Consider the following 57,039-nt stretch of genomic DNA (forward strand, 5'->3'; position numbering starts at 1 on the left):
GTCAGAAGGGCGTCTAGGTCTGTCTTCACACACTGACCATGGACGCCCTTCGTCACGTCCGCAGTCGATCACCGAATTTCACATCAGCGATCTAGCGCGGGATCAGTGCCCGGATGTCGGCGAACAGGCGCTGGTGGGCGGCGGTGGCGTCGGGGTCGGTGCCCTGGATGAACCCGTGCGTGAGGCCGGGCTCGCGGCGGTGCCTGACCCGGACTCCGGCCTCGGCCAGGCGGCGGGCGTACGCGTCGCCCTCGTCCCGCAGCGCGTCGTGCTCGGCGGTCACCACCAGGGCGGTCGGCAGGCTGGACAGGTCGGCGTGGTGCAGCGGGCTCGCCGCGCGCCGCCGCGCCGGGTCCGGCAGCCACTGGGCGGCGTACCAGGCCAGCATGTCGGCGTCGAGCCCGAACCCCGCCCCCTTCTCGGTGACGCTCGGCTGGGACAGCGTGAGGTCAGTGTTAGGACATATCAGGATTTGTACGGCAGGCGGCGTGCAGCCCTCATCGCGCAGCCGCAGACACGCCATCGTGGCGAGGTACCCGCCCGAACTGTCCCCCGCCACGGCCACCGGCCGTGCCCACCGCAGCACCTCGACGGCGTCGTCGATCGCGGCTGGGTACGGATGCTCGGGCGCCAGCCGGTAGTCCACGGCCAGCACCTCGACGTCGCACTCCCGCGCGAGGCGGCGGCAGGTCCCGTCATGCGTCTCCAGATCGCAGTGCACCCACCCGCCGCCGTGCAGGAACACCACCAGCGGACGCGGCCGGTCGGCGGGCCGGTACCGGCGCAGCGGCAGCCCCGACGGACTGGTCAGGTCGCCGACGTACGGCAGGTCGGGGCCTTTCGGCCGGGCGCCGTTCCGCTCCCGCGCACTTTCCCGCAGCTCACTAGCGATATCTCGCGACATGTCGGCGAATGATAGATGCGCCCACCATATGCACGAGCCCAAATGGGGTAAAACGGTCCCGCCGTACTGGCGAGGGGCTCGGTGACGTGCGGAAATTCCTGAGGTGGTGGGTGGGTTGACGGTAGGGAGCCGGGTGCGGCTGAGTCAATCTATGGGACGGCGGTAGTGTCCGAATCATGAGCAACCACTTTGACGTTGTCGTACTCGGTGCGGGGCCCGGGGGCTATGTCGCGGCGATTCGGGCCGCGCAGCTGGGGCTGCGCACGGCGGTCATCGAGGAGAAGTACTGGGGCGGCGTCTGCCTGAACGTGGGCTGCATCCCCTCCAAGGCGCTGCTGCGCAACGCCGAGCTGGCGCACATCTTCACCAAGGAGGCCAAGACCTTCGGCATCAAGGTCGAGGGCACGGTCACCTTCGACTACGGCGAGGCGTTCAGGCGCAGCCGCAAGGTGGCCGACGGGCGCGTCAAGGGCGTGCACTTCCTGATGAAGAAGAACGGCATCACCGAGTTCAACGGCCGCGGCTCGTTCGTCGACGCGAACACGATCGAGGTCAACGGCGAGACGGTGACCTTCGGCCACTGCATCATCGCGGCGGGCGCGACCACGAAGCTGCTGCCGGGTACGGCGGTGTCGGACCGGGTCGTGACGTACGAGGAGCAGATCCTGTCGGAGGAGCTGCCGGGGAGCGTCGTCATCGCGGGCGCGGGCGCGATCGGCGTGGAGTTCGCGTACGTGCTGCACAACTACGGCGTCAAGGTGACGATCGTGGAGTTCCTCGACCGTGTGGTCCCGCTGGAGGACGAGGAGGTCTCGGCGGAGCTGGCCAAGCGCTACCGCAAGCTCGGCATCGAGGTGCTGACCTCGACCCGGGTGGAGTCGATCGACGAGTCCGGCCCGAAGGTGCGCGTCACCGTCTCCAAGGGCGGCGAGCAGCAGGTGATCGAGGCTGACAAGGTGCTGCAGGCGATCGGCTTCCAGCCGCGCGTCGAGGGGTACGGCCTGGAGAACACCGGGGTCAAGCTGACCGACCGCGGCGCGATCGACATCGACGGGCGCGGCCGGACGAACATCCCGAACATCTTCGCCATCGGCGACGTGACGGCCAAGCTGATGCTGGCGCACGCGGCCGAGTCGATGGGCATCATCGCCGCGGAGACCATCGCGGACGCCGAGACGATGGAGCTCGACTACGTGATGATCCCGCGGGCGACGTACTGCCAGCCGCAGATCGCCAGCTTCGGCTTCACCGAGGCGCAGGCGCGCGAGCTGGGCTACGACGTGAAGGTGGCGAAGTTCCCCTTCACCGCGAACGGCAAGTCGCACGGCCTGGGCGACAGCGGCGGGTTCGTGAAGATCCTCAGTGACGCGGCGCACGGCGAGCTGCTGGGTGCGCACATCATCGGTCCGGAGGCGACGGAGCTGCTGCCGGAGCTGACGCTGGCCCAGCAGTGGGATCTGACGGTGACCGAGGTGGCCCGCAACGTGCACGCCCACCCGACCCTGGGCGAGGCCGTCAAGGAGGCGGTCCACGGCCTGGCCGGTCACATGATCAACTTCTAGGCGAAGCGCGGGTCCAGGTGCTAGGCCGCCTGGACCCCGCCCAGGTGGCACTGAGAGAGCGCTCCCACAACCGGCATAGCCCGTTCCGCGCGGGACCCGCGAGGCTATGCTCGTCCGGAAGGGCTCCTCTCCCTCCAAGGAGGGCCGTATGGAAACGTCTCCCGGCTGGCGGCGCAACGGCAATCTCCCGGTCGAGCTCGCCTCCTTCGTGGGGCGAGATGATCAACTGCTCCGCCTCACCGAGATGCTGGCGACCTCGCGCGTGGTCACGGTGGTCGGCTCGGGAGGTGTCGGGAAGACGAGGATCGCGGTGAAGGCGGCGACCCGCGCCCGCGACCGGTTCCCCGACGGCGTCTGGATGGTCGACCTGTCCCAGGTGCGCGATCCGGAGCTGCTGCCGCACGCGCTGAGCGCCGCGATGGGGCTGCGGGACCGTTCCAGGCGCACCGAGATGGAGTTCCTGCTCGAGTATCTGCGCGACAAGAAGCTCCTGCTGCTGCTCGACACCTGCGAGCACCTGGTCGAGGCGTGCGGCGCGCTGGTCGAGGAGCTGATGGCCGGCCCGGGGCTGCAGATCCTGGCGACCAGTCGCCAGCCGCTCGGTCTCGACTTCGAGCAACGCATGCCGCTGCCGCCGCTGGACGAGGGCGACGCGGTGGAGCTCTTCCTCGACCGGGCCAGGCAGGTGCTGCCGGGCAGCGTGCCCGATCGGCAGGTGGTCTCGGAGATCGTTCAGCACCTCGACCGCATCCCGCTGGCGATCGAGCTGGCCGCGGGACGGCTGCCCGCGCTGTCGGCCGAGCAGATCCTGTCCCTGCTCAGCGACCGCTTCCGGCTGCTGCGCCGGGAAGCCGGGAGCACCGTGCCGAACCGCCACCACGCGCTGCGCACGGCCATGGGCTGGAGCCACGAGTTGTGCGAGCCGGTGGAGCGGCTGCTGTGGGCCAGGCTCACGGTGTTCGCGGGGGCGTTCGACCTGGCGGCGGCGAAGTACATCTGCGCCAGTGACGAGCTGCCGGAGGCGTCGGTGGTCGAGACGCTGCGCGGGCTGGTCGACAAGTCGATCCTCACCAGGCTGCCGGGCTCCGAGCGCTACCGGATGCTCGACACGATCAGGGCCTACGGCCGCGAGCGGCTGAAGGATCTCGACGAGACGAGCTGGCTGACGGCCCGCTACCGCGACTACTACCTCGACCTGGCCAAGCGGGCCGAGCGGAGCTGGTCACAGGGCTCGCGCCAGGTCTACTGGTACGACCAGATGATGCGCGAGCACTCGCACCTGCGCGCGGTCATGGAGCACTGCCTGTCCGACCAGGCGGGGATCGAGCTCGGTCTGGACCTGGCCGCCTCGCTCTGGTTCCTCTGGCACGGCTGCGGCCTGACCGGCGAGGGCGGGCACTTCCTCGACCGGGCGCTGAAGGCCAGCAGGCGGCCGAGCCGCGAGCGCTGCAGGGCGCTGTGGGTGCGCTCGTTCGTGGCATCCGCCCAGGGCGACATCGACGTGGCCGAGCTGAGCGCGAAGCGGTGCTTGGACGAGGCGGCGCTGATCGGTGACTCCGACGCCATGGTCTACGCGACCAAGATGACGGGCCTGTGCGCCTATCTGCGCGGCGACATGCCGAGGGCGATCGCCTATCTGGGCTCGGCGGTCAAGTCGTTCAGGGCCGAGCGCGGGCTCAACCCCGGCCTGCTGCCGGCGATCGTGGAGCTGGCGGTCTGCCTGGCCGCGCAGGGGGAGCCGGAGGACGCCGAGCAGCTCCTGCTGGAGTGCCTGCAGATGTGCGAGGAGAACGGCGAGCAGTGGCTGCGCTCCTACGCCTACTGGGCGCTGGCCGAGACCAACCGCGAGCTCGGGCGTTTCACCAAGGCGGTCGACGCGGCCCAGCAGGCGATGCGCATCAAGCGTGACTTCCATGACGTGATCGGCACGCTGCTCTGCAGTGAGCTGCTCGCGTGGCTGCACACCGACAACCCCTCGCCGGAGTCGGCGAAGGAGGCCGCGATCCTGCTGGGCGCCACCTCGGCGGCCTGGAAGCGGTTCGGGCTGCAACGCTGCTTCGGCTCGCCGGTCTTCATCGCGCACAGCGACACGGCCATGGCCAGGGCGAAAGCGCTGCTCGGCGAGCAGGTCTACCTGGAGATCGCCGAGAAGGGCGCCGCCTACGAGCTCGACGACGTCGTGGAGAGGGCGCTGGCCTAGCCGGATTGTCGGAGGGCTCTGGTTACATCGTCGTCATGGGTGTGAGCGTTGAGGAGTTCATGCGGATGGCGACGTCGCTGGCCGAGGTCGAGCTGACCGAGCACGCCAACCACACCAGGCTGGGGGTGCGCGGCAAGGGGTTCGGCTATCTGTGGGAGGAGACCCGGACGGCCGGGCTCAAGGCGACGATCGAGGAGCAGCTCGCGCTGGTGGCCGAGCGGCCTGAGGTGTTCGAGGTGGCCTTCACGGCGGGCCGTTTCGGCTGGGTGACGGTGTATCTCGACCGCATCGACCACGAGGAGCTGGACGAGATGGTGACCGAGGCCTGGTTCCTGACGGCGCCGAAACGGCTCACCGAGACTTCGCAAAACGGGATGCTTCGGGCGTGAATGCGGGTTAGGGTCTGGCGGCGTGACAGGTGACTACACAGAGGTGTTCGACCGGTTCGGGATCGCGCCGCAGGAGTCGATCTACCCCTTCTCGCCGGTGTTCCTGGGGGTGGTCGGCGGGCGGCGCGCGGTCGTGAAGCGCACGCACAACGCCGAGGCCATGGGCCGGTGGGTCCGCCGTCTGGAGGAGACCGGCTTCCCGGTGGTGACGCCGCTGGCCGGGCCGTACTCGATCGGGGGGTACGACTGGGTGGCCTACCCGTGGATCGATGGGCGGGGCTTCGACGGCGGTGCGGACGATCTGGCGGCGGCCGGTGAGTTGCTCGGCCGGATGCACGCCGACGCGGGCCCGGCGGAGGGGCTGAGCCCGTTCGAGTGGCCTGAGCCTGAGGCGGAGTTGATCGAGGAGGACATCGCGGGGCTGGCCAAGGTGCTTGACGAGCCGGTGGCGGCCAGGCTTGCCGCGCTGCTGCGGGACTTCCCGGCGAGCACGTTGCCCGCGATCCGCGACGCGGAGCTGCCGATGCGCGACGTCAGCATGGACTTCAAGGCGACCAACCTCGTCTACACCGAGGCCGGTCCGGTGCTGATCGACCCGGACAACGGTGACCGGGCGCCGCGGCTGCTGGACCTGGCGCTGGCCGTCCTGCTCTTCCACAACGACCTGGCCGAGCCGGGCAGGCTCTTCGACGAGCCGGAGTGGATCGTCTTCCGCGACGCCTATCTGAGCCGGGTGGAGCTGACGGCCGCCGAGCGGGAGCTGTGGCCCACGGCGCTGCTCTACATGCTGCTGGAGTGGGGGGTGTGGTCGATCGTCAGCGACGACTGGAACGATCCGGTGCAGGCGGCCTTCCTCACCGACCTGGCGGCGGTCGACACCGGCCGCTTCCCGCTGTCCTGAAGGTGATCTAGTCTCGGGGGTGTGGACAGCGAGAGCCGGGCGGCGGCCGGCCTGCTGGCGGCGTTGAGCCGGGCGGCGGCGAGGCTCGACGAGCTGCGCCATCCCTTCGTACGGCGCGAGCCGTTCTCCTATTTCGCTCCCTCGGGTGCCACGACGGGCGTGCACTTCGTGCTGCCCGACGGGCGCACGGTCCGGTTCGCGGTGTCGGTCGCGGTCTCCGAGAGCGCCTTCCACATCAGCGGGGAGGCGCTGGTGGAGGAGCGGTCGCTGGTCGAGCTGGCCGGGAAGACCACCGCCAGCGTGCACGAGGCGCTGGAACTCCTGGAGGACTACGTCGAGGAGGTCGTCTCGCCAGGCCGCAGACTGCTGCAGAGCCTCATCGAGGAGATATAGCAATCTCTGTCCAGATGGTGACAGCGTTCCTGGGCAGCCCCTTCGTTGGGAAGGGAGTGAACATGCTGCTCGGGGACCTGGCGGAGCTGCAGCTGGAGCTGATCGCGGACGCGGTGGTCGAGCGTGGTGAGGCGCTGGAGGCGTCGGTCCAGCTCGTCCGATTCGCGCCACTGGTGATGACGGCGGAGGTCGACGACGCCGCCGCGCACGTCGAGCTGTCGGTGATCGACGGCACCTTACGCTGGTTCTGCACCTGCGCCGAAGGGCGCGCGGGCGCGTTCTGCGCGCACTGCGTGGCCACCACGCTGGCCCGGCGCCGCCTGCTGGTTCAGTCGGCCTGCAGGCGGACCGACAGGTAGGCGCCGCCGCCCGTGCCGTCGGCCACCGCGTCGGCCAGCACGGTCGCGATCGCGTCGTAGGCGGTCGCGTCGGTGTCGCGCAGCGCGCCCGGCTTCGACCAGATCAGCACGTGCTCGCCGTCCGGCAGCCATGACAGGTCGGTCAGGCAGTCGTAGAGCGCGTCGAGGTTGTACCCGAAGTAGTCCGGGAACTTCAGCGCTGAGGCGATCGCCGCCATCACCTGGCGGGTGGTGCCGCCGTCGATGGTGTATTCGAACGTCATCTCTTCACGTCGACGGTGACGAAGGACCGGTAATGATCGCCGGTGTAGTAGAGCTCGGTGCCCTTGCCGGTCACCAGGCGCCTGGCCCCGCGATCACGCGAACCTGGGGTGGGCACTGTGTACTCCTTGTAGTAGCCGAGCTTCTGCTGGGGCAACAGCCGCTCGCGGTTCTGGAACGTTGTCCCGTCGCGCCGATAGGGGAACGGCCCGCCACGCTGGATGAGTTTCCACGTCTGCGCGGCCTCGGGCGGCAGCGCGGACAGCGCCTTGGTCGGCGGTGGAGCGAGCTGAGCGGGTAACGCGGCGGCGGTGCCGCCGACGAACGCGACGACCGCGAACAAGATCGCGGCAATCCTCCTGAACATCACCTGATGTGACGTACCCGGCACAGGACTGGACAAATCCTGTCTAGTTGTCAGACAATCGATGCTATGAAGCGCGGACCCCTCTCCGTCGTCGGCGCCTCCGTCCTCTGGGGTACGGCAGGCACCGCCGGCCTGCTCATCACCGCCGCCGACTCCGTCGCCGTGGCCGCCGCCCGCCTGGTGATCGGCGGCCTCGTCCTGGCGCTGCTGGCCGGCACGGGCCTGAGCAGGCTGCTCACCCCCAGGCTGCTGCTGGCCGCCGGCGCGGTCGCCGCGTACCAGCTCTGCTTCTTCGCCGCGGTCGGCCGTACGGGGGTGGCCATCGGGACGGTGGTCGCGATCGGCAGTGGCCCGGTCTTCGCCGGTCTGCTGTCGTGGCTGTTCGACGGGCGGCGGCCGACCCGCAGGTGGGCCGCGGCCACGGCGGCGGCGATCGTCGGCTGCGCCGCGCTGGTGGCCGGCGGCGGCGCGGACGCGGGCGGCGAACTGCTGTCCGGCATCCTGCTGGCCCTGCTCGGCGGCCTGCTGTACGCCTACTACGCGGTCACCGCGTCGTCGGCGATCAGCGGGGGCGCCTCCTCGAACGCGGTGATGGGCGTGCTGTTCGGCGGCGCGGCCGTCATCATGCTGCCCGTCCTGCTGTGGACCGGCGCGGGCTGGCTGGCCGAGCCCCGCGCCCTGCTCGCCGCCCTCTACCTCGGCATCGGCACCACCACCCTGTCCTACTTCCTGTACGGCAGGGGCCTGCGCACCACCCCCGTGGCCACGGCCGCCACCCTCGCCCTCGCCGAGCCCGCGGTCGCCGCCCTGCTCGGCTTCGCCGTCCTCGGCGAGCGTCTGGCCCCCGTCTCACTGGCGGGGCTCGCGCTGCTCGGGGTGAGCCTGGTCGCGGTCACCCTGCCCGAACGGGCAAAATCGCTGGTATGACGCTCTCCCTGCGGCCCGTGTCCGCCGTCGAGGCCCTGGCCGGCGCACTGCGGCAGCGGGTGCTGTCGGGCGAGGTCGAGCCCGGCACCTCGCTGCCGGAGCAGGAGATCGCCGCAGCCTACGGGGTGGCCAGGCCCACGGTGCGGGAGGCGCTGGCCGTACTCGTGCATGAGGGGTTGCTGCGGCGGGAGCGTAACCGCAGCGCGTATGTGCCCGAGGTGACCTTGGCGGATCTGGACGACCTGATGTTCGTGCGCAGGCCGCTGGAGGACCTGATGGCCACGTCGCTGGCGGGGCGGCGGGTCGAGCGGGCGGACGCGGCGCTGGACCGGATGGCCGCGCTGCCGGCCGAGGCTCCGTGGTCGCGGTCGGTGGCCGAGCACATGGACCTGCACCAGGCGCTGATCGACGCGGTCGGCAGCCCCAGGCTGGAACGCCTGTACTCGACGCTCGCCGCGGAGACCAGGCTCGGCCTGGTCCGGCTGCGCAGGGTGTACGAGGACCGGGACGTGCTGGTCGCCGAGCACCGCGACCTGCTCGACGCCATCGCCGCGGGACCGGCCGAGGCGGCCAGGGCGGCGGTAACGGCTCATCTCGCCCACTCCTGGGGTGCGGAGTGAACGCGAGAACCGCGACCGGTGAAAAAGAAATGATTTAATCCTTAATCTTGTCCTCCGGCTGTGCATAACTGCCGAATGACTTACGGTATTTTCGCGAATTGCCTGAGTCCAGCTGCTTGCTTACTGTCCGGCATTCGCATTCTTGCTCTATTTTGTCAACCCCATGTGATCAAGGCGAAGCGTCCGATTGTGGTCATCTCGCGATGTTCCCAGTCGAGGAATCGATCTTTAGCCTTTGGGGGGACCTCCCGCACCCGGTGCTCCTGGGAAACAGGTCGAGAGCGGGGCGGGAGGGCGTCCTGTAACTGCACAGGCGGAGTCACAGGGTGGCCGATAGGGGTAACGGTGGGGGAATCCGACGTGCTCGTCGAAACCGCGCCACGGCGTGCGTCGAGCTCCCGTGCGCGGTCGTACGCGCGGCTTCTCCCCGCTGGCGACGTGGCCTGCGCGCTGGCCGCCTTCGCGGTGGTGCTGGGGGTGAAACTGCTGCTCGGAGCCTATGTACCGCAGGCCGACCTGCTGATCGGCTTAGGGCTGATCGTCGCCTGGCCGGTCGGCATGCTGCTCAGCGGCGCCTATCGGGAACGAGCGCACGGCACCGGGAGCGAGGAGTTCAGGTCGGTATTCAATGCGGGTATCGGAGCAATGGCCATTGCGGCGATCGGCGCTTATGCGATACAGAGTGAAATCGCCCGCAGCCTCGTCCTGGCGATGCTGCCGCTGGCCCTTCTCCTGACGCTTCTCTTCCGCTTTCTCATGCGCAAGCGATTACATCGGCGCTGGGGGCGTGGGGAATTCCTGCGGCAGGTCGTCGCCGTGGGACATCGTGAATCGGTGCTCGACCTGGTCATGCAGTTCAGGCGGGAGCCATACCACGGAATGCAGGTAGTGGCGGCATGTTTACCGGGTGGGCTGATGAATCCGGATGTCGGTGGCATGCTCGGGACGTTCGATGACGTCGCCGTGGCGGTGCGGAAGGTGCAGGCTGATGCGGTCGCCATTCTGGCCTGTCCCGAGTTGGACGGGGGAAGGCTGCGCAGGCTCGCCTGGAGTCTGGAGCCGCAAGGGACCGGGCTCTTCGTGGCGCCTTCGCTGATGGATGTGGGGGGGCCGCGGATCAGCATCCGCCCGGTCGCGGGCATGCTGCTGCTGCACGTGGCGCATCCGGCGTTCGACGGGGGCAAGCGGCTCGTCAAGAGCGGGTTCGACCGCGTGCTGGCCGGGGTCGCGCTCCTCGTCCTGGCGGTTCCCCTGCTGATCCTGGTGGCCGTGATCCGGCTGACCAGCCCGGGGCCGCGCTGTTCTGGCAGACCCGGGTGGGCAGAGACGGCACAGAGTTCAAGGTCGCGAAATTTCGGACGATGGTGGTTGATGCGGAGCGGCTCAAGGGCATGCTCGCCGGCGCGAACGAGTTCGACGGCGTGCTCTTCAAGATGCGGAACGATCCACGGGTCACCAAGGTCGGCGCCTTCCTGCGCCGCTACTCCATCGACGAACTGCCGCAGCTGCTCAACGTGGTCCACGGCGAGATGTCGCTGGTCGGGCCGCGCCCCCCGCCCCCCGAAGAGGTCGCCAAGTACGGCGCCGACGTCCGCCGCAGGCTGGTGGTCAAGCCGGGGATGACCGGGCTCTGGCAGGTCAGCGGCAGGTCCGACCTGTCCTGGGAGGAGTCGGTCCGCCTCGACCTGCGGTACGTGGAGAACTGGTCGCTCGTCCTCGACCTGCAGATCCTGTGGAAGACCTGGTCGGTCGTGACCCGCGGAGAAGGAGCCTACTGACGGTGAAGCCACTCATGCCTTCCAAGCACCGGGACCGGTGGCCGTGCGCTGGCTGATCACCGGAGGGGCCGGAATGCTGGCCACGGACGTGGCGTACCGGCTGGCCGTCGCCAGGGAACCCGTGCTCGTCCTGGACCGGGCCGGGCTCGACCTGCTCGACGCGCGCGCGGTCCGCGACCTCGTCGGCGCCTACCGGCCGCGGGTGGTGGTCAACTGCGCCGCGTGGACGGCCGTGGACGCCGCCGAGGCGTGCGAGGAGGAGGCCCTCGCGATCAACGGGCACGCGGTGGGGACACTGGCCGACGCTTGTACGCGGGCGGGGGCCAGGCTGTTGCACCTGTCGACGGACTACGTCTTCGACGGGCGGGGGCGGGAGCCGTACCGGGAGGACGGGCCGACAGGGCCGTTGAACGCCTACGGGCGCACCAAGCGGGCGGGGGAGGTGGCCGCGCTGCGGGAGGGCCACTACGTGATCCGCTCGGCATGGCTGTACGGCGCGCACGGCCGCAACTTCGTCGCCACCATGGCCGGGCTGGCCGCCGGGCACGACACCGTCGACGTGGTCGACGACCAGCGCGGACAGCCCACCTGGACCGCCGACCTGGCCGGGCTGCTGGTCCGCCTCGGCCACTCGGACCTGCCCCCCGGCATCTACCACGGCACCAGCTCAGGCGAGACCACCTGGTACGGCTTCGCCCGCGAGATCTTCCGCCTGGTGGGCGCCGACCCCGGACGGGTGCGCCCGATCTCCAGCGCCGACTTCCCCTCGGCCGCCGCCCGCCCGGCCAACAGCGTGCTGGCGCACACCCGCTGCGAGCCGCTGCGGGACTGGCGCGAGGCGCTGCGCGCGGCCTGGCCGGTGCTCGGGCTGGAGGGGGGGCGTCAGTGCAGTCCGAGGCGCGCGGCATCGTCTACTTCAACCACAGCTTCGGCGGACCCTGCACCAGCCAGCACGCCCTGCGCGAGCCCTGCTACCGGGACGTCAGGGCGGCGGCGGCCAGGGTGAACCAGCAGATCCACCGGCTCGCCCCGGTGCTCAACACCCAGTCCTACGCCTTCGACTTCGGCAAGGGCCTGGAGACCATGCTGAAGGGCCGCGACGGCGTCTTCTACGTGTTCGCGATGATCGAGCGGGGGAACGAGCCCGGCAACCGGTCGCTGACCCTGCCGCCCGAGCTGGCCTCGGCGGGCGAGGTGGAGGTGCTCTTCGAGAACCGCGTCATCCCGGTCGAGCACGGGCGCTTCCCGACGACTTCGCGGCCGAGCACTCCTACCACATCTACAAGATCACCCCTTAGCGCACCGCGATGATCGACTTGATCAGGCCGCCCATGCGCTCGTACCCGATCCGGGAGGTGGGGAAGTAGTAGCGCATCTCGGTCACGCTGAGCAGTTCCACCTCCATCGCGTCGCGCAGTGCGTGCAGGCGGTCCCTGGGGGCGGTGTGCACCAGGGGCCAGTTGCTGATGATCAGGCGCCGGGTGGCCACCGGCAGGAACTGGAAGCCGGGGAAGAGCACGTGCGGCTCGATGGGGAAGTAGCGGTAGGGGACCTGCACCCAGTGGCGAGGGGACAGGGCGCGCACGTTGTCGGCGAAGCGCTCGCGGCGGATGTGGCCGCCGACGTGCTCGATCACCGCGTTGGAGTAGACCAGGTCGATCACCGACATCTCAGATATGTCGGGAAAAGTGGTGATGAGTCGTTCCCAGCGGCGGCGGGCCCGTGCGCCCACCGAGTTGGGCGCGTCCACGAACCGGTTGCGCAAAGCCTGCAGGGTGCCCATGCCTGTCCCTCCGAACGCGTGAACGCGTGGGTGGCGTCGAGCATGACCACAGCGCACCCAGGGGCTATATCGGCATATCGCGGGCAAGTGTTACGGAAGTGAGGCGGCGGTGCGCCCACCGGTGGCGGACCGATCCCTTGCGGTGAGTGCCCACAACTCGCGAGAATCGCGCCCATGCACGGCAACGCAGTGCCGGACTCCTACGTGTACGTCACCGAAGAGGGCGTGACCCGCCACTACGCCGACGGCAGCGTCGAGGCCCTCGCATGGGAGGACGTGGTCGAGGTCCGGGTCGTGGCCGGGGAGGAGACCGACGTGCTCTTCATCCTCCTCGACCGTGACGGGGAAGGCTGCGTGGTGCCGCGCTCGGCCACCGACGCCACATTTCTGGCCCGCCTGCGCTACCTGCCCGACTTCGACGTCGAGCAGCTGAACGTGGCCGCGGAGAGCGCCGACGACGGCGCGGTGGTGGTGTGGCGCAGCCCCGACCCGCCCTCAGCACTGCCCGACCTCGAGTACGACTAGGAGCTGTGAGAGTTCTCGTCGCCGGGGGAGCCGGCTTCATCGGGTCGCACTACGTCCGCACCCTGGTCTCCGGCGGCTACCCGGCCTTCGCGGGAGCCCGGGTCACCGTGCTGGACCGGCTGACCTACGCGGGCAACCTGGCCAACCTCGCCCCCGCCGCCGGGCGTTTCGACTTCGTGCGTGGCGACGTCTGCGATGCCGGGCTGCTGGCGCGGGTCGTTCCCGGGCACGACGTGGTGGTCAACTTCGCCGCCGAGTCGCACGTGGACCGCTCGATCGCGGACGCGGCCGGGTTCGTGCGCACCAACGTGGAGGGCGTGCAGGCGCTGATGCAGGCATGCTTGGACGCCGGGGTGCGCAGGGTCGTGCAGGTGTCGACGGACGAGGTGTACGGCTCGATCGAGGAGGGCGCCTGGGACGAGGGGGCGCCACTGGCGCCGCGGTCGCCGTACGCGGCCTCGAAGGCGGGGGGCGACCTGATCTGCCGCGCCTACGCGATCACCCACGGGCTGCCGGTCAGCATCACCCGGTGCGCCAACAACTACGGGCCCTACCAGCATGTCGAGAAGGTCGTCCCGCGCTTCGTGACGAACCTGGCGGAGGGGCGCGGCCTGCCGGTGTACGGCGACGGCGGCCACGTGCGCGAGTGGGTGCACGTGGCCGACCACTGCGCGGCGGTCCAGCTCGTCGCCGAACTCGGCGAACCCGGCGAGGTCTACCACGTCGGCGGTACGGCGGAGCTGACCACCCTCGACCTCGCCCGCCGGCTGCTCGCCCTGTTCGGCGCGGACGAGAACCTGATCGAGCACGTCGCCGACCGCAAGGGGCACGACCGCCGCTACCGCCTCGACGACTCCCGGCTGCGGGCCCTCGGCTACGCGCCCGAGGTGGGACTGGAGGAGGGCCTGGCGGCGACGGTCCGCTGGTATCTGGACAACCCGTCGTGGTGGAAGCCCGTCACGCAGCGGAGTTGATTCTCATCTGTTTTGGGGATGTGTGGCCGCGCTCCCACGAGGACAATGCCGCTCAAACTCAAAACTGACCTGCGTGCGCGCGGGGACCGGCAGGTCCAGTCCAAGGGGGAGGGCCATGCTCCCGAGCAGGTTGACAGCGGCTCTGGTGGCCACTGTCGTCACTTTGTCAGTTTCCGCGCACCCTGTCCAGGCGTTGGGAACCACGATCTTCGTGGACAAGCACCATCCGTCGTGCTCCGACAGCGGAGCCGGTAGCGCCGTCCAGCCGTACTGCTCGATCGTCAAGGCCGGGACGGCCGCGACGGCGGGGGCCACCGTGCTGGTCGCGGCGGGGACCTACAGCGGGATGGTCACCGTCGCCAACTCCGGGACGTCGACCGACCCGATCACGTTCACTCCCGCGCCGGGCGCGGGCGTGACCGTCACCGGCGGGGCCAACGGGTTCAAGCTGACCAACAGGAGCTATGTGGTCATCGACGGCTTCACCGTGACGAACACCACGAGCCACGGCTTCAACGTCTCCGGCGGCGCCTACGTCACGATCAGCGGTAACACCGTCACCTCCGCGGGGACGCCGACCAGCGGGCAGATCGGGGCCGGCATCAAGCTGTCGGGCACCACCGACTCGACGATCTCCGGCAATGTCACCGAGTACAACAGCGACCACGGCATCTACCTGGCCTCGGGCACCACCCGGGTGACGGTGGTGCGCAACAGCTCCAACCACAACGCCAGGGGCTACCAGCGCAACGCCAACGGCATCGACGTCATCGGCCCGGGCAACTCCGTCATCGACAACGTCACCCACGACAACGAGGACTCGGGCATCCAGTTCTACACGGGCGGCGACAACGGGCTGGCGGTCAACAACGTCGCCTACAACAACGGCGACCACGGCATCGACAACCTCAACGTGATCGGCGGCCGGATCATCGCCAACACGATCTACCGCAACTGCACGTCGGGGATCAACGTCGAAGGGTCGTCGGGCAGCTTCGTGGTGGCCAACAACGTCGCCTTCGACAACGCCGTCTACCCGGCCTACAACGGCATCTCCTGCGACCGGCGGGCGGGCAACATCGGCATCTGGGACTCGGCGCCGCCGAGCACGACCGTCAACCACAACCTGGTCTGGCTGACCACCACCGGCAAGCAGTACGTGTGGGCGGGCAGCACCTACAACACCCTGGCGGGCCTGCAGAACGCCAGCGGCCAGGAGTCCGCGGGCATCTACGGCGACCCGAAGGTCGTCTCGCCCGCCACCTGGGACCTGCAGCTCACCTCGACGTCCCCGGCGATCGACGCGGCCAACTCCAGCGCCAGCGGCGCGCGCTCCACCGACATCCTCGGCCGCCCGCGCGTCGACCACCCCGACAAGGCCAACAGCGGCTCCGGCACCCGGCTGTACGACGACAGGGGCGCCTACGAGTTCCAGACGGGCCCCCCGCCGCCCGCCCCGCCGAACGCGGCGCTGAGCGCGTCGCCCGCCGCCGGCGTGGTGCCCGTGGCCGTGACCGCGAACGCGTCGGCGTCCACCCCCGGCGACGCGCCGATCTCGACGTACACCTTCGACTTCGGTGACGGCACGATCGTGGGCCCGCAGGCCGGTTCGTCGGCGTCGCACACCTACACGACGGCCGGCTCCTACACGCTCACGGTGACCGTGACCGACCAGGACGGCCTGACCGACATCGCCGCGAAGACGATCTCCGCCCAGCCGTCCGGCACGCCGCCGACCGCGGCGGTGTCGCTGAACCAGTCGTCCGGCCCGGCGCCGCTCGCGGTGACGGCCGACGCCTCGGCGTCGACGCCCGGCAGCAGCCCGATCTCCACCTACGCCTTCGACTTCGGTGACGGCACGGTGGTGGGCCCGCAGGCGGGTTCGTCGGCGTCGCACAGCTACACGACGGCCGGTTCCTACACGCTCACCGTGACCGTGACCGACGGCGCCGGCGGCACCGACGACGTCACCGCGGGTGTCACCGTCACCGCGGGTGGCGGCGCCGAGCTGGTCGCCAACCCCGGCTTCGAGACCGGCACCACCGGCTGGAAGGTGACGCCGAGCGGCTCCACCACGCTGACCCGCGTCGCCGGCGGCCACAGCGGCGGCTACGCCGGTGAGGCGGTCAACGCCACCGGCGGCACGGTGAGCTGCACGCTCAACGACTCGCCGAACTGGGCGGCCACCACGCAGGCCGGTACGGTCACCGGCAGCGCCTGGGTGAAGGCCGCCGCGCCGGGACAGGCGATCAAGCTGAAGCTGACGGAGTACTCGGGCTCCTCCAGCCTCGGCTCGTCCTCCTCCACCCTGACGCTGGGCACCGAATGGCAGCGGATCTCCGTCTCCTACGCGGTGACCAGCCCGGGCTCGACGATCGACTTCATCCTCTACATCAGCTCCGCGCCGTCCGGCCAGTGCTTCCTGGCCGACGACCTGTCGCTGCTGCACACCCCGGGCTCGCCGCTGAAGGCGGTGACCAGGCAGCCGGGCAGCTCGGTGGGCGGCACCGGCTGAGTCAGATCTCCCGGGTGGCCAGCGGGGCTGAGCGGGCGTTCACGCACTCCCCGGTGGCCAGGTCGAAGGTGAAGTTGTGACCGAGGCAGTAGACCCGGCCGTTCTCGATCACCGCGCCGACCGACAGGTCCTCACCGGCGTGCGGGCAGTACCTGCCGATCTCGTAGCTGCGCCCGCCGTCGGTGACGGTGATCCGCTCGGCCTCGTCCCTGCCGGTCTCGTACTCCTCCACCGCCTGCAGCGCGGGCGCGTTGGCGTGCTTGAGCAGGCCGACCAGGTAGTCGTTGTAGACGTCGGGGTCGCGGTGCACCTGGAAGCGCATGGACAGCAGCAGGTCCTCCCAGGCCATCGCGCCGGCCAGAATGGGCTCCACCCAGCGGCCGGGAGCGGTGACGGTGTAGCCGGGGCGCTCGGTCACCGGCGGCCCGATGGCCAGCCCGTCGGCGTTCATCCGCACGTCCCAGACCCCGCCGTTCGGGCCGGTGATCTCGAAGCGGACCGTCATGTCGATCTGCTTGAGGAAATAGGAGCTGAGCGTGCCGAGCTGCTCGAAATGGGCGACGAAGCGCTGCGGGAAGTCGGGGCCGGGATCGGGGCAGGCCGCCCTGGTCTCCTCGATGACCCGCGCCCGGTCCTCGGCGTACCGCCGGAGGTACTCCTCGACCCCCTCGGTGAAGCTGAAGGCCGCCGAGACCGGGTCGCGCTCCACCTCGCCGGTCTCCAGATCCAGCCGGTCGCCCGGCCGGAAGGTCGCCCACGCCTGGTTGGGCAGGTGCTCGCGCAGCCAGCTCTCGGCCGCCTCCGGGTCGATGAACGCGCCGTGCTCGGGATCCAGCACCCAGTTGAGGTCGCGCAGCTCCGGATCGAGAAAGCACGGCGGCCCGGCGAACGGCACGGCCAGCTCCGGCGCGGTCGCCCGGACCAGCCGCTGTACGGCCCGCAACTTGGAGATCCGCTTGTCGGTGGCGATCCGCCGCTGCTCCTCCATCGGGTAGGAGTAGCGCATCGGATGCCAGGTGGCCGCCGACGCCTGCACGCCCATCACGTCGAGCCGCCCGCCCGCCAGGTGCTTGGCCCGGCGCGCCTGCGAGGCGGTGAGCCGGGCGTCGTTGCAGTTGAGCACGGACCTGCCGTCGGCCACGATAAGGAAGGCCGAATCGTGGCACATGGGCGACAACTCGGGGATCACCGTGATCCAGGAGTCGCCGCCGTCCAGCGGAAAGCGCTCCCATTGCTCAAGTTCGACAATTTTCCTGACTCCGGATTCAAGAATCCGGTCTGCGAACGCGGGCGACGGATATTTGGGAATTAGTACCGTAGTTTCGTCGCCGAGCTGCTCCAGAAACCAGGAGTCCATGTGGTCGAGGTGCTCGTGGGAGATCGCCACATAGGTGGCCCGGGTCAGGGGCTCCAGGTCAATGTGATCATTACGGGGGTACTGGAACCAGGACCCCATATAGCCCCCTGACGGGGTCATCCACGGGTCAAACAGCAAGGTGAACGCGGAGCTCTCGATGGCCAGGCCGGCATGGCCGAGGAAGGTAAGGGTCGCCATGGCCACCAATCCTGCGGACCACGGAAGCCCGGCGCATCGGCAGGAAGACGCATGACGCCCTACGTCATCAGATGGTTATCTGGCGAAATCATAGTTAGCCATGTGACGCGTGTGGTCAAGAGGGTATTTTTGATCCTTCGCACTTGGTCATCCATATGCGAAGATTCAGAAAGTCTCAGGGCATGGGCGAGGGGGGTTAGATGCCGAGTAGGGGTGGGGTCTCCCGAAGTATGAAGGTAGCCGCGCACTCTGGGGGGAGTGCGCGCGCGGTCGACGGCGGGTTGAGCAGGCGGCGACTGCGGCACGACATCTATCACGAGCTGGCCACGGTCATGATGCTCGCCTCGGCCATCGAGGCGGCCGACGACGTCGGCCAGGAGAGCAAGGCCAGGGTCCAGCAGCTCATCGGCGAGACGCGCTGGCTCGGCATGCTGGTGCGCCAGCTCGACGACGAGACGCTGGAGCCCGCGGGTCCCGGGCTGCCGATCGAGCTCGTCCGGGTCGACTCGCTGGTCGAGGAGATCGCGACCGCGCTGCAGCTCTCCACCTGGACGCAGGTCACCTGCGTGGGCGAGGCCGCCTACGCGCACGTGGACCGGCTGGCGCTGTGGCGGGCCGTACGGAACATGCTGGACAACGCGTGCCGGGCCGCCGGGTCCTCGGGCCGGGTTACCGCCCGAGTGTTCGTGGAGTCCGGTTGGAGCGTTGTAGAAATCGACGACGACGGCCCCGGATTCGGCAAGGGCGTGCGCAGGGGCCTGGCCTCGCTGGGGTTCGGCATCATCCATGACTTCGTCGCCGAGTACGGGGGGAGCATGGAGCTCAGGCAAGGAGAGCTCGGCGGCGCCTGCGTCCGCATTCAGTTACCTGCCGCCGCGGCACCCGACCACGGGGCGGAATGGGAGCCGGAGACCGATGAGGTTTCTCATCTGTGATGATCACAAGGTTTTCGCCGACTCCCTGGCGCTGCTGATCGAACGCTCCGGCTGGCAGGTCGTGGGCATCGCCGCCGATCCAGGCCATGCCGCCGGCCTGCTGTCCGAGGGCGGGGTCGACGTCTGTCTCATGGACCTCAGCTTCCCCTCGGGCTCGGCGCTGGATCGCCTGCCGGAGCTGTGCGAGCAGTCGCCGGGGACCAAGTTCGTGGTCCTCACCGGCTTCGCCGACGCCGCCACGCTCGACGCGGTGATGGCCGCGGGCGCCCACGGGGTCGCGCACAAGGGCAACGAGGTCTCCGACCTGCTCGACCTGCTGCGTACCGTCATCGCCGGCGGCAAGGTGGTGCAGCCGGCGCTGCTGTCGATGTCGGCGCACCGGGCGCCGTCGTCGCAGTCCACCGCGAGGCGGCTGGCCTCGTTCCTGACCTCGCGGGAGCGTGAGGTGCTGTGCTCGCTGGTGCGCGGGGCGAACGTCGTCTCGCTCGCCAAGGAACTGGGCGTCGCCAGGAGCACCGCGCGCAGCCACGTGCAGAGCGTGCTGACCAAGCTGGGCGTGCACTCGCAGCGCGAAGCGGTCATCGTCGCGGCCAGGCACGGCCTGGTCAGCGTCGACACAGGTGAGTGGCTGGCGGACTGACGACGCTGATCGCCGGTGACGTCCCCGGCGATCAGCGGGCCTGTCAGACGAACGCGGGCTGCAGCACCATCGTGTTGAACCCGTTGTTGACGTAAGGGCCGCGATGCAGCAGACCCGAACCGAGCGCCATGGCCATCTCGTGGATTCCCCCCACGACCGTGCGCGACGGCTCGAACCCGACGCCCTTGTGCAGCCTGTCGAAGCTCACCCGGTAGTCCCGCGGGTCCGGCCCACCCGCGATGGTGTCGACGTCGACGCCCTGGTAGTAGCTCCGGATGAACTCGGCGATGTCCTTCGTCTGGTGGTTCTCCGAGCCCACGTTGAACACCTGCTGCGCGATGCGCTCCTTGGGCGCGGACAGCACCGCCGAGATCGCGCCGGCCGCGTCGGCCACGTGCAGGTACGGCCGCCAGGACTCGGGCCCGAAGACCGTCAACCGCCCCGTCGTCTGCCCCAGCAGGGTGAACTTGTTGACGACCAGGTCGAAACGCATCCGCGGAGCCAGCCCGAAGAGCGTCGAGAGCCGCAGGACGGTCACCGACGTGGACGAGCCACGAGCCTCCTCCAGGAGTGCCTGCTCTGCCTGGATCTTCGTTTCGGCGTACAGCGACTGAGGATTGAGCGGCGAGTCCTCGGTGGCGACGAAGTCGCCGGGCTGCTTGCCGTACACGCTGCAGGTCGACATGAAGACGAAGCGGTCGGCCTTCGCCCGCTGCGCGGCTCGGTAGGCCGTCAGCGCGGCGTCCAGGTTCACGGCGGAGGCCACCTCGGGCTCCTCCGCGCATGCCGGGTCGCCGACGATCGCCGCGAGGTGCACGACGGAGTCGACGCCCTCCGTCGCGGACTTCACGTCGTCTGTGGAGCACACATCGCCTATGACCGGCTCGAATCTGGCATTGGGATAGAGGGCGAGAAAGCCGCCGCCGCCGAAGCGGAGGTTGTCCAGCCCCCGAACCGTGTGCCCCTCGCTGAGCAGCTGTGTTGCCACGACAGCGCCCAAGTATCCCGCCGCGCCGGTTACCAAGGTGGTCAAGCGCGCCCTCCCCACATCTGTCCCCCAACCTCTGCGTTAGGTGTCGCGTTCCAAAGGAACCCACCCGAGGCGCGCTACGGGAGGGGTGCGATCGCGTCAACGGGGGGTGCGGGGCGCATATACCGGTGCAATCCCCGTGTGCGGTTGTCACCGGGCTACCCCCCGCAATTTGACTAGCGTTCCTCGTGTCGTTGCCTGATCAACCGGAGCGGCTTCCCGGCTTACCCTGAGCCGTGGTTCCAGACCAGTTAGACGGGCCAGCCGGCAGCGCGCCTGCGAGCCGGCCGGTGCTCAACTACGAGCTGGCGACCCTGCTGTCCGAGGCCGGATACTCCCGTGAGGCGCTGGCCAGGCAGGTCGCCCGTCAGGCGCGGCAGGACTACGGACTGCGGCTGGCCTACGACTATCGCTCGGTCGGGCGCTGGCTGCGCGGCAGCGTGCCGGAACCACCCATCCCCGACGTCGTCGCCCAGGTGCTCGGGCGGGCCGTCGGCCGCGTCGTCACCGCGAGCGAACTGGGCTTCCACCGGGGGCAGCAGGTCGCCTCCGGCTTCGAGCTGCCCCGCGACCCCGGGCAGGTGGTCGGCGCGGTCACCGAGCTGTGGCGGCTGACCGGCAGCAGGCTCAACGGGTTCGGGCAGACCCCCTTCCACGCCGCCCAGGCCCTGGAGGTGGGGGTCGACTGGCGGTTCGGCCGGCCGGGCACCCCGTCGCGCAGGTCGGGCACCCGCAAGGTGGCGGGCGCCGACGTGGAGCTGGTCCGGCGCACGCACACCGAGTTCAAGAACCTGGACCACACCCACGGCGGCGGCTTCGCGCTCGGCTGGCTGGTCCGCTACCTGGCCGAGGACGTGGCCCCGCTGCTGCTCGGCAGGTACCAGGAGGCGGTCGGCCGGGAGCTGTTCCAGGCCTCCGCGGTGCTGACCGACCTGGTCGGCTGGATGGCCTTCGACGCCGGGCGGCACGGGCTGGCCCAGCACTACTTCAGCCAGGCCGCCGCGCTGGCCCAACAGGCGGGCGACGCCCTGTACGGCGCGCAGGTCATCGGCAACCTCGCCACCCAGGCCCTCTACCTGGGCCACTGCCGCACCGCCGTACGCCTGTCGCGGGTGGCGCGGGACGGCGCGGGCCGCAACGCGCCGCCCGCGCTGATCGCCAGGCTGTCGGGCACCGAGATGCGCGCGCTGGCCCTGACCGAGGACGTAGGCGAGTTCACCAGGATCCGCAAGGGCGCAGAACGGGCGATGGAGCGGCGCACCGCGGAGAACGACCCCGACTGGCTCGACGCGTTCACCCCGGCCCACCACGCGGGGGCCACCATGCACGCGCTGCGCGACCTGGGGCGCGACAAGGAGGCCAGGGCGCTGCTCGACGAGGCGCTGGAGCTGCCCGTCCGCAACATCCGGGCGCGGGCGCTGCACCAGGTGCTGGCCGCGTCGGTGCTGGCGCAGTGCGGGGAACTGGACGGCGCGTGCGAGCTGGCGCACGCGGCGCTGGAGTCGGGACGGACGATCAAGTCGCTGCGGCTGTCGGGCCGGCTGACCGAGTTCGCCCAGCGGCTGGAGCCGGTGGCCGACAGCGGGCCGGTGGCGCTGTTCCTCGAAGCGGTGAACGGCGGATGACCGTTAAGTGGGGTAATTCCTGCATTTGCATGATGCGGCAGTAAAGCGGGCAGGTCATAGTGCACTGGTGAATCAGACCAGGGTCCTCATCGTCGACGACCACCGGCTCTTCGTGGAGATGCTCGCCGCGCGTCTCACGATGGAGCCCGACCTCGATGTCCTGCCCGTCGCCCACGACGTCGCGGGGCTGCTCGCCGTCGCGAAGGCGCGCCGCCCGGACGTCGTCGTCCTGGACATGACGCTCGGGCCCGCCAGCGGCCTGGGCGCCCTGGACCGGCTCACCGAACTCTGCCCGGACACGCGGATCATCTTCCTCACCGCCTCCGACGACATGACGCTCCTCGTCCAGGCCATCCGGCTGGGCGCGGTGGGTTGGGTGCCCAAGAGCGTGGGGGCCGACCGGTTGATCAAGGTCATCCGTACCGTGGCGCAGGGCGGCGGCTTCATCCCCTCGCGGCTGCTGGCCGACCTGCTGCGGCGGCTCACCTCGGGCGACGAGGTGGCCGAGGCCGAGCACCGGCTGGCCTCGCTGACCCAGCGCGAGCGCCAGGTGCTGACCTGCATGGTGGAGGGCCTCGGCCGCTCGGAGATCGCCCAGCACCTCGGCGTCTCGGTGAACACCGCCCGCACGCACACCCAGAACCTGCTGGCCAAACTCGACGTCCATTCCGGCCTGGAGGCCATCTCGCTCGCCATGCGTGCGGGGCTTCGTCCCACGATGGCGGTTTCGGTACCTCACGCGTGACACCACCGCATATGGCGTAGTGGGTGGTCGTCTCCTTGGGCGATTCGCCCAGCCTCCGCCTTCCTTAATCTGGCCGAGTCGCACATCTGGTCGGCCGGGGGGTGGATGGTGGAGCTTGACGAGGTAGTGGCCCGGTTGATCCGCCGCTATTGGCCGGTCATCCTGCTGTGCGCGCTGCTACCCGTGCTCGGCGTCGGCCTCTACGCCAAGACCAGGCCGCCCACTTACACCGCGACGGCCACCTTGGTGATCGCCAGCAAGGTGCCGCAGGCGTCGGGCGAGGCCGCGGCCGTCGCCGGTCAGGCCGCCGCCTTCGCCACCAGCCCCGACGTGCTCGCCGCGGCCGTCCGCTCCACCGGGCTCGACCGGGACGTGGCCGAACTGGCGGAGAACGTCTCGCTGACCGGGCTCGGCTCCTCGCCGCTGGCCACGCTGTCGGTCAAGGACCGCGACCGCAACGGGGCCAAGGTGCTCGCGGCGGCGCTGGCCGTACAGGTGACCGGGCAGATCGACCAGTCGAGGGTGAGCGGTCTGCGCACCGTGCTCGGCGACGTCACCAAGCGGGTCGCCGAGCTGACCTCGCAGCTCGCCAAGGCCCAGAAGACCGTGCTGGCCAACCCCAAGAACTCCGAGGCCCTGCAGAAGCGCGACGACCTGCAGCGGGCGCTGACCGACCAGAAGGCGCTGCGCTCCAACGTGGTCGACCAGGCCGCGCTCGCCGGTCAGTCCCGGGTGGTGAGCTGGCCCGCGCTGCCCGCCGAGCCCGACCCGGTGCGGGTGCTGCAGATGGTCGTCGTCGCCCTGGTCGGCGGCATCGTGCTGGGCGTGGTGCTGGCCTCTGCGGTGGAGACCGTCCAGCCGACCGTGCCCGGCGTCCGCCGGGTCGCGCGGCGGCTCGGGGTCCCGCTGCTCGGCTGCGCCCGAGGCCGCAAGGCGGCCCTCGTCCCACTGGTACGGCGCCTGCGCCTGGCCGCCAGACGCGCCGAGGTGCGCACCGTCATCCTGGTCGGCGCCGACGGCTCGGTGGCGCCCGGCGTCGTCGAGACCATCAAGGCCGCCATGCCCCGCGTCCCCGCCGTTCCGGTGAAGCAGACGGCCGACGAGTCCATGGTCACCACCGTCGAGGGCGAACTGCCCGGCCGCAAGAAGAACGACTCCGGCGGCGTGGCCGTCGCCCTGGCCGCCAAGCGGGTGGTCATGCAGGCCGACACCGCCCCGATCCCGGTGGTCAAGGCCCAGCCGGCCACGGTCAAGCTGCTCTGCCTGGAAGACGTCCCCGTGGACAAGGACCTGGAGAACGTGGGCCTCGTCCTGGTCAGCCGCAGGGTGACCCGGCTGGCCAACCTCTACGTGATCAATGACCTGGTTGAGGCGTCCGGCTGGCCGCTGCTCGGCGTCGTCGCCGACTACGCGCCCCGGCGTCTCCTCGGCAAAGGAAGATGACCGTGCAGACCGTTCCCTACTTCGTCCCGACTTTCGCGGATGACGCGGCCGACGCCGTGCTCGACGCCCTGCGGTCCGGGTGGGTGACGACGGGCCCCCGCGTCGCGGCCTTCGAGGAGGAGTTCGCCGCCCACGTGGGCGCGGCGCACGCCATCGCGGTCTCCACCTGCACCGCCGCCATCGAACTGTCGCTGCGCGCGCTCGGCCTGCCCGAGGGCAGCCCCGTACTGACCCCGAGCCTGACCTTCTGCAGCGCGGTCGGCGTGATCGTCAACGCCCGGCTGCGGCCGGTGCTGGTCGACGTGGACGAGCACACGCTGACCCCGTCGCCCGAGACCGTCGCCGCGGCCGTCCGCCGCGCCGGGCAGCCCGCCGCCATGGTCGTCACCCACATGGCCGGATACCCGGTGGACGCCAAGGAACTGGCCGCCGCCGCCGGGCTGCCGATGGAACGGATCGTCGAGGACATCGCGCACGGCCCCGGCGGCACCCTGCGCGGCGCCCCGGTCGGCGCCGACTCCTACGCGGGCTGCTTCAGCTTCTACGCCACCAAGAACCTGCCCATCGGCGAGGGCGGCGCCATCGTCACCTACGACGCCGACCTGGCCGCCAGGCTGCGCGCCATGCGCCTGCACGGGATGACCAAGGACGCCTGGAAGCGCTACCTGCCCGGCGGGAGCTGGCGCTACGACGTGGCCGAGCTGGGCATGAAGGCCAACTTCACCGACATGCAGGCCGCGATCGGCCGCGCCCAGCTCCGCGCCCTGCCGGGCATGCAGGCCAGGCGCGCCGAACTGGCCGCCCGCTACGACGACGCGCTGACCGGCCTGCCCGGCCTGACCCTGCCCCAACGCCCCGCGACCGGCCACGCCTGGCACCTCTACCAGGTACGGCTCGCCGACCGCGACACCGTCGACGCGCGCCTCAACGACGCCGGCGTCGGCACCTCCGTGCACTTCATCCCCGTCCACCGCCTGACCGCCTACGCCCGGCTGCTCGGCGCGGAGGAGTGCGCCACCGTCCCGGTGACCGACCGGGTCGCCGACGAACTGCTGTCCATACCCCTCTACCCCGGCCTGTCCGACGAGCAGCAGGACCAGGTGATCTCCGCCCTCGCCGGCGCGCTCGGCGGGCCCCCGTGCTAGCCAGGCTCCGTTCCCGGCGACGGCAGCGGGGCACCCCCGTCCTGCTCGTCGGCGCGCTCGGAGACGGGCCGGCCCTGGCCCGCTGGCTGCTGGACGCCCCGGGCCGCGGGGTGCGGCCGGTGGGGTTCCTGGACGACGAGCTCACCGGACAGGTGCACGGGCTGCCGGTGCTGGGCACGATCGCCCAGCTCGGCGAGGTCGCCGCCGCCACGGGCGTGGAGGTGGTCGTCGCAGTGCCGGGGCAGACCGTCACCGAGCTGGCCCGGCTGATCGAGGCCGCCGCCGGTGTGGGCCTGGCCTTCGGGCACGCGAACGAGGCACCCGTCGTGGCCACCCGCCTGCTCGGCCGGGCGCCCGCGGGCTTCGACCGGACCAGGATCAGGCGGGCGGTGAAAGGGCAGCGCGTCCTGGTCACCGGCGTGAACGACATCGTCGGCAAGGAGCTGTGCGGCCGGCTGGAGGAGCTGAACGCGGCCTCGGTCACCATGCTGTGCACCGCCGAACGGACGCTCGACGAGGTCTTCGCCGAGCTCAGACCGGAGATCGTCTTCCACGCCGACCTGGTGCGCGACCTGTCGCTGGCCGAACGCCAGCCGTGCGTCGCGGTCAGCAGGAACGTGCTGGGCACCCGGCAGGTCCTGGACGCTGCGCTCCGGCACGGCGCCGAACGGTTCGTCGTGGTCTCCGGCGTCGAGGCGGCCGACCCGTCCTCGGTGCTCGGCGCCACCTACCGGCTGGCCGAACTGGTCGTGCAGGCCGCCGCGGGCGGCGGCGTACGGCTGGCGGCCACCCGCCTGGGCGTGCTCATCGCCACCGCCCGCTCACCCCTGGCCGCCTTGGGCGAGCAGGCCTGCCGTGCCGAGGCCATGACCGTCGGCCACCCCGACACCGCCCGCTACTTCATGACCTTGCAGGAGGCCGCCGAGCTCACCCTGGAGGTGGCCGCGCTCGCCGAACGCGGCGAGGTGTTCGCGCTGGACATCGGCGCCCCCGTCCCGGTGGTCACGCTCGTGCACGCCTTCGCTGAGCAGCTCAGGCTGCCCGAGGTGCGCATCCGCTTCACCGGGCTGCAGCCCGGCGAGCGCCAGTTCGACAAGCTGTTCTCCGGCGGGGAGGCCCGGGTGCCGACCGCGAACCCGCAGGTCTGGGCCGCCCGGCCGGGGCCGGCGCCGGCGGGACAGGCGAGCCTGCTGAACCGGCTCGACCACGCCGCCACCCGGGGCAGCGACCACGACGTACGGACCCTGCTGCGCAGACTCCTGCCCGAGTACCGGCCGGCCGGCACGCGGGAACCCGCCCGCCTCACCCAGGAAGCGCTGTGATGCCGACATATGTGAAGACCGGGGGCGAGACGCTGGAAATCGCGGACGGCGCCCCCGGCTGGATCGCCCGCCTGATCGAGGAGACCGTGGGCGCCGCCCCCACCGCCTCGGCGGACGGGCCCGCCACGGTCCGCCTGGTGGCCGAGGCGTCCTCCGCGCCCTTCCCCCGGGAGGGCCTGCACGTCCTCACCCGGGGCGCGTACGCCGACGGCACCCGCGTCCTGGTGACCGACGCCTGTTCCGCCGGATTCGACCTGCTGGCCGAGGCCGGGGACGACACCCTCACCGTGCGGGCGCGCTACCGCCCGGCGGCCAAGACCAAGGCCGCCAACCTGGTGCTCTCCTCCCGCTTCCGCCTGCTGGCCGGGCAGACGCTGGTGCACTACCCGGTCCTGTGGCGGGCGAGCTGGCGGGGCAGGGTGCCCCTGCACGTCTCGGTGGTCGGCACGGCCGGCCGTACCGTGCTGCTGGCCGGGCCCGGGGGCGTCGGCAAGTCGACGTTCGTCCGCCGGGCGATCGCCCTCGGCGCCAGGGCCACCGCCGACAACCTGTGCGTCGCCGACCCCGGCGGCGCCTGCCACGGCGTCGCCGAGCCGATGCGCACCGACGCCGCGGACGCCGGGCAGGGCCGGTCCACCTCGCACGGCCGGGTGTCGGTGCCGTTCGACGACCGGATCGACGCGCTGGAACCCGATCGGCTCGTCGTCCTCGGCCGGGGCGCCAAGACGGCCGTCAGCGAGATCGACCCGGCCGAGGCGGCGCGCGTCCTGGTGGCCGGCACCTACGCGGGCGGCGAACTGCGCCGCTACTGGGCCATGGCGGCGACCCTGTCCCTCGGCACCGGCCGCGGCCCCGCCCACCCGGCGATCGCCGAGGTGGCCCGCTCCTACGCGGAGGCGCTGCCCTGCTTCCGCGTCTCCATCGCGGACGGCGAGTCCGTCGGAATCGAGGAGCTCCCATGACCCGCATTCGCGTGGCCAACGTCATCACCAGGATGACAGCGGGAGCGGGAGGCGTCGCCCTGCGCGGCGCCCTCGCCCTGGACCCCGAGCTCTACGAGGTGACCTTCATCGCGGGCGGGACGGGCCTGGACGGCTCGCGCGGCAGCGCCCAGGGCGCCGACGAGGGCGTGCTGCGCGGCGAGGAGGCGGTGGCCGCGGCCCCCGCCGCCGACCTCATCGGCGAGGCGTACGCGGCCGGCATGCACGTGATGCAGGCGCCCACGCTGGTGCCGGAGATCTCGCCCGGCAATGATAAGGCGGCCCTGCGCACGCTGACCCGGCTGCTCGCCGAAGGCGGCTTCGACGTCGTGCACACGCACAGCGCCAAGGGCGGCGTACTCGGCCGGCTCGCCGCCGCGCGGGCCGGCACCAAGCGGATCGTGCACACCTGGCACGGCTTCCCCTTCCACGACTTCATGCCCGCCTGGCGGCGCGCCGTCTACGTCCGGATCGAACGGCACTGCGCCAAGCACACCGACGCCTTCCTCGCGGTGGGCGCCCAGGTGGCCGTGGAGGCGATGCGCAGGAAGATGGGCAGCCCCGACCGGATCAGGACCATCCCGCCCGCCGTCGAGCGGGTGACCTACCCGCCGGGCAGCAGGGAGCAGGCCCGCGCGCTGCTCGACCTGCCCGTCGGCGTGCGCATCGTGGGCACCGTCGGCCGGGTCTCCTACCAGAAGGCGCCCGAGCACTTCGTCGAGGCGATGGCCAGGCAGCCCGCCGACGTCTACGGCGTCTGGGTCGGCGGCGGCGAGGACCTGGACAAGATGAAGGCGCTCTCCCAGCGGCTCGGCCTGGGGGACCGGATGCGCTGGCTGGGACACCGCGACGACGTGGCCAGGCTGCTGCCCGCCTTCGAGGTGTTCGCCATGGCCAGCAGGTACGAGGGGCTGCCGTGCGTGGTCCTGGAGGCGGTCGCCGCGGGCGTCCCGGTGGTGGCCACGTCCGTCAACGCGCTGTCCGACGTGATCGTGCCGGGGGAGACGGGCCTGCTGGTGCCGCCGCAGCGGCCGGCCGAACTCGCCGCCGCGATCACCTACCTCCTCGACCATCCCTCCGAAGGGCGGCGGATGGCCGAGGCCGCGGGGCGGCGCATCGGGCACGAGTACGAGCCCGCCGCCCTGGCCACCGTCCTCGATCAGGTCTATCGCGGGCCTTACCGGCGACCCGCCTGAACACATCGCTTGCAGGAGAGAAACCAGTGGATCTGACCGTATTCAGCGGGAACCCGAGGGTCTTCGACAGCCCCGACGTGCCTGCCGACCCCGACGTGCTGGCCGCCCTGGACCAGCAGGTCAAGGGGGCCGACCTGGCCGCGCCCCCGGTGGTGCTGCCGGACTTCCACCACAAGTCGAAGATGGAGCTGCCCTCCTCGGTGGCGGTCGCCACCGTGGGAACGGTCCGCCCGACGCTGACCTCAGCCTCCGTCAACTGCGGCATGGCGCTCATCGCCCTGGACGGCGACCGCCCCACCCAGACGGCCGTGGAGACCTTCTACCGCCGGATCAAGGACAGGTACCCCTACCCGCCGACCAAGCGCCTGGAGCTGAGCCTCAACGAGGTGCGCAGGGCGGCCGTGGAGGGCGCCGAGTTCGCCGCCGAACGCTGGGGCGTCAGAGCCGAGGAACTGGAGCGGATCGAGGAGGGCGGCCGACTCGACCTCGAACGGTACGGCGGCGCCACCCGGCTCCTCAAGGAGATGCCCTCCATCGCCTTCCAACTCGCCCGGATGCGCTTCGGCACCGTCGGGCCGTCCAACCACTTCATCGAGCTGCAGGTGGTGGAGGAGGTCTACGACGAGGCGGCGGCCGCGCTGCTCGGCCTGCGCCAGGGCCAGCTCACCCTGCAGTACCACGGCGGCGGCGGCGTGCTCACCGGCGAGGTGGGCGCCCTGTTCGGGCCGCGCAAGTACAACCCGCGCAATCTGCGGATGGCGGCCGCCGTACAGAAGCCGCTGTTCCATCTGGCGACGGCGCGCTCGCTCGCCGAGATGAAGCGCCGCTACGCCCTGTACTTCAGTCACGGCTGCCCGCCGCTGGACCTGGACAGCGACGAGGGCAGGCGGCTGATGCTGGCCAACGCGGCGGCGATGAACTACGGCTTCGCCTTCCGGGTGGCCACCTACGCCTACCTGAAGGCGGTCGCCAAGGACGTGTTCGGCGGCGCCGAGGGGCGGCTCGTGGTGGACTCGCCGCACAACTCGATGTACGAGGAGCCGCTGCCGACGGAGTTCGGCGAGGGCCGGACGGCGGTCGTGCACCGGCACAACTCCTGCCGCGCCTACCCGGCCGAGCTGATGCCCGAGGGCAGCGTGTTCGCCACCACGGGCCAGGCGCTGCTGCTGCCGGGCACCAACCGCACCTCCTCCTACGTGGCCCTGCCCGGCTCGGACGTCGCCGACAGCCTGCACTCGGCCTGCCACGGCGCCGGGACGGTGATCTCCGACTTCGAGCGCAAGGGCCTGTCGGGGCCGCACCCGCACGGGCACAAGACGCTCCGCTACCGCTACAGCGACGCCGCTCCCGCCGAGGTCGCCCACCTCGACGACAACGGCGTCGAGGCCGCGATCTCCATCCTCACCGACAACAAGCTCGCGCGTCCCATCGTCCGGATGCGCCCGTTCGCCGTACTCAACTAGGAGAAGACGCATGCCAGACTGGTCCGCGCCGGGCGAGCGCTGGCGACTGCTGCTCCCGCCGGGAACCGTGGTCGTCCGCCTCGGCACGCCGGATCAGCCGCCCGTGCCGGGCGGCAAGCAGGTCGCCGTGCTGGGCGGGCGCCGCCAGGTCAGGACGGCGCTGCGGGCGGCGGGCCTGCGGGCCGAGGTGGAGTACGTCGCCCTGCCCTCCTTCGCGGACCCCGTGCTGGTGGTGCCGCTGCGCTCGCCGCTGACGGCGTGGGCCGCGCGCGGCGTGCTCACCGTGCCCCCCGACGTGACCTGGCCGCACCCCGTTTACTCGCTGGCGGTCTCGGCGGTCAGGCGCCTGCCGTGGCTGCTCGGCCTGCTGACCAGGCAGCGCCTCGTGCTCGGGAGGCCGTCGTGAACGAGGTGCTCGCCGGGGGCGGGGTGGCGCTGCTGGCCGGGTCCCGCGACCCGAACGCCAAGGTCACCGCCGTGGTGATGGGCAAGGGCGGCGGCCCGACACCCGAACGGGTGATCAAGATCGCCACCACCGGGCACGCCGCCACCGTGGTCCGCGCGGAGGGCCGGCTGCTGGCGGAACTGGCCGGCCGGCTCCCCCCGGCCGTCGCCGCCACCCTGCCCGAGGTCCTCGGGTACGGCGACGTCGACGGCCTGCCCGCGCTCATCACCTCAGGCATGCCGGGCACCCCCATGCTCGCCGACTACCACCTGTGGCGGCACGTCGCCCGCCGCCGCCACGTGGCCGCCGACTTCGCCGCCGCCGGAGCCTGGCTCGCCGCCCTGCAGGCCGCGCCCACCGGCCCCGCCAAACCGGTCACCCTGCTCGCCGACACCCTCGACCTGATCGCCGAACGCCACCCCGGCCGCCCCCTGGCCCGGCTCGCGCCCGCCGCCGCCGACCTGGCCGCCGTCCGCCTGCCCCGAACCGTCTCGCACGGCGACTACTGGCTCGGCAACATCCTGCTGGACCGCGGCCGGGTCACCGGCGTCGTCGACTGGGAGGCCGGCGAGCTCGTCGGCGAACCGCTGCGGGACGTGGCCCGCTTCGTCCTGTCCTACGCCCTCTACCTGCACCGGCACACCCCGCGCGGGCGCCAGGTCGCCGGGCACGCCGGGCTGCGCGCCCGCGGCTTCGGCCCCGGCATCGTGCACGTCCTGCAGGGCAGCGGCTGGTTCCCCGCGCTGGCCAGGGACTTCGTCTCGGCCGCGCTGGCCCGCCTGGGCGCCCCCCGGACCTTGTGGCGGGCGGTGCTGCTGGCCGGGCTGGCCGACGTGGTCGTCACCGCCGACGACCCGCGCTTCGCCCGCGACCACCTCGACCTGCTGGACCGCCTGCGGGCGGAGCGGCCATGACCGCCGAACTGCTGGCCGGGCCGCTGCGGATCGAGCCGCCGCCGCCCAGGCGGGCGCGGTCGCTGGCGGCGATCGCCGTGGCCATCGCCATCTTCTCGCTGCCGCTGCTGCGCCCGCTCGGGCCGAGCAACACCGGCATTCCCGACGCCGGGCTGGTGCTGCTCACCATCATCACCGTGCAGTGGGCGAGCGGGCGGGCCTACGGGCTGCGCGTGCCGTACATCGTGGCGATGGCGCTCATCATCCTGGGTGGGGCCATTCCGGCGGCGATCACCGGCGAGGGCGGGCTGACGCTCGCGCAGGACGTGTTCGTGTACTTCTGGGCGGTGGCGCTGGCCAGCCTGGGGCGGGATCCGCAGCTCTTCGCGATCGCGGTGCGGACGTGGGTGGTGGCCGCCGTGCTCGGCGGGGCGCTGATGCTGGTCGGGATCTTCGCCGGCATCCCCTACCTGTCGGGGCAGATCGAGGCCGAGGGCATCCGGGCCGGCTACACCTTCGGCGAGCCGAACTACGCCTCCAACTTCTTCCTCACCGGCCTGTTCCTGCTCAGAGCCGCCCAGTATCCGCGGCGCAGGCTCTGGCGCACGCTGTGCATCATCGTGCTGCTGGTCGCGCTGGTCTACAACGGCTCCAACGGCGCCTTCCTCGGACTGGTCATGGGCACCCTCGGCGGGACGTTCTTCACCCTGGTCAAGAAGGGTAAGGCGGCGATGGCGCTGGTCCTCGCCGGGTCGTGCCTGCTCGCCGGAGGCGCCGTCTACACGCTCGTCGACACCAACGCGATCCTGCGCGAGGCCTCCCAGTTCTCTCCCCTGCTCAAGGACTCCATCGGGCGCACCGCCTCCAGCGAGGACAGCCGGGGCGAGGTGAACAGCCAGACGCTCGGCATGTGGTTCGACACCGCGCCGCCGTACGGCATCGGGCCCGCGCGCACGCTCGGCGAGATGAAGCGGACGCTGATGCCGTACCCGAAGGAGGCGCACAACGACTACATCGCCGCGATGCTCGAACGCGGGCTGCTCGGCGCGCTCGGCGTGTGCACCCTGATGGCCTCGCTGGCCGTGCGGGCCCGCCGGGTCTCCGCCAGGGGGGCGCTGAAACCGGAGTACGCGGCCATCATCCCGCGGCCCGAACTGCTCGCCGCGATGACCGGCGTCATGGCCTTCTCCGCCTTCTTCTACGAGGTGCTGCACTACCGGCACGCTTGGGCGATGTTCGGGGTGCTCGCCGCACTGGAGATCTGGGGGCGGAACCGGCAGGAACCGGGGGGGATCCGGTGAAGGGGAGACTGGCCACCCTGCTGGCCGGCAACGCCGCCGCCCGGGTCGGCGCGATGGGCTCGCTCGGGCTGGCCACCGTCATGGTCGCCCAGGCGGGGGGATCGGTGCTGGTCGGCGAGTTCACCCTGTTCCGGGTGCTGCCCGGCATCGTGTGCGTGCTCGCGGTGTGCGGGCTGCCGGCCGCCTCGCCGTACTTCCTGGCCAGGTCTGAGGAGGAGTTGCCGCGCATCCGCGCCGCGCTGGTGTGGATCACGCTGGGCGGCGCCGCGCTCGGCGCCCTCGTCTGGCTCGCGCTCAGCCCCGTGCTCCGGCACGTCTTCTTCGCCCAGCTCGGCCTCGGCGTGGTGGCCGCCGCCGCGATCCCCACCTTCACCCAGACCTTCGTCGCCGTCGGCAAGTCCCAGCTCCAGGGCGGGCAGGACCAGCGCGGCGCCAACGTGGCCATCGTCCTGGAGGAGGCCGCGTTCCTGCCGCTGTACGGCGCGCTGCTGTTCTTCTCCCGTGACGTGACCGGCATGCTGGCCGGCCTGGTGCTCGCCGACGTCGCCGTCGCCGCCGGCATCGCCGTACGGCTGGCCCGGCAGGGCTACTTCCGCGGCTGGCGCAACCCGGGCCGCAAGCTCGTCGGCGAGATCTGCGGCTACGGCCTGCGCGGCCAGATCGGCGGCCTGCTGCAGCTCGTCAACGACCGCTTCGACGTGGCTTTCCTCGCCGCCGTCGCCAGCCCCTCCGTGCTCGGCGTCTACACCGTGGCCAGCAAGCTCGCCGACCTGCTGCGGATGCCGGGCCTGGCGCTCACCTACGTCCTCTATCCGACCTTCGCCAGGGACCCGCAGGGGGCGGCCGGAAGGACCGCGTCGCTGATGGTCAAGGCGTTCGGGATCAGCGTCGTGCTGGCCGTCCCCGTGGCGCTGCTGGCGGGGCCGGTGCTCCCGCGGCTGTTCGGGGCGGAGTTCACCGCCGCCGTACTGCCCGCCCAGATCATGATCGGCGGCACCGTGGTGTGCAGCGTCGCCGGACTGGTCACCGCCTTCCTGCTCGGCATCGGACGGCCCGGTGCGAACTCGATCTCGATCGTGGCCGGCGTGGCCGTGACCGTGACACTCAACTGGCTGCTGGTCCCGACTCTGGGAGCCGTGGGAGCCGCCGTCGCCGCCGCGGCGGCGAACGTCGCCACGACGGTCACCCTGCTGGCCTTCTTCCTTCGGTTGCGCGGCACGGTCCCCCCACCGCCGGGCGAACGGCCCTCTCCACAGAAAGTCACCGCATGACGGCTCACGCGAAACTGAGAATCACAGCACTGGCCGGAGTACTCGCCCTGGTGGCCGGGTGCGGCGGTGGCGCGGCGCCCGTCGGCGGCTCGACGCCCACCCCTCTCGGCTCGGAGGACCCCGACGGCCCGGTTCTCACGGTCGAGCCCACGGTGCAGACCTCCGGCGGAGCCGACATGGCGAATCCGTCCCCGCTGCCGTCGCCGACCACCTCGCGCGAGCAGAAGCCGCGCGACCTGAAGAGCGGCGTGCCCACGCCCGCCCTGACCAAGCACCAGCAGGCCGCCGACGAGGCGGTGCGCAGGGGGCTGACGGTCTGGGTGGAGACGGACCTGGTCAAGCACTGGCTGGCTGGGCCGCAGCCGTACAACGAGGCCATCGCCAAGGTCAAGGCCATGGCCGAGCGGCCCGGCGTAGCCGGGGTGAAGATCGCCGACGAGCTGGGCTACAACGACGGGATGGACTCGCCCCGCCAGATCAAGGCGTTCCTCGCCGCCACCGCGAAGGCGCTGCGCAAGGCGGTCCCCGACACCCAGGTGATGCTCGACTTCTACGTACCCGGCCTGGGCTGCCAGCCGAACTCCGAGCATCCCAAGGCCAAGGCGTGCCGTGAGGCGGCCGACTGGAAGCACCCGCAGATCTCCCTCGGCAACATGGACCACTACCTGGCCGGCGGGTACATCGACGTGCTCAACCTGAGCACCGCCATCCAGCCGGAAGAGGTCTACAAGAGCTGGGGCAGCAGCAGGGCCGAGACGCAGAAGCAGGCGTGGACCGAGGTGACCGCCCGAGGCTGGGCCAACTACGTGACCGTGCACGCCCGCCGCGGCCTGGCCCACCCGGGCCGGTTCGACGGCGACAAGGCCAGGGCCAAGGACCTGGAAGAGATCTTCGTGGGGATCCCGATGGACTTCGGGGTCGCCGCCACCGACATCTGGACGTGGCGCCAGGCCTACAAGAACGACACCTACCGCCTCATGGACCCCGGCATGAAGAGCAACGCGCTCTGGGAGGCCCTGCGTGAGCGCCGCAAGTCCGGCGCGAGGCTCATGACGCACTTCACGCCCAGTTCGGTGGAGAAGAGCGTCCCCGAGGACCTCGCGGTCCTGTCCACCGTGTTCACCGACGTACTGATCGCTGCAGGGACCGGGTGAGGTCATGACCAGCCATGCGGAATCCGCCTTCGACTCGCCGAAACCCGCGGGCGAGGTGCCTCTCGTCGAGCACGAGGGCGTCTCGCCGGTGCTGTCGCGCCGCCTGCTCGACATCGTGGCGGCGGGATTCGGCCTGCTCGTTCTCGCGCTGCCGATGGTCCTGGTGTACGTGCTGGTGCGCCGGTCCAGCCCCGGTCCGGGGTTCTTCAGCCAGGTCAGGGTGGGGCAGGGCGGCCGGCCGTTCTCGATGTACAAGTTCCGCACCATGCGGACCGGCGTCGCCGGCGGCCTGGTCACGGCCTCCCACGACCCCCGGCTCACCAAGATCGGCGTCTTCCTACGCCGCACGTCCATCGACGAGTTGCCGCAACTGTGGAACGTTCTGCGCGGCGACATGACGCTGGTCGGCGTACGGCCCGAGACGTACGGCCTGGCCGTCCTCTACCCGCAGTCGCGCCGCTGGGTCTTCGACCACCGCCCGGGACTCACCGGCCCGGCGCAGATCCGCTTCCGCGACTTCGACATCCTGGGACCGGGCGAGGAGGTCGACACCTCCGTGTACATCGACCGGGTGGTGCCCGCCCGGGAGGCGATCGACGCGCTGTTCCTGCGTACCCCGACGTTCGGGGCGACCCTGCGGACGCTGTTCGACACCGTGCGCTACTTCCTGGGCCTGCGGCTCTCCGGCTGAGAAAAACGTCGAGCGCCCCCTGATGCAGAGGGCGCTCGATGTGGTCGTTCTCAGCCGATGCGCCAGGTGTCGCCACCCAGCAGCAGGTCGCTCAGCTCGCCGGGGCCCTGCTGAGCCTTGGCCTCCTCCATCTGCTCGGCCATCAGCACGTCGTAGGCCGGGCGGTCGATCTGGCGGAAGATGCCGATCGGCACGTGCTCGAAGGCCGGCTCGTCCAGCCTGGACAGCGCGAAGGCCAGCGAGGGGTCGGCCCGGTGCGCGTCGTGCACGAGGATGTCGGCCTCGGCCACGGACGCGCGGTCCACCACCTCGATGCCGCCGTCGGCGCTGCGCACGACCGCCTTGGAGGCGCTCTGGATCGGCTGCCCGTGCTCGACCCGCAACGTGATGTCGTCGCGGATCTCCGGGTCCTTGAGCTGCTCGAAGGCGTTGTCGTTGAAGATGTTGCAGTTCTGGTAGATCTCCACCAGCGAGGTGCCGCGGTGCGCGGTGGCCTCGCGCAGCACCGACTGCAGGTGCTTGCGGTCGGAGTCGATGGTGCGCGCCACGAACGAGGCCTCGGCGCCCAGCGCCAGCGAGATCGGGTTGAACGGCTTGTCCAGCGAGCCCATCGGCGTCGACTTGGTGATCTTGCCGATCTCGGAGGTCGGCGAGTACTGGCCCTTGGTCAGACCGTAGATCCTGTTGTTGAACAGCAGGATGTTCAGGTTGACGTTGCGGCGCAGGGCGTGGATCAGGTGGTTGCCGCCGATCGACAGCGCGTCACCGTCACCCGTGATCACCCAGACGCTCAGGTCAGGTCTGCTGGCCGCCAGCCCGGTCGCGATCGCCGGAGCGCGACCGTGGATGGAGTGGAAGCCGTAGGTGTTCAGGTAGTACGGGAAGCGGCTGGAGCAGCCGATGCCGGAGACGAACACGATGTTCTCGCGCTTGAGCCCCAACTCGGGCAGGAAGCTCTGCACCGCGGCCAGGATGGCGTAGTCACCGCAGCCGGGGCACCAGCGGACCTCCTGGTCGGACTTGAAGTCCTTCATGCCCTGCTTGACGTCGCTCTTCGGGATGAGCGACAGTCCCTTGCCGTTGACGAGTTCAGTCACCGTCGATCACGTCCTGGATCACTCCGGCCAGCTCCTCGGCCTTGAACGGGAGCCCGCGCACCCGGTTGTAGCTGATGATGTCGACCAGGAAGCGGGCGCGCAGCAGCAGCGCGAGCTGACCGAGGTTGATCTCGGGCAGCAGCACCTTGTCGTAGCTCTTGAGGATCTCGCCGGTGTTGGCCGGCAGCGGGTTGAGGTGGCGCAGGTGGGCCTGCGCGACCTTGCCGCCCGACTTCCTGATCCGGCGCACGGCGGCGGCGATCGGCCCGTAGGTCGACCCCCAGCCGAGCACCAGCACCTTCGCCTCGCCGTCCGGGTCGTCGACCTGGAGGTCCGGCACGTCGACACCGTCGATCTTGGCCTGACGCACCCGGACCATGCGGTCGTGGTTGTTCGGGTCGTAGGAGATGTTGCCCGTGCCGTCGGCCTTCTCGATGCCGCCGATGCGGTGCTCCAGGCCCGCCGTGCCCGGGATGGCCCAGGGGCGGGCCAGCGTCTCGGTGTCGCGCTTGAACGGCAGGAAGGTGCCGTCCTCGGCGTTCGGCTCGGTTGTGTAGGCGACCGAGATGTCCGGCAGTTCGGAGATCTCGGGCAGCTTCCACGGCTCGGAGCCGTTGGCGAGGTAGCCGTCCGACAGCAGCATGACCGGGGTGCGGTACTTCACCGCGATCCTGGCCGCCTCGATCGCCGCGTCGAAGCAGTCGCTCGGCGACATCGGGGCCACGATCGGCAGCGGCGACTCGCCGTTGCGGCCGAACATGGCCATCAGCAGGTCGGTCTGCTCGGTCTTGGTCGGCATGCCCGTCGACGGGCCCGCGCGCTGCACGTCCACGACGATCAGTGGCAGCTCCGTGGTGACCGCCAGGCCCACGGTCTCGGCCTTGAGCGCCACGCCGGGACCGCTGGTGGTGGTCACGCCCAGCGCGCCGCCGAAGGCCGCGCCCAGCGCCGCGCCGACACCCGCGATCTCGTCCTCCGCCTGGAAGGTGCGGATGCCGAAGCGCTTGTGCTTGGACAGCTCGTGCAGGATGTCGGAGGCCGGGGTGATCGGGTACGAGCCGAGGAACAGCGGCAGCTTCGACTGGACGCTGGCGGCGATCAGGCCGTAGGCGAGCGCCTGGTTGCCGGAGATGTTGCGATAGACGCCCGGCGGCAGCTTGGCCGGCTTGACCTCGTAGGACACCGAGAACGACTCGGTCGTCTCGCCGTAGTTCCAGCCCGCCTGGAAGGCCGCGATGTTGGCCTTGGCGATGTCGGGCTTCTTGGCGAACTTCTGCTCGAGGAAGCTGATGGTCGCCTCGGTCGGCCGGTGGTAGAGCCACGACAGCAGGCCGAGGGCGAACATGTTCTTGGAGCGCTCGGCGTCCTTCTTGGACAGGTCGAAACCTTCGAGCGCCCTGACCGTGAGCGAGGTCAGCGGCACCGCGTGGACGCGCCACTCGCCGAGCGTGTCGTCCTCGAGCGGGTTACCGTCGTAGCCCACCTTCTGCAGGTTGCGCTTGGTGAACTCGTCGGTGTTGGCGATGATGTCGGCCCCGCGCGGCAGGTCGCCCAGGTTGGCCTTGAGCGCGGCCGGGTTCATCGCGACCAGGACGTTGGGGGCATCCCCGGGGGTGAGGATGTCGTGGTCGGCGAAGTGCAACTGGAAGCTCGAAACGCCCGGCAGGGTCCCTGCGGGGGCGCGGATCTCGGCGGGGAAGTTGGGGAGCGTCGACAGGTCGTTGCCGAACTCCGCTGTACCCGCCGTGAAGCGGTCGCCGGTGAGCTGCATGCCGTCGCCGGAGTCACCGGCGAAACGGATGATCACGCGGTCGAGTTGCTGAACCTGCTTGGTCACAGCTTCTCAGTCCTCCTCGACGCGCCAGGGCGCAGTCGCTTGTGGCACGTTCTCAATTCCATGCTAAGTCCTCGGGGGTCACACGTTTCGTGACACACGTCACGGGTAAACGTGGGGAAAATCAGGCCGACGCGAGAGAACAAAGGGGTCGACACAGTCCAGCCGCGAGTCGGCACAGGTCAACGTGCAGGCGGGCGAAGAGGACGGTTCGGCTCACGGTGCTTAACTATATGCGCCTTCTAAGGCTGCCCTACGTCAGGGGGCGCTTACCGATGACCTTCGGGCCGGAGCTGTAGAGGCGTCCGGGGGTCATCCCGGCGGAGCCGTACAGCTCGGGGACGGTGACGAAGGTGTAGCCCTCGGCGGTGAGCCGTTCGAGAATGATCGGGGTGGCCGCCACGCTCGTGCGGCTGCTGTCGTGCATGAGGACGATCGCCCCCGGCCGGGCGCCCTTGATCGCCAGCTCGGCGACCGCCTTCGGGTCGCCGCCGTTGCGGTCCAGGGTGTCGATGTCCCAGTTGACCAGCGCCATGCCCATGTCCTGCGAGGTCAGCGCGAGATCCTTGCTCCACGCCCCGTACGGCGGGCGGGCCAGCGTGGGCGTCTGCCCGGTGGCGGCCGAGATCGTCTGCTGGGTACGGCCGAGCGAGTCGGCGATCTTGCTGTTCGACAGCTTCGACAGGTCGTGGTGCGCCCAGCTGTGGTTGCCGACCAGGTGGCCCTCTTCGCTCATCCGGCGCAGGAGCTCGGGCGCCGCGGCCGCGCTGGAGCCGACCGTGAAGAACGTGGCGCGGGCTTTCGACTCCGCCAGCACGTCGAGCAGTTCGCCCGTGGCCGGGCCCGGCCCGTCGTCGAAGGTCAGCGCGATGCACTTGGCCTTCGCGCAGTCGACGTCGCCCGCGGCCGAGCTGCGCGCCGCGGGAGTGCGCGGCGGTTTCACCGGGAGCGTCTTCGACGGCACCGGACGCGCCGCGAGCACCGCGGTCCTGGCCCGCCGCCCCGCCTCCGACAGCAGCGCCTCGGTCTGCAGCGGGGGCACGGCCACCGCCACCCGGCCGAGCGATCCCGGACCCACCTGGTAGTCGTCGAACTCGACGACGAGTTCGCCGCGCGGGTTGAAGGCCATCGAGTCGAACACGTCCGGGTCGGCGACCACCGCGCTGATGTCCACGTCCAGTTTTCGCTCCTGCAGCTTCCGCTGGACCACCCCGGCCAGGGTCTGCAGCGCGCTTTCCCCGTCCAGCAGGCCGGTGGAGCCGAAGGCCTGGTCGGTGGTGTGGTCGTACCAGAGGGTGCGCCGGGAGTTGGTCCAGTTGGCGCCGTGGAACTCGCCGGTGCGCAGCCGTACCCCCGTGACGCCGTGGGTGGCGGCGGTGAGTTGCCAGTCCATGTTGAGCTCGGGGCGCGGCTCGGGGCTGTCCGGCTTGGTGGAGGTGACGAAGTCGTCGAGCCGGCGGCGGGCCTCCTGCTCCAGCTTCTTGGTGAGGGCGGGGGCGGTCCGCACGTCGGGGAAGGCGATGTGCACGTATCTGTCGCCGGCGTCGCGTCGGGTGACCGTCCTGGTGATCAGTCCGTCGACCTGGGCGGGGTCGACGAACTTGATCATCGTGGGCTCTGCCCGGACCGTGAGATCCGGGGTGCGGGAGGCGGTGGCCATGCCGCAGCCGACGGCTGAAGCGGCGATCAGCGCGATTCCTCCGGCGAATCGGAATCGGTGCATGCGTGCCACATTATGGCGATATATGCGTGGTTTGCCGGGATTTTGGAGGATGCGGGCGGAGCCTTTGAGGTGCGAGCGGCGGAGGTTATGATCGGCTCATGAGCGGATACTTCGGCTCTTATGTTCTCGTCGCCGCACTGCTCGCGATCGGTGTGGCCATCGTGGCCGGTGCCCTGTTCGCCAACCGCCTGCTCCGTCCCACCAGGCCGACCGCCGAGAAGCTGAGCACCTACGAGTGCGGCGTCGACCCCGTCGGGGAGGGCTGGGCACAGTCCCAGATCCGCTACTACGTGTTCACCTATCTGTACGTCGTCTTCGCCGTCGACGCCGTCTTCCTGTTCCCCTGGGCCACCGTCTTCGCGGCGCCGGGCTACGGGATGACCACGCTGGTGGAGATGTTCGTCTTCCTGGCCTTCATCGCCATCGGCATCCTCTACGCCTGGCGCAAGAAGGTCCTGACCTGGACGTGAAGACAAAGCGCGCGGCCCTCTACACCTGAGGGCGGGCGCGCGGGAGAATGGTCACATGGCAGCGACGGATCTTCCGATGCCCACCGTGGGCCCGGTCTCGCGACTGGCTCCCAAACCCATGCGCTTCGTGCTCAACTGGGGGCGGCGCTACTCCCTGTGGGTGTTCAACTTCGGGCTCGCGTGCTGTGCCATCGAGTTCATCGCGACCTCGATGAGCAGGCACGACTTCATCCGCTTCGGTGTCATCCCGTTCGCCAACGGGCCCCGGCAGGCCGACCTGATGATCGTCTCGGGCACGGTGACCGACAAGATGGCGCCCGCTGTGAAACGGCTCTACGAGCAGATGCCCGACCCGAAGTACGTCATCTCCTTCGGCGCCTGCTCCAACTCCGGCGGGCCGTACTGGGACTCCTACTGCGTGACCAAGGGCGTCGACCAGATCATCCCCGTCGACGTCTACGTCCCCGGCTGCCCGCCCAGGCCCGAGGCGTTGCTGCACGGCATCATGACGCTGCAGGAGCAGATCGCCTCGGAGCGGCTGAGCGACCGCTACGTCTGGTCCCGCTCCCACGGGGAGGACGCGTGAGCGACTTCGGACCCGGAACCGAGGTGTCCGAGTCGTACGGCGAGACCACCGTGGACGTCCCCGCCGACGGCTGGCTCGGCCTGCTGACCCGCTGCCGGGACGCCGGATACGAGTTCTTCGACTGGCTGACCGGCGTCGACGACCCGCCCGGCGGGTTCACCGTCGTCGCCCACCTCTACAACCCCGTCGCCCGCCGGCAGGTGCTGCTGCGTACCCGGGTGCCGCGCGACGACCCGCGACTGCCGTCGGCGGTCGGCGTCTACCGGGGCGCCAACTGGCACGAGCGGGAGACGTTCGAGATGTTCGGCGTGATCTTCGACGGGCATCCGAACCTGGTGCCGCTGCTGCTGCCCGACGGGTTCGAGGGGCATCCGCTGCGCAAGGACTTCGTCCTGGCCGCCCGCGTCGCCAAGGCGTGGCCGGGGGCGAAGGAGCCCGGCGAGTCCGGGCAGGGCTCGCCGAGCCGCCGCAAGACGCTGCCCCCCGGCGTACCAGCCGAGTGGGGTCCGCCGCCGACGCCAGGGGAGGACACCGATGCCTGAATGGCTGGAGATCCTGCTGAGGTTCGCCGTCATCCTGGCCGTCTTCCTGGTGCTGCCGCTCATCGTCGGGCAGAGCGAGCACAAGGTCATGGCGCACATGCAGTCGCGCCTCGGCCCGATGTACGCCGGCGGCTTCCACGGCTGGGCCCAGCTCATCGCGGACGGGGTGAAGTTCGCGCAGAAGGAGGACGTCATCCCCGCCGCCGCCGACCGGCGCGTCTTCCAACTGGCCCCCGGCGTCGCGCTCGTCCCCTATCTCCTGGTGCTGATCGTCATCCCGATCGGTCCCGGCCTGGTCGGCGTCGATCTGTCCCTCGGGCTGTTCTACGCGCTGGCCGTGATGGGCATCGGGGTGCTCGGCTCGATCATGGCCGGGTGGGCGTCGGCCAACAAGTACTCCGTGCTGGGCGGCATGCGCTCGGCGGCCCAGCTCATGTCCTACGAGCTGCCGCTCGTGCTCTCCGCCTCCAGCGTCGCGATGGCCGCCGGGACGCTGTCGCTGCCCGGGATCCTGGACGCCTGGGAGTGGTGGTGGCTGCCCTGGCAGGCGATCGGCGCGGTGGTGTTCTTCCTGGCCGGTCTGGCGGAGCTGCGCCGGCCGCCGTTCGACATGCCGATCGCCGAGTCCGAGATCATCATGGGCCCGATGACGGAGTACACCGGCATGCGCTTCGCGCTGTTCATGCTCTCGGAGTACGTCGGGATCGTGGTGCTGTCGTTCCTGACCACCGTGCTGTTCCTGGGCGGCTGGCACGGGCCGCTGCTGCCCGGCGTGGTGTGGACATTCGTCAAGGTCCTCGCGCTCGCCTTCGTGATCATCTGGTTCCGGGTGAGCTTCCCCCGCCTGCGCGAGGACCAGTTGCAGCGGCTGGCCTGGGTGGGCCTCGTGCCACTGGCCCTGGTACAGCTCGCACTCACCGGCGTCGTGAAGGTCCTCGCGGGATAACGCCGATGCCATGGCCCGCCGGCACGCTGATGGCCCACCTCGACGACGAGGTCGGTGAGGCCCTGCTCGCGGCGGGCGGGGCGACGACGCGCGACAGCGGGCACGTCCTGATCCGCCAGGGCGACACCGAGGACCGGCAGGTCTACCTGCTGCGCTCCTCGAAGCAAGGCCGTTCGGCCATCGTGAAGGTGACCACCACGCTGGAGAACGGCGAGGACTGCCTGCTCGGCGTCAGGGTCCACGGTGACCTGGTCGGCGAGCTCGCGCTGCTGCGGGACCAGCCGCGCTCGGCCACGGTGACGCTCTGCTCCGACGCGCTGGTCCACACCATCCCCGCGGGCGGCTTCACCGCCCTGCTCGAACGGCACCCGTCGATCTGGCGGGCGATGGCCATGATGATCGCGGACCGGCTCGACTGGGCCAACCGCCGCAGGACGGAGATGGCCGGGCACAGCGTGGCCGTACGGCTCGCGCACGTGCTCACCGACCTGGTCGACCGGCACGGCTACGAGGTGGACGGCGGCTTCGACGTGGGCGTCGGCCTCACCCAGGCGGAGCTGGGACGCCTGGTGGGCGCCAGGGAGGACGCGGTCAACAAGGCGATGCGCGGGCTGCGGGACCTCGGCCTGGCCGAGACCCGATACCGCCGGATCACCGTCCTGGACCTGGCCAACCTCCGCACCTTCACCGCATAATCCGGGCATTTCCCATTATTTCGGAAATATCTCTTGGTGGAATGCTGAATTTATCTGGCAAATCCGTACGCATACGCCTTTCATCTGGTTTGGTCATGGAACACTGTCTCTCCAGCTTCCCGCGATCTCCTCGGAGTGGCGATGTCGAGTGCGAACTTGCCGGAAATAGCCAATATTCTGTGGGCCGCCGTCGCCGCGGGCGGACTCGAGAGAGTCGGCGCGTACGGCACCGAGGCGACCGTCACCGGGCTCAAGTCGCTGTGGCAGCTCCTGCGTGACCACCGCATGCGCAAGGGCCTGCCCGAAACCCCGCAGAGCCGCGATGAGCTGTACGAAGGGCTGGTCGCCCTCCTGGCCGAAGACCCCGAGACGCCCGCGCTGGTGCGAAAGATCGACCTGACCACGATCGAGGCCGAGCAGGTGGTCAGCACCGTGATCAATGGCACGGTCACCATGTGGGACGGCACCATCGGCATCAGCAACGGGCCGCGGCGATAAGAGAAAGCCAATTCACCGTGTCGTTAACTCACGGGCGACGCGTGCTCCTGTCGGTCGATGTCGTCGGATACAGCAAAGGCGACGATCATCGGCAGGGAGCCGTCCAGTCAGCCCTGATCAGATCGCTCGAAGCCGCCGCGCGAGCGGCGGTACTCGACCGGAACGGCTGGCGCGTCCAGCAGTCCGGAGACGGTGAGTTCGCCGTCCTGCCGCCCACCGAGCCCGAGCCCCGCGTCGTGGACGACTTCGTCCGCCACCTCAACCGGCTGCTGGGCCAGCACAACCGGACCACGGCCCGGCCCGACAGGCTGCGGCTGCGGGTGGCCATCCACGCCGGCGTCGTCAGCGAGGCCGACAACGGCTTCGCGGGAGAGTCCGCCGTCGTGGTGGGCAGGCTCCTCGACTGCGCGCCCCTCCGGTCCGCGATCGTGGCCGCGCCCGACGCCAACCTGGCCCTGATCGTCTCCGACGAGGTGTTCAAGGGGACGGTCGCCTCCGGCTACACCACCTGCGAGCCGTCCGCCTTCCGCGAGGTCGCCGTGACGGTCAAGCAGTACCACGGGCGCGCCTGGATCCACGTCCCCGGGGCGGACGTGCACGGCCTCGACCTGGCCACTACCCACGACCCCGCGCCCGGCGGCGCGGCGGCGCCCAGGCCCACGCAGGCGGTCACCACCGAGATCCACGGTGACGTCCACCTGCGAGGCGGCGTGATCGGCATCTCCAACAACTGACCGGAGCACCTCGTTGACCTCCTCCGTCCCCGAGCCGGAGTCGCCCAACCCCATCTACACCAATCAGAGCGTCGCCACGGCGATCGGCTCGGTCTACATGGCGAACGGCGTCATCGGGCTCGCGAACTCCGCCCCCGGGCAGCCACCCGCCCAGCGGGCGTCGGGGCCCGTGCCGTACACCATGATCAGCGCGGCGCGGGAGAGATACGCGCCGCCGCGTGCGCACGCGGACGCCCTGGCGGCGGTCCGCGACGAGCGGGTGGTCGTCCTGTACGGCCCGCAGGGCGTCGGCAAGCGGACCGGCGCGCTCAACCTGCTGCTGGACGCCGACCCCGGGCTGCCGCTGGTCATGCTGCTCCCCGACCAGACCCTGGAGGAACTGGCCACCGGGACGTACGACTCCGGTACCGGCTACCTCGTCTTCGGCTGGTCGGGAGAGGACGCCGCCTCCGACGGCGGCGACGTGAGCCTCGGCGGCCTGCTGAAACGGATCCAGACGGCCAAGGCCTACCTGGTCATCACCAGCGAGCGCCCCCTGTCCGGCCCGCAGTCACCGGTGATCCCGCACATCGGCTGGACCCGCCCACCCGTCGAGGACGTCCTCCAGGTGTACGGCACGCCCCCCGGCGACCTCGCCCCCGGCGTCCTGGAGGCGCACACCCTCGCCGACGTCGTCCAGTACGCCAGGAACCTGGCCGAAGGACTGAGCCCGGCGGAGTCGCTCAGCGGGCTGGACCTGGCCCAGCGCCGCGACGTCGAGCAGTGGTTCGACGGCGACCCCACCCCGAGGGAGATCCTGGAGGCGGCCGCGCTGTGCTTCCTCGACGGGCTGCCGGAACGCACCTTCGAGAGCTGGTTCGCCGCCCTGGCGGACGCGGTCATCCCACCGCCCGAGACCCCGCAGGAGGGCGCCCCGCCCGCCGCGTTCGCGCAGACCAGGCGGCGCCCCAAGGACTCCCTGATCCACGTGCGCAAGCTGGCCGCCGACGCCGGCGACGCGATCCCCGGTCAGACCAGGCGCTGCGTGCTGTTCAAGAAGGAGGGCTACCGGGCGCACGTCCTGTCCGAGCTGTACGACCGGCTCCCCGCCGACTTCTGGACGCCGCTGTTCGGCTGGCTCCACGAGATCGTCAAGCAGCCCGATCCGCACGCCTGCCTGCAGACCGCCCACGGGCTCGCCCTGCTGGCCAGGGACGACTTCGACAGTGTCAGGGAGAGCTTCCTGCAGCCGTGGTCGGCAGACGAGCGCGACTGGCGCGGCTGGACCGCCGCCACCCTGGTCCTGTGGTCCATGTGCTTCGAGGAGGAGCTGGCGCCGCTGGCCAGGCAGACCGCGATCCGCTGGTCCCGCAGCAGGAAGCCGCATCGCAAGCGCGCGGCGACGCTGGCGTTCTCGGGAGCCGTCGGCGCGCTCTACCCGGCGGACACGCTGCGCCACCTGTGGCGGCTGACCGAGGACGGGATGACCTCGGAGAGCGCCTCCTCGGCGATCATCCTGCTCTACTTCACGCTCAGCAACGCCGACGGCGACGGGCACCTCGTGGTGCTCGAAGACCTGCTGCAGCGGGTAGGTGATCCGCCCGGCCGGGGCAGCCCGCGCCTGCTGCGCACCCTGAGCGTGCTCATCGGGGTGCTGAGTGCGGGTGAGGAGGGCGCTCCGCCGCTGGCCGTACGGCACCTGCGGAGCAGGCCGCAGGACGTTCCCGTGTTCGCCCGGCTGTGGGCGGCGAGCATGATCAACCGGCCGAGCCGTACCGCCGTCTTCGACACGCTCTACGACGTGCTCAACGCGCTCGGCCGGATCGATCCGGTGCCCGAGGACCTCCTGCGGGACCTGCTGCGCAACCTCGCCCAGGCCCTTCCCGCCCGCGAGCATGAGCCCTTCAAGCGCGACTTCGAGCGCCATATCACGCGGCGCAAGAACGGGGAGGACGCCACCCGCCTCTTCGTCACCCTTCTTCGATCGATCTTCAGCTCAGAGGACGGATAGCATGCCGTACCCGATCAGCAGGCAGTCGACCCTTCAGCCGGTGCAGAAGCAGCGCCTGCGCAGGGCGGCGCGGCCGGCGGGGGAGATCCCCATGCCGGAGTCCCATGAGGTGCTCGTGGTGAGCGACGGCGTCCGCACCTACCGCAGCGACCAGAAGCGCATGGGGCCGAGCGAGGAGCACGTGCTCAGCGCGACCAGCTACAGCATCGTCGACATGCGGAAAGACCGGCCCATAGCGGTCCAGATGCCCATCCAGTCGGACGGGGTGGAAGAGTTCACGCTGCGGGTGACGTTCCGGTGCAGCGTGACCGATCCGGAGGCGGTGGCGCAGAGCGGGCACGCCGACCTGTCCGAGCTGCTGCTGGCATACGTGAAGGGCTATCACCGCATCCGCCAGATCGGGCTGCAGCACGCCGTCGAGGCGGTCGCCCTGGCGCAGGACGACGCGCTGACCGAGCTGAGCATCTACGCCAACGCCAAGCCGCCGATGTTCTACGGCATGCACGTCGAGCTGCTGGGTGTGGAGGTGCTGAACCCCGCAGGGGTGCTGGAGGAGAAGCAGCAGCAGGAGGAACAGCTCAAGGAGCACCGGCGCAAGCACTTCGAGATGGAGCTCGAACGGGAGACCATCGAGCGCCGTCGCGCGTTCGAGCAGGTCGACCTCAAGTACACGCGGGACCGTACGCTCGCCGACCAACGCTTCGAGACCGACCTGGATCGGGAGAAGACGGACTACGCGCACGAGAAGCGCCAGCGGGATCTGGCCGCCGACCTGCGGCACGCCCAGATCTTCGCCCGGGAGACCGCCGACGACCCCTACGCGGTCATCTCCTACGCGCTGGCCAGAGGCGAGCTGAACTCCGCCGAGCTGCTGCGTCGCATCGACCACGTCGACCAGCGCAGGCAGGAGATCGAGCAGGAGGACCGGCAGCGGCGCCACGCCTGGGAGACGACCAACGACAACCGGGAGTGGGAGGCGCACAAGGACCGCCTCGCCTTCGAGCGCGAGATGGCGCTCAAACGGCAGGAGCTCGAGACCACCCGGGAGGGGCGGGGCTGGGAACTGCGCCGGGAGGAGGTCCGGCTGAAGATCGAGAGCGAGAACCGCCTGCAGCAGTTCGAACTCGGCAGGGAGGACCGCGACTGGGAGCGGCGCAAGGACGAGCTGCGGCTGGAGCAGGAGAAGGAGCTCAGACTGCAGCAACTGCAGAGCGCCAGAGACGAGCGCGACTGGGCGGACCGGAAGGTCCGGCAGGAGTGGCAGCAGGAGAAGGAACGCTACGAGCTGCAGATGGTGCTGGAACGCGAGAAGGACCGCCGCGAGGCCAAACTGAGCCTGCTGCGCGGCCTGATCGAGCGAGGCCACACCGACCAGATCCCGATGAACGAGGTCGTCGAGCAGATGATCGGGGAACTGGCCGTGAGCGAGCCGAGCATCGAACCCCCGTCACCCGCCGACCTCCCGCCCGCCCTCGAGACCTCCTCCGATCAGGTGCCGGAGCGCGACAGTGACTGAGACGATGCAGGCCCCCGGCACGCGTCACTCCCACCGCCCGCGTCCCGAACTCACCCGGCGAAGGTACGGCCCCAGCCGTCTCCTGCGGATACTGGCCGGAGTCGACGAGGCGGTGCTCGACTGGGTGCCGGAAGAGCGGGCCAAGCTCACCAGGACCGGCGCGATCGTCCTGTGCACGGCGCTGATCGCCGCGGTGTCGGTGTGGATCGTGCTGCACGAGATCATCGGCGTGCCGGTGGCTCCCGCCATCGCGGGCGCGGTCTTCTGGGGCGGCGTGATCGCCGTGATCGACAGCTGGCTCATCACCAGCACGAACGGCGTGATCGGCCGCAGACGGTTCTGGATGCTGCTGCCCCGGCTGGCCATCGCGCTGCTGATCGGCGTGCTCATCTCCGAGCCGGTGATCCTGCAGATCTTCGAGTCGGCGGTCACCCAGCAGGTCGTCAAGGACAGAGCTGTGGAGATCAGCACACTGGAGAACGGCTACGCCCGCTGCCACCAGGGCCTAGGCGTGACATCTCCCTCCGGCACGGACTGCGACTCCTACCAGCTCTCCATCCCCGTGGTGGACAACAAGTCCAGCCTGGCCACGATGGTGGCGCTCCGCGACGCCCGCGCCGAGGAGGTGAAAGAAGCGAAGAGAAGAGCCGACCAGATCTACGACGACATGAACAAGGAGTGCGACGGCGGGCAGGGTGACGGCTTCTCCGGCATTCCGGGGGACGGGCGGCTCTGCAACAGCCGCCGGATAGCCGCCATGAAGGCCCGCGCCGCCCTGAACAAGGAGGAGAACGAACTCAACAAGCTCGGGCGGTCCGTCAGCGACCTGACCAGCGCGCAGGCGAAGGCGGCCGGTTCGTACGGGGAGGTGGTCAAGAAGGCCGTCGACGCGAAGGTCGCCGAGATCAAGCAGGGCTGGGCGGCCAACCCCGGCCTGCTGGAACGCCTGGCGGGGCTCGGCAGGCTGATCGCCGCCAACTGGGCGATCTTCTGGGCGCACCTGCTGCTCACCCTGCTGCTCGTCGTCATCGACAGCTTCCCGGTGCTGACCAAGCTGTTCAGCGGGCCGAACGCGTACGACCGGCGGCTGGCGACGCAACTGGAGAGCAGGGAACGGCTGCACGACCATGACGTGAAGGTCACCGAGCGGTTCCGGACCGGCGACAACGAGGTCCGCCTGCACAAGGAGGAGATCCGGATACGGCACGAGAAGGCCGACAGCGACCACGAGGTCGCCCTGAACGCGGCCAAACGCGACGCCGACCTGAGAGCCCAGATCGACACCCTCGCCGACCAGGTCAAGGCCGGCCGCCGCGCCCAGGGCTGGTGACCCGGCAGACGCTCCCCACTCCTCCCGAGAAGGGCCTCCACGTCCCTGGCCCGCGCATGTAGCCGCCTCCTCCTCCGCCTCCGCCTCCGCCTGCGTCGCGGTTCCGCCTGCGCCTCCGCCCGCGGTGAGGCGGTGGGTTCAGTGGACGATGGCGAGCATCACTTCGGAGGCGGTCGGGCGGTCCTCGAAGCTCTTGCTCAGGCAGGAGCCCACGATGGCGCGCAGGGACTGGGGTAAAGGCGTCAGGTCGGGGTGGTGGTTGAGGACCCGGTTGAAGACGGCGGGCACGGTGTCCTCACCGAAGGCCGGACGCCCCGTGGCGGCGAACACCATCGTGACGCCCCAGCTGAACACGTCCGACGGCGGGCCGACATGCGTGCCCGACAACTGCTCGGGCGACATGTACGGCGGGGTGCCCGACATCTTGCCCGTCATTGTGGAGTGGTCCAGAGCCCTGGCGATGCCGAAGTCGATCACCCGCGGGCCGTCGGCCCCGATCAGGACGTTGCTCGGTTTGAAGTCCCGGTGGACGATCCCCGCCTTGTGGATGGCGGCCAGCGCCCCCGCCGTGGACAACGCGAGGCGGGTCAGCCCGTCCTCGTCCCGAGGCCCCTTGGTACGGACGAGCTGCTCCAGGGACGGCCCGTCCACATACTCGCTCACGATGTAGGCCAGGTCACCGGTGATGCTGACGTCGAGCACCTTGGCGGTGGAGAACGTCGCCACCCTGCGCGCGGTCTCCACCTCGCGGACGAACCGGTCGCGCGCCTGGTCGTCCCCGAGATCGTGAAGCATCTTGACGGCGACAGGAGTGCCACTGGGCGAGGTCGCCAGGTAGACCACACCCTGACCACCCCGCCCAAGCGACCGCTGCACGCGATAGTGCCCGATCCACTCGGGATCTCCCGGCCGCCGCCCACCCTGCGGACGCGCCTCGGAGCTAGGCGGGCGTCCGTAGGAGGCTTCAGAGCCCGGATGTGGATGGGTGTGCGACAGGCCGGGTTGCGAGGGGCCTTGTGGACGGCCATGTCCCGGCTGCACACGAGAGGCCCCTGGGCTCTGCTGCGCATGTGAGGCCCCTGGGCTGTGCTGTGCGTGCGAGGTTCCCGGGCTCTGCGGTGGGTAGGCCTGCGGGGGACCGGAAGCCTGTGGATGACCGTGCTGAGGGCGGCCGGTGGCGCCGGGGTATCTCGGATATCCGCCCGCCGTCGGGTCGGGGTATCCGGCGCTTGAAGCAGGAAACCCAGTGGCCGCCTCGCGGCGCGGCACGTTGCCGCCAGGCCCCGGATAGCCGGGCTGCCCCGGGTACGGCCCAGGGCCGGAGTGCGCACCCCGACGCGACGGAGTCGTGAGATGTTCGTGGAGATACGGCGTCTGCCTGAGGCGCGGCGTCTGGACCATCCTCGGAACCAGAATCCCCGAGTGGATGAGACCACCCACCCAGCTGAGCATCAGCCCCACCGCAATCGGGGCGAACAGTACGTCGGGCGCGTTGTCGAGGTCGTCATAGCTCATCGTGACGATCAGGAAGGCGCTGACGCACGCGCCGTACACGGCCGCGGCGATGATGAGCAGTCTGCTGCGCAGCCAGTAGGCGGCGAACCCGATCGAGAACGGCGTCGCCAGACCGCAGGTGAACAGAGGGATGCAGGCCCACAACACGGCGGCGGCCCACGCTCCCCCACTGGGGCGGTCCTGACTGTACGACATGGCGGGAGAATATCCCGTCCCACAGTCACAAATTGGGTTGTGGACAACTTGTGTGGATAACCCCGGCGCTACCTGTGGATGACTGTGGAAAACCTGGGGACAAGGGGCCCGGAACATTCACCTGAGACGCTTAGTGCGTCATGATGTTCGTATGGCGAGGATTCCGGGAGTGGGGCTGGCGAAGGGACTGTCCGTCACCCTTCGCCACATGCTGCGCCGATCGGTGACCCAGCAGTATCCCGAGGTGCACCCCGACCTCCCTGCCCGCAGCCGCGGCGTGATCGCCCTGGTCGAGGAGAACTGCACCTCCTGCATGCTGTGCGCCCGGGAATGCCCCGACTGGTGCATCTACATCGACTCCCACAAGGAGACGCTGCCCGCCCCCGAAGGCGGCCGCCCCCGCCAGCGAAACGTCCTCGACCGCTTCGCGATCGACTTCTCCCTCTGCATGTACTGCGGCATCTGCATCGAGGTCTGCCCCTTCGACGCCCTCTTCTGGTCCCCAGAGTTCGAGTACGCCGAAGGCGACATCCGCAACATGCTCCACGAGAAGGACCGCCTGACCGCGTGGGCCCAGACGGTGCCACCGCCTCCCGCACACGAAGTAGGCGCGGAACCTCCCAAGGAACTCTCGGCCGCCCCGCGCCGCCCTGCAGATCGCTCTGGCGGCCCTCGCACTGGCCCTGGCGCCACCCGCAGTCCTGGTGCCACCGCCGCCCAGAGCCCAGGCGCTACCGGTACTCGTAGGCCAGGTGCGCGCCCCACCAGCTCGGGCTCAGGTTCCACAACCGGCCTCGGGGCGGATTCCCCTGCTGGTCCTGCCTCAGGCGCTGGCCAGGATGGTCCTGCCGCTGCCGCTAGCGCCCCTGCTGTTGGCGACGCTGCTGCGGGTCCCGCCGGCCCCGCTGGCCGTACCGCTGACACCGGCTCGTCACAGAGCGTGCCCTCCGCAGGAGGTGCCGACCAGGACGTGCTGCCCGCCGGTCGCGAGGCGTCGTCCACAGAAGCGCCGGCGGACGCGTCATCTCCTGGTGCGAGTTCCCGGGACGCGTCGTCACCAGAAACGTCCTCCCCAGAGAAGACGCGAAGAGACACGTCGTCCACAGGCGGGACGCCACAGGACACGCTGTCCACAGCAGGGACGCCACAGGAAGAGTCGTCCACAGCGGAACCGCGGGCGAACTCGTCGTCCACAGGCGCCGCCTCCGGCGCAGAGTTGTCCACAGGCTCCGGCGCGCCCCCCACGCAACCGCACCCGGAAGAGCAGACTTCATCCGAAGCACCCCGCAGGCGGCGCATGGTCGACCCACGGTCGATCCGGCCACCCGGCGGGCTCAAACGCAACGAGTCACGGGAGCCCGAGGAGGAGTAGTGACCGAGGCGGTGCCCTCCTACCTGTCCCCCACAGGACAAGAGATCGTCTTCTTGTTGCTCGGTGCGGTGGCGGTCGGTTCGGCGCTGCTCGTCGTGACCACGAAACAACTCGTCCACGCTGCCCTCTGGCTGGTGGTCTCCTTCGGCGCCCTCGCCGGGTGCTATCTGGTCCTGACCGCCGAGTTCGTCGCCTGGGTCCAAGTGCTCATCTACGTCGGCGCGGTCGTCGTCCTCCTGCTGTTCGGCATCATGCTCACCAGGGCCCCGATCGGCAGATCAGCCGATCTCGACAGCGGCAACCGCATCACCGCCCTCGTCGTGGCCGTGGCCACGGCGGCTCTGCTGGTCACGGTGGTCATCGACGGCTTCCACACCGCCTACGCACCCCTGGAGCCGGGCCCGGGCTCAGCGCAGGAGCTGGGCGCGAGCGTGTTCCGCAACTGGGTGCTGCCCTTCGAGGCGCTCTCGGTGCTCCTGCTCGCGGCACTGATCGGCGCCATCGTCCTCTCGCGCACCGACATCACCTCCGCTGCCCCGCCCCCGACAGACGAGAGCAGGGGGAAGTAGTGCACATCGTCTACCCGGCGGTCGTCTCCGCGCTGCTCTTCTCCATCGGCGTCTACGGCGTCCTGGCGCGCCGCAACACCATCCTGGTGCTGATGTCGGTAGAGCTGATGCTCAACGCCGTCAACCTCAACCTGGTCGCGTTCGACGTGTGGCTCAGAGACAGACTGCACGGCGGCCAGGTCCTCACCCTGTTCGTGATCGTGATCGCCGCAGCGGAACTGGGCGTTGGCCTGGCCATCGTGCTGGCGGTGTACCGCAACCGCAAAACCGTCGACCTCGACCACCTCCGCGACCTCGCCGAACCCCTCCCCACCAGCACATCACCATCCCCCGCAGCCCTTCCCTCAGCTACCAGCGACCCGCCCCCGGGTAGCTCCCAAGCCTCGCCCGCCGGTGCCAGCCGACGCTCGCCGGCCGATGGCGCCCCGGGTTCCCCGACTGACCAAGATCCCCCCTCTGGCGGCGCCTCGTCCTCCGGCAACGGTGAAGGGGGAGCCGGTTACGCGGTGGGAGATTCGGTCGCCGGAGAGCATGATCCCGGCCGCGACGAGCCCGCTAGACGAGGCGGTGCCCGATGAACTCCGGATACCTCGACTCGTTCCCCGCAGCGATCATCCTGCTGCCCTTCCTCGCCGCCTTCGCCGGACTGCTCCTCGTACGCCGCCGCCGCCCACCAGCCGAAATCACGCGCACGCTCAGGGCCCCCGACACCGGCCCATCCACTCGTGACGAGCCCGCGGACTCCGCTCAACCACCCAACCGAGAATCCCAGCCGGAAGGGAGTCAGGCGGGTTCTCCGGCTCAGGCTGAAGAGAGTCAGGCGGGTTCTCCGGGGGATTCGGAGGTTCTGCCCGCCGAGACGGCTGATCCCGCCGCCAACAGGCGGGCCGCCTGGTTCGCCGTCATCCCGACGGCCCTCGCCGCGATTCTGGCGACCTGGCTGGCCTGGAGCCAGGGCTTCGCGTTCTTCGACCGGCTGAACGGCTCCAGCCGACCAACCCCTCCCGCAGGCGGCACGTACGGACAGATCGACACCGGTGGCGTCCCGATCTCCCTGACGCTCCAGGCGGACGACCTCTCCTCGATCCTGGCCGTCCTCGTCACGCTCGTCGCGCTGGCCGTACAGGTCTACTCGATCGGATATCTCAAAGACGACCCGCGCTACCCCTCCTACAGCGCGTTCATCAGCCTGTTCACCAGCGCGATGCTGCTCGTCGTCTACGCAGGCGACCTGCTGGTCCTCTATGTGGGCTGGGAGGTCATGGGGCTGTGCTCCTACCTGCTGATCGGCCACTGGTGGGAGGATCGCGCCAACTCCAGGGCGGCCGTCAAGGCGTTCCTGGTGACCAGGCTCGGCGACGTCGGCTTCCTGTTCGGCGTGTTCGTCCTCGGCGTCGCGGCGGACAGTTTCCGTATCTCCGACGTGATCGCGGCGGTGCCGCAGATGTCGACGGGCACGCTCGTGGCGGCGACGATGCTGCTGCTGGCGGGGGTGGCGGGTAAGAGCGCGCAGGTTCCGCTGCACACCTGGCTGCCGGATGCGATGGCGGGCCCGACGCCGATCAGCGCGCTGATCCACGCGGCGACGATGGTCGCGGCCGGCATATTCCTCGTCGCGCGGCTCTTCCCCGTCTTCGTCGCCGCCCAGCCGACCCTCGACGTGCTCGCCGTCCTCGCCGCCCTCGGCATGCTCGGAGCGGCCCTGGCCGCGCTCGCGCAGGACGACCTCAAACGCGTCCTCGCCTACTCCACGATCAGCCAGCTCGCCTACATGGCCGCGGGCCTGGCCGCCGGATCCGACACCGCCGCGATCTTCCACCTGCTCACACACGGGGCGTTCAAGGCGCTGCTCTTCCTGTGCGCGGGAGTGGTGATCCACCACGTCGGGGCGAACCTGATGAGCCAGATGGGCGGCCTGCGACGCGCGCTACCCGTCACGTTCGTCACGATGACGATCGGGTTCGCCGCCCTGATGGGCCTGCCGCCCACCAGCGGTTTCTTCAGCAAGGACGGTCTCCTCGTGGCGATCGAGCGGGCGCTGGCCGACGGCGGGCTGACCGACGCCGCGGGGCTGCTGCTGTACGGCTGCGCACTGGCGACCATGGCCGTCACCGGGGCGTACGCGACGCGCGCCTGGCTGCGCACCTTCTTCGGCGAGGTTCGCGTGGTCGCGCTGCCCGAGCCGGAGCCGGGCACCGCGCACGTCATCGACGTTCGCGAGGCGCCGAGGTCGATGCTCGTGCCGATCGTGCTGTTGGCCGTACCGGCGCTGTTGCTGGGGTTCGCCGTGGCTGGGCATCTCGACTGGGCGGCGGCGGCGATCAGTGTCGCGCTCGCCCTGCTCGGAGCCGGGATCGTCTACGCGTTCTGGCGCGGCGACCCCGTGGCCGACCCCGCCAGACTGCTCGGCCCACTCCGCGCGCCGTGCGAGCGGGCGTTCTACGTCGACACCGTCTACACGGCCCTGTTCGTACGCCCGGTCCTGGCGCTCGCCAGGCTCGTGGTCAGCACCGACCACAGGGTCGTCGACGGAGCCGTGCGCGGCTCGGGCCGTTCGGCTCGCGACGTCTCCGGGCTGCTCAGATTCGCCCAGAACGGCAACGTTCAGCTCTACGTCAGCGGCGTGCTCGCGGGCGTACTGCTCATCGCGGTCGGGGCGGTGATGTTGGGATGAACGCGCCGGCGCGAAGCCCTGACGATCGCTCACGGCGGGAGGTGGAGGCACGATGAACTGGCTGCCGATCGCCCTCCTGGGCGTCCCCCTGCTCGGCGCGACGCTGCTGCTGATCCCCGCCACCGCCCAAGGCCGCTTCCTCAGGGCGTACGGCCTGGCCGCGTCAGGGATCACCCTCGCGCTCGCGGTCCTCCTGGCCGCCACCTGGGAGTACGGCGGGCCCCCGCTGCCCCAGGCCACCGTCGACCTGCCATGGATCCCCGCCCTCGGGCTGCGCTTCCACCTCGGCGTCGACGGGATCTCGCTACCCCTGGTCGTACTGACGGCGTTGCTGACCTTCCTCTGCTTCGCCTACCTGTGCTGGGGCGACGCGCGCCAACCCGGCCAACTACTGAGCGGCGTCAGGCCCAGAGCACTGGTGTTCACGCTGCTCGTCCTCGAAGTCGGCATGATCGGCACCT

General features: G+C 70.3%; 53 protein-coding genes and 2 pseudogenes (1 of these 55 only partly in view). 45 read left to right on the forward strand and 10 right to left on the reverse strand.

Annotated features, from left to right (window positions below):
- Nucleotides 1-91 precede the first annotated feature (91 nt).
- Nucleotides 92-904: an alpha/beta hydrolase gene (locus ABZ911_RS34240; RefSeq protein WP_358065618.1), complete on the reverse strand. Its 813-nt coding sequence runs from the start codon at nt 902-904 to the stop codon at nt 92-94.
- Between the two features lie 173 nt (nt 905-1,077).
- Here ABZ911_RS34240 and lpdA point away from each other — a divergent pair, with 173 nt between their 5' ends.
- From lpdA to ABZ911_RS34270, 6 genes are all read left to right on the forward strand, one after another.
- Nucleotides 1,078-2,466 (forward strand): dihydrolipoyl dehydrogenase, encoded by a 1,389-nt coding sequence (gene lpdA, locus ABZ911_RS34245; protein WP_358065832.1) that lies wholly within the window; start codon nt 1,078-1,080, stop codon nt 2,464-2,466.
- A 148-nt stretch (nt 2,467-2,614) separates the two neighbouring features.
- Nucleotides 2,615-4,666: a tetratricopeptide repeat protein gene (locus tag ABZ911_RS34250; RefSeq protein WP_358065621.1), complete on the forward strand. Its 2,052-nt coding sequence runs from the start codon at nt 2,615-2,617 to the stop codon at nt 4,664-4,666.
- A 35-nt stretch (nt 4,667-4,701) separates the two neighbouring features.
- On the forward strand, nt 4,702-5,055 hold the full coding sequence (locus ABZ911_RS34255) for an MmcQ/YjbR family DNA-binding protein (RefSeq protein ID WP_358065624.1): 354 nt from the start codon (nt 4,702-4,704) through the stop codon (nt 5,053-5,055).
- A gap of 22 nt (nt 5,056-5,077) precedes the next feature.
- Complete coding sequence (locus ABZ911_RS34260; RefSeq protein WP_358065627.1) at nt 5,078-5,956, forward strand: phosphotransferase; 879 nt, start codon at nt 5,078-5,080, stop codon at nt 5,954-5,956.
- Nucleotides 5,957-5,977: 21 nt separating this feature from the next.
- The gene (locus ABZ911_RS34265) at nt 5,978-6,349 is read left to right on the forward strand and encodes a hypothetical protein (RefSeq protein ID WP_358065630.1); all 372 of its coding nucleotides are present in this window, start codon (nt 5,978-5,980) and stop codon (nt 6,347-6,349) included.
- Between the two features lie 62 nt (nt 6,350-6,411).
- Nucleotides 6,412-6,708, forward strand: a complete 297-nt coding sequence (locus tag ABZ911_RS34270) for a hypothetical protein (protein WP_358065632.1) — start codon at nt 6,412-6,414, stop codon at nt 6,706-6,708.
- Here the strand turns inward: ABZ911_RS34270 and ABZ911_RS34275 are convergent.
- Together ABZ911_RS34275 and ABZ911_RS34280 are read right to left on the reverse strand one after the other, a co-directional pair.
- Complete coding sequence (locus ABZ911_RS34275; RefSeq protein WP_358065635.1) at nt 6,678-6,971, reverse strand: barstar family protein; 294 nt, start codon at nt 6,969-6,971, stop codon at nt 6,678-6,680. The two genes, ABZ911_RS34270 and ABZ911_RS34275, sit on opposite strands and share 31 nt — an antisense overlap.
- Complete coding sequence (locus tag ABZ911_RS34280; protein ID WP_358065638.1) at nt 6,968-7,336, reverse strand: ribonuclease domain-containing protein; 369 nt, start codon at nt 7,334-7,336, stop codon at nt 6,968-6,970. Before ABZ911_RS34280 ends, ABZ911_RS34275 begins: the two co-directional genes overlap by 4 nt.
- 66 nt (nt 7,337-7,402) lie before the next feature.
- Between ABZ911_RS34280 and ABZ911_RS34285 the strand changes: the two genes are divergently transcribed.
- The 5 genes and pseudogenes from ABZ911_RS34285 to ABZ911_RS34305 all read left to right on the forward strand — a co-directional run bounded on the left by ABZ911_RS34285 (nt 7,403) and on the right by ABZ911_RS34305 (nt 11,972).
- A complete protein-coding gene (locus ABZ911_RS34285) occupies nt 7,403-8,263 on the forward strand; it encodes an EamA family transporter (protein WP_358065641.1) in 861 nt (286 codons plus the stop codon).
- Nucleotides 8,260-8,883, forward strand: a complete 624-nt coding sequence (locus ABZ911_RS34290) for a GntR family transcriptional regulator (protein WP_358065644.1) — start codon at nt 8,260-8,262, stop codon at nt 8,881-8,883. Before ABZ911_RS34285 ends, ABZ911_RS34290 begins: the two co-directional genes overlap by 4 nt.
- 333 nt (nt 8,884-9,216) lie before the next feature.
- Nucleotides 9,217-10,661: pseudogene (locus ABZ911_RS34295) on the forward strand (sugar transferase).
- Nucleotides 10,662-10,704: 43 nt separating this feature from the next.
- Nucleotides 10,705-11,667 (forward strand): dTDP-4-dehydrorhamnose reductase, encoded by a 963-nt coding sequence (rfbD, locus tag ABZ911_RS34300; protein ID WP_358065647.1) that lies wholly within the window; start codon nt 10,705-10,707, stop codon nt 11,665-11,667.
- On the forward strand, nt 11,664-11,972 hold the full coding sequence (locus ABZ911_RS34305) for a hypothetical protein (RefSeq protein ID WP_358065650.1): 309 nt from the start codon (nt 11,664-11,666) through the stop codon (nt 11,970-11,972). The genes rfbD and ABZ911_RS34305 overlap by 4 nt, the downstream gene beginning before the upstream one ends.
- Here ABZ911_RS34305 and ABZ911_RS34310 read toward each other — a convergent pair.
- Nucleotides 11,956-12,444 carry a hypothetical protein gene (locus ABZ911_RS34310; protein WP_358065653.1) on the reverse strand — a complete coding sequence of 163 codons (489 nt, stop codon included), beginning with the start codon at nt 12,442-12,444 and terminating at the stop codon, nt 11,956-11,958. The genes ABZ911_RS34305 and ABZ911_RS34310 overlap by 17 nt on opposite strands.
- Nucleotides 12,445-12,618: 174 nt before the next feature.
- Here ABZ911_RS34310 and ABZ911_RS34315 point away from each other — a divergent pair, with 174 nt between their 5' ends.
- The 3 genes from ABZ911_RS34315 (at nt 12,619) to ABZ911_RS34325 (ending at nt 16,458) form a co-directional block, all read left to right on the forward strand.
- The gene (locus tag ABZ911_RS34315; protein ID WP_358065656.1) at nt 12,619-12,969 is read left to right on the forward strand and encodes a hypothetical protein; all 351 of its coding nucleotides are present in this window, start codon (nt 12,619-12,621) and stop codon (nt 12,967-12,969) included.
- Between the two features lie 5 nt (nt 12,970-12,974).
- Entirely contained in the window at nt 12,975-13,943 is a 969-nt protein-coding gene (rfbB, locus tag ABZ911_RS34320; RefSeq protein WP_358065659.1) for a dTDP-glucose 4,6-dehydratase, read from the forward strand.
- A 193-nt stretch (nt 13,944-14,136) separates the two neighbouring features.
- Nucleotides 14,137-16,458 carry a PKD domain-containing protein gene (locus ABZ911_RS34325; protein ID WP_358065662.1) on the forward strand — a complete coding sequence of 774 codons (2,322 nt, stop codon included), beginning with the start codon at nt 14,137-14,139 and terminating at the stop codon, nt 16,456-16,458.
- Between the two features lies 1 nt (nt 16,459).
- Here ABZ911_RS34325 and ABZ911_RS34330 read toward each other — a convergent pair whose 3' ends face one another.
- Nucleotides 16,460-18,013, reverse strand: a complete 1,554-nt coding sequence (locus ABZ911_RS34330; protein WP_358065665.1) for a Rieske 2Fe-2S domain-containing protein — start codon at nt 18,011-18,013, stop codon at nt 16,460-16,462.
- A 230-nt stretch (nt 18,014-18,243) separates the two neighbouring features.
- On the opposite strand from ABZ911_RS34330, the gene ABZ911_RS34335 reads away from it, so the two are divergent.
- Together ABZ911_RS34335 and ABZ911_RS34340 are read left to right on the forward strand one after the other, a co-directional pair.
- The gene (locus ABZ911_RS34335) at nt 18,244-18,948 is read left to right on the forward strand and encodes an ATP-binding protein (protein ID WP_358065668.1); all 705 of its coding nucleotides are present in this window, start codon (nt 18,244-18,246) and stop codon (nt 18,946-18,948) included.
- Nucleotides 18,929-19,588, forward strand: a complete 660-nt coding sequence (locus tag ABZ911_RS34340; protein WP_358065671.1) for a response regulator transcription factor — start codon at nt 18,929-18,931, stop codon at nt 19,586-19,588. Before ABZ911_RS34335 ends, ABZ911_RS34340 begins: the two co-directional genes overlap by 20 nt.
- 43 nt (nt 19,589-19,631) lie before the next feature.
- On the opposite strand, the gene ABZ911_RS34345 is transcribed toward ABZ911_RS34340, so the two are convergent.
- Nucleotides 19,632-20,636 (reverse strand): NAD-dependent epimerase/dehydratase family protein, encoded by a 1,005-nt coding sequence (locus tag ABZ911_RS34345; protein WP_358065674.1) that lies wholly within the window; start codon nt 20,634-20,636, stop codon nt 19,632-19,634.
- A 272-nt stretch (nt 20,637-20,908) separates the two neighbouring features.
- On the opposite strand from ABZ911_RS34345, the gene ABZ911_RS34350 reads away from it, so the two are divergent.
- From ABZ911_RS34350 to ABZ911_RS34415, 14 genes are all read left to right on the forward strand, one after another.
- Nucleotides 20,909-22,243: a hypothetical protein gene (locus ABZ911_RS34350; RefSeq protein ID WP_358065677.1), complete on the forward strand. Its 1,335-nt coding sequence runs from the start codon at nt 20,909-20,911 to the stop codon at nt 22,241-22,243.
- 67 nt (nt 22,244-22,310) lie between these two features.
- Nucleotides 22,311-22,988 (forward strand): response regulator transcription factor, encoded by a 678-nt coding sequence (locus tag ABZ911_RS34355; RefSeq protein WP_358065680.1) that lies wholly within the window; start codon nt 22,311-22,313, stop codon nt 22,986-22,988.
- 105 nt (nt 22,989-23,093) lie between these two features.
- Nucleotides 23,094-24,431, forward strand: coding sequence for a hypothetical protein (locus tag ABZ911_RS34360; RefSeq protein WP_358065682.1), 1,338 nt, complete (start codon nt 23,094-23,096; stop codon nt 24,429-24,431).
- Nucleotides 24,432-24,433: 2 nt separating this feature from the next.
- Nucleotides 24,434-25,576 carry a DegT/DnrJ/EryC1/StrS family aminotransferase gene (locus ABZ911_RS34365; RefSeq protein WP_358065685.1) on the forward strand — a complete coding sequence of 381 codons (1,143 nt, stop codon included), beginning with the start codon at nt 24,434-24,436 and terminating at the stop codon, nt 25,574-25,576.
- On the forward strand, nt 25,570-26,898 hold the full coding sequence (locus ABZ911_RS34370) for a polysaccharide biosynthesis protein (RefSeq protein WP_358065688.1): 1,329 nt from the start codon (nt 25,570-25,572) through the stop codon (nt 26,896-26,898). Before ABZ911_RS34365 ends, ABZ911_RS34370 begins: the two co-directional genes overlap by 7 nt.
- Nucleotides 26,898-27,860 carry a hypothetical protein gene (locus ABZ911_RS34375; RefSeq protein WP_358065691.1) on the forward strand — a complete coding sequence of 321 codons (963 nt, stop codon included), beginning with the start codon at nt 26,898-26,900 and terminating at the stop codon, nt 27,858-27,860. The genes ABZ911_RS34370 and ABZ911_RS34375 overlap by 1 nt, the downstream gene beginning before the upstream one ends.
- Nucleotides 27,857-29,074 (forward strand): glycosyltransferase, encoded by a 1,218-nt coding sequence (locus ABZ911_RS34380; protein WP_358065694.1) that lies wholly within the window; start codon nt 27,857-27,859, stop codon nt 29,072-29,074. Before ABZ911_RS34375 ends, ABZ911_RS34380 begins: the two co-directional genes overlap by 4 nt.
- 26 nt (nt 29,075-29,100) lie before the next feature.
- Nucleotides 29,101-30,537 (forward strand): RtcB family protein, encoded by a 1,437-nt coding sequence (locus ABZ911_RS34385; RefSeq protein WP_358065697.1) that lies wholly within the window; start codon nt 29,101-29,103, stop codon nt 30,535-30,537.
- A gap of 10 nt (nt 30,538-30,547) precedes the next feature.
- Entirely contained in the window at nt 30,548-30,943 is a 396-nt protein-coding gene (locus ABZ911_RS34390; RefSeq protein WP_358065700.1) for a hypothetical protein, read from the forward strand.
- A complete protein-coding gene (locus ABZ911_RS34395; protein ID WP_358065703.1) occupies nt 30,940-31,896 on the forward strand; it encodes a phosphotransferase in 957 nt (318 codons plus the stop codon). Before ABZ911_RS34390 ends, ABZ911_RS34395 begins: the two co-directional genes overlap by 4 nt.
- Entirely contained in the window at nt 31,893-33,176 is a 1,284-nt protein-coding gene (locus ABZ911_RS34400; protein WP_358065706.1) for an O-antigen ligase family protein, read from the forward strand. The genes ABZ911_RS34395 and ABZ911_RS34400 overlap by 4 nt, the downstream gene beginning before the upstream one ends.
- Nucleotides 33,173-34,447: an oligosaccharide flippase family protein gene (locus ABZ911_RS34405; protein ID WP_358065709.1), complete on the forward strand. Its 1,275-nt coding sequence runs from the start codon at nt 33,173-33,175 to the stop codon at nt 34,445-34,447. Before ABZ911_RS34400 ends, ABZ911_RS34405 begins: the two co-directional genes overlap by 4 nt.
- Complete coding sequence (locus tag ABZ911_RS34410; protein WP_358065712.1) at nt 34,444-35,601, forward strand: hypothetical protein; 1,158 nt, start codon at nt 34,444-34,446, stop codon at nt 35,599-35,601. Before ABZ911_RS34405 ends, ABZ911_RS34410 begins: the two co-directional genes overlap by 4 nt.
- 4 nt (nt 35,602-35,605) lie before the next feature.
- Nucleotides 35,606-36,292 (forward strand): sugar transferase, encoded by a 687-nt coding sequence (locus ABZ911_RS34415; RefSeq protein WP_358065715.1) that lies wholly within the window; start codon nt 35,606-35,608, stop codon nt 36,290-36,292.
- A 50-nt stretch (nt 36,293-36,342) separates the two neighbouring features.
- On the opposite strand, the gene ABZ911_RS34420 is transcribed toward ABZ911_RS34415, so the two are convergent.
- The 3 genes from ABZ911_RS34420 to ABZ911_RS34430 all read right to left on the reverse strand — a co-directional run bounded on the left by ABZ911_RS34420 (nt 36,343) and on the right by ABZ911_RS34430 (nt 40,946).
- On the reverse strand, nt 36,343-37,389 hold the full coding sequence (locus ABZ911_RS34420) for a 2-oxoacid:ferredoxin oxidoreductase subunit beta (protein WP_358065718.1): 1,047 nt from the start codon (nt 37,387-37,389) through the stop codon (nt 36,343-36,345).
- Nucleotides 37,382-39,226, reverse strand: coding sequence for a 2-oxoacid:acceptor oxidoreductase subunit alpha (locus ABZ911_RS34425; RefSeq protein ID WP_358065721.1), 1,845 nt, complete (start codon nt 39,224-39,226; stop codon nt 37,382-37,384). The genes ABZ911_RS34420 and ABZ911_RS34425 overlap by 8 nt, the downstream gene beginning before the upstream one ends.
- A gap of 250 nt (nt 39,227-39,476) precedes the next feature.
- Nucleotides 39,477-40,946 carry a polysaccharide deacetylase family protein gene (locus tag ABZ911_RS34430; RefSeq protein WP_358065724.1) on the reverse strand — a complete coding sequence of 490 codons (1,470 nt, stop codon included), beginning with the start codon at nt 40,944-40,946 and terminating at the stop codon, nt 39,477-39,479.
- 98 nt (nt 40,947-41,044) lie between these two features.
- Between ABZ911_RS34430 and ndhC the strand changes: the two genes are divergently transcribed.
- The 10 genes from ndhC (at nt 41,045) to ABZ911_RS34480 (ending at nt 50,253) form a co-directional block, all read left to right on the forward strand.
- On the forward strand, nt 41,045-41,416 hold the full coding sequence (ndhC, locus tag ABZ911_RS34435) for an NADH-quinone oxidoreductase subunit A (RefSeq protein WP_358065727.1): 372 nt from the start codon (nt 41,045-41,047) through the stop codon (nt 41,414-41,416).
- A gap of 118 nt (nt 41,417-41,534) precedes the next feature.
- Entirely contained in the window at nt 41,535-42,002 is a 468-nt protein-coding gene (locus ABZ911_RS34440; protein ID WP_358065835.1) for an NADH-quinone oxidoreductase subunit B family protein, read from the forward strand.
- Complete coding sequence (locus ABZ911_RS34445; RefSeq protein WP_358065730.1) at nt 41,999-42,544, forward strand: NADH-quinone oxidoreductase subunit C; 546 nt, start codon at nt 41,999-42,001, stop codon at nt 42,542-42,544. Before ABZ911_RS34440 ends, ABZ911_RS34445 begins: the two co-directional genes overlap by 4 nt.
- The gene (gene nuoH, locus ABZ911_RS34450) at nt 42,537-43,490 is read left to right on the forward strand and encodes an NADH-quinone oxidoreductase subunit NuoH (protein WP_358065733.1); all 954 of its coding nucleotides are present in this window, start codon (nt 42,537-42,539) and stop codon (nt 43,488-43,490) included. Before ABZ911_RS34445 ends, nuoH begins: the two co-directional genes overlap by 8 nt.
- 5 nt (nt 43,491-43,495) lie before the next feature.
- Nucleotides 43,496-44,185 (forward strand): Crp/Fnr family transcriptional regulator, encoded by a 690-nt coding sequence (locus ABZ911_RS34455; RefSeq protein ID WP_358065736.1) that lies wholly within the window; start codon nt 43,496-43,498, stop codon nt 44,183-44,185.
- Nucleotides 44,186-44,341: 156 nt separating this feature from the next.
- Entirely contained in the window at nt 44,342-44,683 is a 342-nt protein-coding gene (locus ABZ911_RS34460; protein WP_358065739.1) for a hypothetical protein, read from the forward strand.
- A gap of 41 nt (nt 44,684-44,724) precedes the next feature.
- Nucleotides 44,725-45,417 carry a hypothetical protein gene (locus tag ABZ911_RS34465; protein ID WP_358065742.1) on the forward strand — a complete coding sequence of 231 codons (693 nt, stop codon included), beginning with the start codon at nt 44,725-44,727 and terminating at the stop codon, nt 45,415-45,417.
- Nucleotides 45,418-45,430: 13 nt separating this feature from the next.
- Nucleotides 45,431-47,407 carry a hypothetical protein gene (locus ABZ911_RS34470; protein ID WP_358065745.1) on the forward strand — a complete coding sequence of 659 codons (1,977 nt, stop codon included), beginning with the start codon at nt 45,431-45,433 and terminating at the stop codon, nt 47,405-47,407.
- A 1-nt stretch (nt 47,408) separates the two neighbouring features.
- Nucleotides 47,409-48,923, forward strand: a complete 1,515-nt coding sequence (locus ABZ911_RS34475) for a hypothetical protein (protein WP_358065748.1) — start codon at nt 47,409-47,411, stop codon at nt 48,921-48,923.
- Complete coding sequence (locus ABZ911_RS34480) at nt 48,916-50,253, forward strand: DUF4407 domain-containing protein (protein ID WP_358065750.1); 1,338 nt, start codon at nt 48,916-48,918, stop codon at nt 50,251-50,253. The genes ABZ911_RS34475 and ABZ911_RS34480 overlap by 8 nt, the downstream gene beginning before the upstream one ends.
- A 138-nt stretch (nt 50,254-50,391) precedes the next feature.
- Here ABZ911_RS34480 and ABZ911_RS34485 read toward each other — a convergent pair whose 3' ends face one another.
- The gene (locus ABZ911_RS34485) at nt 50,392-52,080 is read right to left on the reverse strand and encodes a protein kinase (RefSeq protein WP_358065753.1); all 1,689 of its coding nucleotides are present in this window, start codon (nt 52,078-52,080) and stop codon (nt 50,392-50,394) included.
- A 91-nt stretch (nt 52,081-52,171) separates the two neighbouring features.
- Here ABZ911_RS34485 and ABZ911_RS34490 point away from each other — a divergent pair, with 91 nt between their 5' ends.
- From ABZ911_RS34490 to ABZ911_RS34510, 5 genes and pseudogenes are all read left to right on the forward strand, one after another.
- On the forward strand, nt 52,172-53,335 hold the full coding sequence (locus tag ABZ911_RS34490) for a 4Fe-4S binding protein (protein ID WP_358065838.1): 1,164 nt from the start codon (nt 52,172-52,174) through the stop codon (nt 53,333-53,335).
- On the forward strand, nt 53,335-53,904 hold the full coding sequence (locus tag ABZ911_RS34495; RefSeq protein ID WP_358065756.1) for an NADH-quinone oxidoreductase subunit J: 570 nt from the start codon (nt 53,335-53,337) through the stop codon (nt 53,902-53,904). The genes ABZ911_RS34490 and ABZ911_RS34495 overlap by 1 nt, the downstream gene beginning before the upstream one ends.
- A pseudogene (nuoK, locus tag ABZ911_RS34500) lies at nt 53,904-54,194 on the forward strand (NADH-quinone oxidoreductase subunit NuoK); the annotation flags it as partial. The gene ABZ911_RS34495 and the pseudogene nuoK, both read left to right, overlap by 1 nt.
- Before the next feature lie 284 nt (nt 54,195-54,478).
- Entirely contained in the window at nt 54,479-56,578 is a 2,100-nt protein-coding gene (locus ABZ911_RS34505; RefSeq protein WP_358065759.1) for an NADH-quinone oxidoreductase subunit L, read from the forward strand.
- A gap of 52 nt (nt 56,579-56,630) precedes the next feature.
- A protein-coding gene (locus ABZ911_RS34510; protein WP_358065762.1) for an NADH-quinone oxidoreductase subunit M crosses the window boundary here: on the forward strand, nt 56,631-57,039 show its 5' end (the start). 1,184 nt of this gene lie beyond the right edge of the window; only the first 409 of its 1,593 coding nucleotides appear in the window; the start codon lies at nt 56,631-56,633; its stop codon lies off the right edge, out of view.

Source organism: Nonomuraea sp. NPDC046570, assembly GCF_040645915.1.
Lineage (GTDB): Bacteria > Actinomycetota > Actinomycetes > Streptosporangiales > Streptosporangiaceae > Nonomuraea.

Excerpts from the sequence above, each read along its gene's own strand:
- ABZ911_RS34240 (WP_358065618.1), bottom strand. The coding sequence starts at position 904 with ATGTCGCGAGATATCGCTAGTGAGCTGCGGGAAAGTGCGCGGGAGCGG.
- ABZ911_RS34250 (WP_358065621.1), top strand. The coding sequence starts at position 2,615 with ATGGAAACGTCTCCCGGCTGGCGGCGCAACGGCAATCTCCCGGTCGAG.
- ABZ911_RS34255 (WP_358065624.1), top strand. The coding sequence starts at position 4,702 with ATGGGTGTGAGCGTTGAGGAGTTCATGCGGATGGCGACGTCGCTGGCC.
- ABZ911_RS34270 (WP_358065632.1), top strand. The coding sequence starts at position 6,412 with ATGCTGCTCGGGGACCTGGCGGAGCTGCAGCTGGAGCTGATCGCGGAC.
- ABZ911_RS34275 (WP_358065635.1), bottom strand. The coding sequence starts at position 6,971 with ATGACGTTCGAATACACCATCGACGGCGGCACCACCCGCCAGGTGATG.
- ABZ911_RS34280 (WP_358065638.1), bottom strand. The coding sequence starts at position 7,336 with ATGTTCAGGAGGATTGCCGCGATCTTGTTCGCGGTCGTCGCGTTCGTC.
- ABZ911_RS34285 (WP_358065641.1), top strand. The coding sequence starts at position 7,403 with ATGAAGCGCGGACCCCTCTCCGTCGTCGGCGCCTCCGTCCTCTGGGGT.
- ABZ911_RS34290 (WP_358065644.1), top strand. The coding sequence starts at position 8,260 with ATGACGCTCTCCCTGCGGCCCGTGTCCGCCGTCGAGGCCCTGGCCGGC.
- ABZ911_RS34310 (WP_358065653.1), bottom strand. The coding sequence starts at position 12,444 with ATGGGCACCCTGCAGGCTTTGCGCAACCGGTTCGTGGACGCGCCCAAC.
- ABZ911_RS34315 (WP_358065656.1), top strand. The coding sequence starts at position 12,619 with ATGCACGGCAACGCAGTGCCGGACTCCTACGTGTACGTCACCGAAGAG.
- ABZ911_RS34330 (WP_358065665.1), bottom strand. The coding sequence starts at position 18,013 with ATGGCGACCCTTACCTTCCTCGGCCATGCCGGCCTGGCCATCGAGAGC.
- ABZ911_RS34335 (WP_358065668.1), top strand. The coding sequence starts at position 18,244 with ATGAAGGTAGCCGCGCACTCTGGGGGGAGTGCGCGCGCGGTCGACGGC.
- ABZ911_RS34340 (WP_358065671.1), top strand. The coding sequence starts at position 18,929 with ATGAGGTTTCTCATCTGTGATGATCACAAGGTTTTCGCCGACTCCCTG.
- ABZ911_RS34360 (WP_358065682.1), top strand. The coding sequence starts at position 23,094 with ATGGTGGAGCTTGACGAGGTAGTGGCCCGGTTGATCCGCCGCTATTGG.
- ABZ911_RS34375 (WP_358065691.1), top strand. The coding sequence starts at position 26,898 with ATGCCGACATATGTGAAGACCGGGGGCGAGACGCTGGAAATCGCGGAC.
- ABZ911_RS34380 (WP_358065694.1), top strand. The coding sequence starts at position 27,857 with ATGACCCGCATTCGCGTGGCCAACGTCATCACCAGGATGACAGCGGGA.
- ABZ911_RS34390 (WP_358065700.1), top strand. The coding sequence starts at position 30,548 with ATGCCAGACTGGTCCGCGCCGGGCGAGCGCTGGCGACTGCTGCTCCCG.
- ABZ911_RS34400 (WP_358065706.1), top strand. The coding sequence starts at position 31,893 with ATGACCGCCGAACTGCTGGCCGGGCCGCTGCGGATCGAGCCGCCGCCG.
- ABZ911_RS34410 (WP_358065712.1), top strand. The coding sequence starts at position 34,444 with ATGACGGCTCACGCGAAACTGAGAATCACAGCACTGGCCGGAGTACTC.
- ABZ911_RS34415 (WP_358065715.1), top strand. The coding sequence starts at position 35,606 with ATGACCAGCCATGCGGAATCCGCCTTCGACTCGCCGAAACCCGCGGGC.
- ABZ911_RS34430 (WP_358065724.1), bottom strand. The coding sequence starts at position 40,946 with ATGCACCGATTCCGATTCGCCGGAGGAATCGCGCTGATCGCCGCTTCA.
- ndhC (WP_358065727.1), top strand. The coding sequence starts at position 41,045 with ATGAGCGGATACTTCGGCTCTTATGTTCTCGTCGCCGCACTGCTCGCG.
- ABZ911_RS34440 (WP_358065835.1), top strand. The coding sequence starts at position 41,535 with ATGCGCTTCGTGCTCAACTGGGGGCGGCGCTACTCCCTGTGGGTGTTC.
- nuoH (WP_358065733.1), top strand. The coding sequence starts at position 42,537 with ATGCCTGAATGGCTGGAGATCCTGCTGAGGTTCGCCGTCATCCTGGCC.
- ABZ911_RS34455 (WP_358065736.1), top strand. The coding sequence starts at position 43,496 with ATGCCATGGCCCGCCGGCACGCTGATGGCCCACCTCGACGACGAGGTC.
- ABZ911_RS34475 (WP_358065748.1), top strand. The coding sequence starts at position 47,409 with ATGCCGTACCCGATCAGCAGGCAGTCGACCCTTCAGCCGGTGCAGAAG.
- ABZ911_RS34485 (WP_358065753.1), bottom strand. The coding sequence starts at position 52,080 with ATGTTCCGGGCCCCTTGTCCCCAGGTTTTCCACAGTCATCCACAGGTA.
- ABZ911_RS34490 (WP_358065838.1), top strand. The coding sequence starts at position 52,172 with ATGCTGCGCCGATCGGTGACCCAGCAGTATCCCGAGGTGCACCCCGAC.
- ABZ911_RS34505 (WP_358065759.1), top strand. The coding sequence starts at position 54,479 with ATGAACTCCGGATACCTCGACTCGTTCCCCGCAGCGATCATCCTGCTG.